At 43.7% G+C, this 57,671-nt stretch carries 44 protein-coding genes and 2 tRNA genes (1 of these 46 running past the window's edge); 21 read left to right on the top strand and 25 right to left on the bottom strand.

The window, feature by feature from the left end:
* Positions 1 to 612 carry the 5' portion of a transcription antitermination factor NusB gene (gene nusB, locus CJD36_RS20985; protein ID WP_105041175.1) on the bottom strand. The gene continues 318 nt to the left of window position 1, outside the view, so only the first 612 of its 930 coding nucleotides appear in the window; the start codon lies at positions 610 to 612; its stop codon lies beyond the left edge, outside the window.
* A gap of 207 nt (positions 613 to 819) precedes the next feature.
* Between nusB and CJD36_RS20980 the strand changes: the two genes are divergently transcribed.
* Genes CJD36_RS20980 through CJD36_RS20970 form a run of 3 tightly spaced genes read left to right on the top strand, consistent with a single transcriptional unit; the run spans position 820 to position 6,093 of the window.
* Entirely contained in the window at positions 820 to 3,075 is a 2,256-nt protein-coding gene (locus CJD36_RS20980; protein WP_161499406.1) for a tetratricopeptide repeat protein, read from the top strand.
* Between the two features lie 2 nt (positions 3,076 to 3,077).
* Positions 3,078 to 5,063 carry a tetratricopeptide repeat protein gene (locus CJD36_RS20975; protein WP_105041173.1) on the top strand — a complete coding sequence of 662 codons (1,986 nt, stop codon included), beginning with the start codon at positions 3,078 to 3,080 and terminating at the stop codon, positions 5,061 to 5,063.
* Between the two features lie 16 nt (positions 5,064 to 5,079).
* The gene (locus CJD36_RS20970; protein WP_105041172.1) at positions 5,080 to 6,093 is read left to right on the top strand and encodes a transglutaminase domain-containing protein; all 1,014 of its coding nucleotides are present in this window, start codon (positions 5,080 to 5,082) and stop codon (positions 6,091 to 6,093) included.
* 1 nt (position 6,094) lies between these two features.
* Here CJD36_RS20970 and CJD36_RS20965 read toward each other — a convergent pair whose 3' ends face one another.
* Together CJD36_RS20965 and rdgB are read right to left on the bottom strand one after the other, a co-directional pair.
* On the bottom strand, positions 6,095 to 7,090 hold the full coding sequence (locus CJD36_RS20965; protein WP_105041171.1) for a Smr/MutS family protein: 996 nt from the start codon (positions 7,088 to 7,090) through the stop codon (positions 6,095 to 6,097).
* A 66-nt stretch (positions 7,091 to 7,156) separates the two neighbouring features.
* Positions 7,157 to 7,741 (bottom strand): RdgB/HAM1 family non-canonical purine NTP pyrophosphatase, encoded by a 585-nt coding sequence (rdgB, locus tag CJD36_RS20960; RefSeq protein WP_105041170.1) that lies wholly within the window; start codon positions 7,739 to 7,741, stop codon positions 7,157 to 7,159.
* 244 nt (positions 7,742 to 7,985) lie between these two features.
* Between rdgB and CJD36_RS20955 the strand changes: the two genes are divergently transcribed.
* Positions 7,986 to 8,459 carry a Dps family protein gene (locus tag CJD36_RS20955; protein WP_105041169.1) on the top strand — a complete coding sequence of 158 codons (474 nt, stop codon included), beginning with the start codon at positions 7,986 to 7,988 and terminating at the stop codon, positions 8,457 to 8,459.
* 150 nt (positions 8,460 to 8,609) lie between these two features.
* Here the strand turns inward: CJD36_RS20955 and CJD36_RS20950 are convergent, their stop codons facing one another.
* On the bottom strand, positions 8,610 to 8,993 hold the full coding sequence (locus CJD36_RS20950; protein WP_105041168.1) for an START-like domain-containing protein: 384 nt from the start codon (positions 8,991 to 8,993) through the stop codon (positions 8,610 to 8,612).
* A 247-nt stretch (positions 8,994 to 9,240) separates the two neighbouring features.
* Between CJD36_RS20950 and CJD36_RS20945 the strand changes: the two genes are divergently transcribed.
* Positions 9,241 to 10,116, top strand: a complete 876-nt coding sequence (locus tag CJD36_RS20945) for a sigma-70 family RNA polymerase sigma factor (protein ID WP_240609400.1) — start codon at positions 9,241 to 9,243, stop codon at positions 10,114 to 10,116.
* 174 nt (positions 10,117 to 10,290) lie between these two features.
* On the top strand, positions 10,291 to 10,641 hold the full coding sequence (locus tag CJD36_RS20940) for a hypothetical protein (protein ID WP_145959418.1): 351 nt from the start codon (positions 10,291 to 10,293) through the stop codon (positions 10,639 to 10,641).
* Between the two features lie 19 nt (positions 10,642 to 10,660).
* Here CJD36_RS20940 and CJD36_RS23345 read toward each other — a convergent pair whose 3' ends face one another.
* The 4 genes from CJD36_RS23345 to CJD36_RS20920 form a co-directional block, all read right to left on the bottom strand.
* Positions 10,661 to 10,798 (bottom strand): hypothetical protein, encoded by a 138-nt coding sequence (locus CJD36_RS23345; RefSeq protein WP_161499405.1) that lies wholly within the window; start codon positions 10,796 to 10,798, stop codon positions 10,661 to 10,663.
* A gap of 157 nt (positions 10,799 to 10,955) precedes the next feature.
* Positions 10,956 to 11,846: a GNAT family N-acetyltransferase gene (locus CJD36_RS23540; protein ID WP_205685666.1), complete on the bottom strand. Its 891-nt coding sequence runs from the start codon at positions 11,844 to 11,846 to the stop codon at positions 10,956 to 10,958.
* Between the two features lie 185 nt (positions 11,847 to 12,031).
* Positions 12,032 to 17,302, bottom strand: a complete 5,271-nt coding sequence (locus CJD36_RS20925) for a non-ribosomal peptide synthetase (protein WP_105041165.1) — start codon at positions 17,300 to 17,302, stop codon at positions 12,032 to 12,034.
* A gap of 18 nt (positions 17,303 to 17,320) precedes the next feature.
* Positions 17,321 to 23,908, bottom strand: a complete 6,588-nt coding sequence (locus CJD36_RS20920; RefSeq protein ID WP_105041164.1) for a type I polyketide synthase — start codon at positions 23,906 to 23,908, stop codon at positions 17,321 to 17,323.
* A gap of 283 nt (positions 23,909 to 24,191) precedes the next feature.
* On the opposite strand from CJD36_RS20920, the gene CJD36_RS20915 reads away from it, so the two are divergent.
* Positions 24,192 to 25,523: a lipopolysaccharide biosynthesis protein gene (locus tag CJD36_RS20915; RefSeq protein ID WP_105041163.1), complete on the top strand. Its 1,332-nt coding sequence runs from the start codon at positions 24,192 to 24,194 to the stop codon at positions 25,521 to 25,523.
* Between the two features lie 130 nt (positions 25,524 to 25,653).
* Here the strand turns inward: CJD36_RS20915 and CJD36_RS20910 are convergent, their stop codons facing one another.
* Together CJD36_RS20910 and CJD36_RS20905 are read right to left on the bottom strand one after the other, a co-directional pair.
* The gene (locus CJD36_RS20910) at positions 25,654 to 27,627 is read right to left on the bottom strand and encodes a hypothetical protein (RefSeq protein WP_133162744.1); all 1,974 of its coding nucleotides are present in this window, start codon (positions 27,625 to 27,627) and stop codon (positions 25,654 to 25,656) included.
* Between the two features lie 173 nt (positions 27,628 to 27,800).
* Positions 27,801 to 29,774, bottom strand: coding sequence for a DUF3857 domain-containing protein (locus tag CJD36_RS20905; RefSeq protein ID WP_105041161.1), 1,974 nt, complete (start codon positions 29,772 to 29,774; stop codon positions 27,801 to 27,803).
* 409 nt (positions 29,775 to 30,183) lie between these two features.
* Here CJD36_RS20905 and feoB point away from each other — a divergent pair, with 409 nt between their 5' ends.
* Both feoB and CJD36_RS20895 read left to right on the top strand, forming a co-directional pair.
* A complete protein-coding gene (gene feoB / locus CJD36_RS20900) occupies positions 30,184 to 32,301 on the top strand; it encodes a ferrous iron transport protein B (RefSeq protein ID WP_105041160.1) in 2,118 nt (705 codons plus the stop codon).
* 160 nt (positions 32,302 to 32,461) lie between these two features.
* Entirely contained in the window at positions 32,462 to 33,430 is a 969-nt protein-coding gene (locus CJD36_RS20895) for a lipid A deacylase LpxR family protein (protein WP_105041159.1), read from the top strand.
* Between the two features lie 26 nt (positions 33,431 to 33,456).
* Here the strand turns inward: CJD36_RS20895 and CJD36_RS20890 are convergent, their stop codons facing one another.
* The 3 genes from CJD36_RS20890 to CJD36_RS20880 all read right to left on the bottom strand — a co-directional run bounded on the left by CJD36_RS20890 (position 33,457) and on the right by CJD36_RS20880 (position 35,899).
* Positions 33,457 to 34,461: an acyltransferase family protein gene (locus CJD36_RS20890; RefSeq protein WP_105041158.1), complete on the bottom strand. Its 1,005-nt coding sequence runs from the start codon at positions 34,459 to 34,461 to the stop codon at positions 33,457 to 33,459.
* Between the two features lie 68 nt (positions 34,462 to 34,529).
* A complete protein-coding gene (locus CJD36_RS20885) occupies positions 34,530 to 34,964 on the bottom strand; it encodes a hypothetical protein (RefSeq protein WP_133162743.1) in 435 nt (144 codons plus the stop codon).
* 92 nt (positions 34,965 to 35,056) lie between these two features.
* A complete protein-coding gene (locus CJD36_RS20880) occupies positions 35,057 to 35,899 on the bottom strand; it encodes a transketolase (protein ID WP_105041156.1) in 843 nt (280 codons plus the stop codon).
* A gap of 95 nt (positions 35,900 to 35,994) precedes the next feature.
* On the opposite strand from CJD36_RS20880, the gene mutY reads away from it, so the two are divergent.
* A complete protein-coding gene (gene mutY / locus CJD36_RS20875) occupies positions 35,995 to 37,071 on the top strand; it encodes an A/G-specific adenine glycosylase (protein WP_105041155.1) in 1,077 nt (358 codons plus the stop codon).
* 173 nt (positions 37,072 to 37,244) lie between these two features.
* A complete protein-coding gene (gene gldE, locus CJD36_RS20870) occupies positions 37,245 to 38,597 on the top strand; it encodes a gliding motility-associated protein GldE (RefSeq protein ID WP_240609399.1) in 1,353 nt (450 codons plus the stop codon).
* Positions 38,598 to 39,117: 520 nt separating this feature from the next.
* On the opposite strand, the gene CJD36_RS20865 is transcribed toward gldE, so the two are convergent.
* Both CJD36_RS20865 and CJD36_RS20860 read right to left on the bottom strand, forming a co-directional pair.
* Entirely contained in the window at positions 39,118 to 39,540 is a 423-nt protein-coding gene (locus CJD36_RS20865; protein ID WP_133162742.1) for a hypothetical protein, read from the bottom strand.
* Positions 39,541 to 39,683: 143 nt separating this feature from the next.
* Positions 39,684 to 40,562: a T9SS type A sorting domain-containing protein gene (locus CJD36_RS20860; protein WP_105041152.1), complete on the bottom strand. Its 879-nt coding sequence runs from the start codon at positions 40,560 to 40,562 to the stop codon at positions 39,684 to 39,686.
* Positions 40,563 to 40,830: 268 nt separating this feature from the next.
* Between CJD36_RS20860 and trmB the strand changes: the two genes are divergently transcribed.
* From trmB to CJD36_RS20840, 5 genes are all read left to right on the top strand, one after another.
* Positions 40,831 to 41,541 (top strand): tRNA (guanosine(46)-N7)-methyltransferase TrmB, encoded by a 711-nt coding sequence (gene trmB, locus CJD36_RS20855; RefSeq protein ID WP_105041151.1) that lies wholly within the window; start codon positions 40,831 to 40,833, stop codon positions 41,539 to 41,541.
* A 34-nt stretch (positions 41,542 to 41,575) separates the two neighbouring features.
* Positions 41,576 to 41,722, top strand: a complete 147-nt coding sequence (locus tag CJD36_RS23075; protein WP_240609402.1) for a DUF5522 domain-containing protein — start codon at positions 41,576 to 41,578, stop codon at positions 41,720 to 41,722.
* A complete protein-coding gene (locus CJD36_RS20850) occupies positions 41,700 to 42,050 on the top strand; it encodes an MGMT family protein (protein WP_105041150.1) in 351 nt (116 codons plus the stop codon). The genes CJD36_RS23075 and CJD36_RS20850 overlap by 23 nt, the downstream gene beginning before the upstream one ends.
* A gap of 66 nt (positions 42,051 to 42,116) precedes the next feature.
* Positions 42,117 to 43,778, top strand: a complete 1,662-nt coding sequence (locus tag CJD36_RS20845) for a L,D-transpeptidase family protein (protein WP_105041149.1) — start codon at positions 42,117 to 42,119, stop codon at positions 43,776 to 43,778.
* Positions 43,779 to 43,826: 48 nt separating this feature from the next.
* On the top strand, positions 43,827 to 44,321 hold the full coding sequence (locus CJD36_RS20840) for a hypothetical protein (RefSeq protein ID WP_105041148.1): 495 nt from the start codon (positions 43,827 to 43,829) through the stop codon (positions 44,319 to 44,321).
* A gap of 11 nt (positions 44,322 to 44,332) precedes the next feature.
* On the opposite strand, the gene folK is transcribed toward CJD36_RS20840, so the two are convergent.
* The 4 genes from folK to CJD36_RS20820 form a co-directional block, all read right to left on the bottom strand.
* Positions 44,333 to 44,821, bottom strand: coding sequence for a 2-amino-4-hydroxy-6-hydroxymethyldihydropteridine diphosphokinase (folK, locus tag CJD36_RS20835; protein WP_105041147.1), 489 nt, complete (start codon positions 44,819 to 44,821; stop codon positions 44,333 to 44,335).
* Between the two features lie 151 nt (positions 44,822 to 44,972).
* Entirely contained in the window at positions 44,973 to 45,431 is a 459-nt protein-coding gene (locus tag CJD36_RS20830; protein ID WP_105041146.1) for a hypothetical protein, read from the bottom strand.
* Between the two features lie 84 nt (positions 45,432 to 45,515).
* Entirely contained in the window at positions 45,516 to 46,169 is a 654-nt protein-coding gene (locus CJD36_RS23535; protein ID WP_205685665.1) for a hypothetical protein, read from the bottom strand.
* Positions 46,170 to 46,225: 56 nt separating this feature from the next.
* Positions 46,226 to 47,260 (bottom strand): hypothetical protein, encoded by a 1,035-nt coding sequence (locus tag CJD36_RS20820; protein WP_105041145.1) that lies wholly within the window; start codon positions 47,258 to 47,260, stop codon positions 46,226 to 46,228.
* A gap of 183 nt (positions 47,261 to 47,443) precedes the next feature.
* Here CJD36_RS20820 and CJD36_RS20815 point away from each other — a divergent pair, with 183 nt between their 5' ends.
* Positions 47,444 to 48,706 (top strand): GNAT family N-acetyltransferase, encoded by a 1,263-nt coding sequence (locus CJD36_RS20815; RefSeq protein ID WP_105041144.1) that lies wholly within the window; start codon positions 47,444 to 47,446, stop codon positions 48,704 to 48,706.
* Here CJD36_RS20815 and CJD36_RS20810 read toward each other — a convergent pair.
* The 3 genes from CJD36_RS20810 to pnuC are packed head-to-tail and all read right to left on the bottom strand — an operon-like array spanning position 48,703 to position 50,463.
* A complete protein-coding gene (locus CJD36_RS20810; protein ID WP_240609398.1) occupies positions 48,703 to 49,236 on the bottom strand; it encodes an AAA family ATPase in 534 nt (177 codons plus the stop codon). The genes CJD36_RS20815 and CJD36_RS20810 overlap by 4 nt on opposite strands.
* Positions 49,226 to 49,858, bottom strand: a complete 633-nt coding sequence (locus tag CJD36_RS20805; protein ID WP_105041142.1) for a phosphatase PAP2 family protein — start codon at positions 49,856 to 49,858, stop codon at positions 49,226 to 49,228. The genes CJD36_RS20810 and CJD36_RS20805 overlap by 11 nt, the downstream gene beginning before the upstream one ends.
* Positions 49,819 to 50,463: a nicotinamide riboside transporter PnuC gene (gene pnuC / locus CJD36_RS20800; RefSeq protein WP_105041141.1), complete on the bottom strand. Its 645-nt coding sequence runs from the start codon at positions 50,461 to 50,463 to the stop codon at positions 49,819 to 49,821. Before pnuC ends, CJD36_RS20805 begins: the two co-directional genes overlap by 40 nt.
* 85 nt (positions 50,464 to 50,548) lie before the next feature.
* On the opposite strand from pnuC, the gene CJD36_RS20795 reads away from it, so the two are divergent.
* The 3 genes from CJD36_RS20795 (at position 50,549) to CJD36_RS20785 (ending at position 52,037) form a co-directional block, all read left to right on the top strand.
* Positions 50,549 to 50,624: transfer RNA gene (locus CJD36_RS20795), tRNA-Phe, on the top strand.
* Between the two features lie 53 nt (positions 50,625 to 50,677).
* Positions 50,678 to 50,750 (top strand) — tRNA-Phe (locus CJD36_RS20790).
* A 207-nt stretch (positions 50,751 to 50,957) separates the two neighbouring features.
* Positions 50,958 to 52,037: a PDDEXK nuclease domain-containing protein gene (locus CJD36_RS20785; protein ID WP_240609397.1), complete on the top strand. Its 1,080-nt coding sequence runs from the start codon at positions 50,958 to 50,960 to the stop codon at positions 52,035 to 52,037.
* 84 nt (positions 52,038 to 52,121) lie between these two features.
* Here CJD36_RS20785 and lpxD read toward each other — a convergent pair whose 3' ends face one another.
* Both lpxD and CJD36_RS20775 read right to left on the bottom strand, forming a co-directional pair.
* Positions 52,122 to 53,138: a UDP-3-O-(3-hydroxymyristoyl)glucosamine N-acyltransferase gene (gene lpxD / locus CJD36_RS20780; protein ID WP_105041140.1), complete on the bottom strand. Its 1,017-nt coding sequence runs from the start codon at positions 53,136 to 53,138 to the stop codon at positions 52,122 to 52,124.
* Between the two features lie 127 nt (positions 53,139 to 53,265).
* Positions 53,266 to 53,964, bottom strand: a complete 699-nt coding sequence (locus CJD36_RS20775) for a YqjF family protein (protein ID WP_105041139.1) — start codon at positions 53,962 to 53,964, stop codon at positions 53,266 to 53,268.
* 178 nt (positions 53,965 to 54,142) lie between these two features.
* Between CJD36_RS20775 and CJD36_RS20770 the strand changes: the two genes are divergently transcribed.
* Complete coding sequence (locus CJD36_RS20770) at positions 54,143 to 55,135, top strand: c-type cytochrome (protein ID WP_105041138.1); 993 nt, start codon at positions 54,143 to 54,145, stop codon at positions 55,133 to 55,135.
* A 282-nt stretch (positions 55,136 to 55,417) separates the two neighbouring features.
* Here CJD36_RS20770 and CJD36_RS20765 read toward each other — a convergent pair whose 3' ends face one another.
* Complete coding sequence (locus CJD36_RS20765) at positions 55,418 to 57,004, bottom strand: T9SS type A sorting domain-containing protein (protein WP_105041137.1); 1,587 nt, start codon at positions 57,002 to 57,004, stop codon at positions 55,418 to 55,420.
* Between the last annotated feature and the right edge of the window lie 667 nt (positions 57,005 to 57,671).

The raw sequence follows: 57,671 nt of genomic DNA, 5'->3' as shown, positions 1-57,671 counted from the left end.
TTTCTCGGGAGTCAGCAATTTCAGGAAGTCGACCTTAGAACTGTTTTTGAAGAAGTTCTGCATCAACATGATGATCAGTTCGCTGTTGTCTTCCCAACCGGGCAAGTCATCAACAAAAGTGCTCACCATAGATTCATTTTCCATTATGAGCTTGTCCCATATGAACTGGATAATGTTCTTGTCGCCTGCCGGTGTCTGAGGATTTTCGAGGTAGGTAGCGTATTCATCGCTCTTAGCCAGCTGCTGGTAAATTTTCTTCACCCACTCTTCATCTATGAAACGCTCCAGTTTATCCTTCTTTATCTTTTCAGTAAAAGAAGCCTTTTCCAATGTCTTCAAGACATAAGAATTGGTGGCTATGCGCACATTCACATTCATATCTTCTTCGGTACGAATGTACTTAGACGAACGATGTAAAGAGTCTGATTCGGCGTATTGTGCTATTTTGATCGGATACAGTACACACACGGTAAAAACATCCAGTACGTGATCTAACTTCTCATTAAGCATTCGTGCAACGGTCAATTTATTCTCTACCTCCGATTTTTCAAACGAGGCCAAAGAATAAAGAGTTTGCATCACCTTCACCCTGATATTTCTCCTGCTAATCATATATGAGTAAAGAACCCCTTGTTTTGGGGTGCAAAGGTATGTAAAGTGAAACTTTAAACAACAAAAAAATGTGTTAATGTAAATACATAAACCACCACATAATAAATTTATAAAGCCCGATTACCGGAAAATATGCCAATTCTTGTGTCCTGGCTATTGGTTAAAACCTATAAAATAGCTTATTTTACACGTTCTATTAGCCAGGTAATGAGCAAACAACAGCAATCTAAAGGTAAGCCGCAGGCAACACAGCCTGCAAATACGAAAACTGAGCCTTTACAGGCAACCCAGACCGGCCCTAAAGCCGGCCTGTCCCATTTTACAATTTTGTCTCTGGTACTTGCTGCTCTCTCGTTCGCGTTGTATTTCAACTCATTACACAATGGATTTGTAATGGACGATGTGATAATGGTGAAGGAAAATACCATTGTTGCCAAAGGATTTGCGGGTATAATGGAATTACTTGCCACACCGCATATGAGGGGGTACCTCATCATACCCAATGATACCTACCGTCCATTATCGCTGGTAATGTTTGCAATAGAACATGAGTTTTTCGGGCTTAATCCTGCGCCGTACCACTTCTTTAATATTGTGGTTTTTGCCGGATGTGTGGTTTTGTTCTTTTCATTCCTCCATCGCTTCTTTGATGGCCAAAAGATCATTGTTGCATTCATTGGCGCCTTTCTTTTTGCCATACATCCTACCCATACCGAGGTTGTAGCCAATATTAAAAGCCGCGATGAGCTGCTTTGCTTCTTCTTTGCCTTTATGTCGCTGAATATTTTCATGAAGTACATGAAAGAAGGAAAGATACAGCACCTACTCATTGGCATTTTTACACTGTACCTGTCGTTTATATCTAAAGAGAATGTGATCACGTTCATTGGTGTGGTACCGGTACTTTTCTTCCTGTTTAAGAATGACAGCAAACAAAGGGCTCTGTTCATAACCCTTGGCACTGTATTAAGCACCATAGCGTTTATAGCCATAAGGGCCGTTATATTAGATAAGTACGCCGCTAATGAAACCAGACAAATAGAGTTTATAGACAATGCGCTAACACAGGCACCTGATTTTATGACCCGGATAGCAACGTCTATTCAGATATCGGGTAAGTATTTAGCATTGTTGTTTATCCCCTATCCGCTTGTTTGCAATTACTCTTACAATGCTATACCATACGCATCATTTGCTAATGTGGGCGTTATCGCGTCTATGGCGGCCTATGGTTTTATGATCTGGTCCGCGGTAACCCGGTTCATTAAAAATAATAAAGATCCACTGGCATTTGCAATACTGTTCTACCTGGCCACTATTGCCCTGTTCAACAACATGTTCATTCTTATAGGTGCAGAGATGGGCGAACGTTTCCTGTTTATGGCGTCGGCAGGCTGGTGTATGGCAGGTGCTTTTGCCGTTGATAGATGGATACTGAAAGGCGAAACGCCTGACATCAGTGCACTGAAAAGTCCGAAAATTCTTGCTATTCTCGTACCTCTGCTACTTGTTTTCGGCGGACTGACCATAGCCCGTAATGCAGATTGGAAGGATAGCGTAAGCCTGTACCGAACAGACCTTGCAAAATCGCCTAACGATAGCCGACTGAATTACTACCTGGGTACAGCCCTGGCTGAAAGCTTATATGCGGAAGAGACAGACCCTGTAAAGAAGAAGGAGATAGATAAAGAAGCAAAGGAGCATTTGCGGGTAGCTTTGTCTATCTACCCTCAGTTTACCGAAGCCAATGCCGAGATGGGCAGGATCTTTGACCGACTGCAACAATACGACTCGGCCGAGTACTATGATAAACGTACGCTACAGCTTAACCCCAACCACCCTATTGCTACTAACAACCTGGGCAGCGTGTACATGGCTACCGGTAAGTATAGAGAGGCTATAGCTACTTTTAAGCGAGCACTGGTTGTGAACCCTAATTTTGTACTTGCCTATTTCAACATGGGGCGTACTTACAACCAGTTGAAAGAATACGACTCTGCGATATACAATTATAAGAAGATGCTGGAATTCCAGCCGGGGTATCCTGAAGCCATACAGGAAACAGGCGTTGCTTACTTCTCTAAGGGGCAGTATGATTCGGCTGAAGTTTACTTTAAAAAGGCACTGGTCATCAATCCTAATGAGGCTAATATGATCAATAACCTGGGAGCCATATACCTGAATACTAAAAACTACCCGCAGGCAATAGTAATGTTCAGCAAGTCGCTGAGCCTTAACCCTAACTACATCAATGCGTATTCTAACCTTGGGCGTGCTTATTTCTTCAATAAGCAATACGACCTTTGCATACAGACCATCAGCAAACAATTATCGCTCGACCCTAAACAGGTAACCAATATACCATATATTGCGCTTTCGTATCAGGCATTGGGCAACCTGGAGCAGGCACGTAAATACGAGGCTGTCTCCAAACAATATTTTTCAGACTTTAAATTAAAATAGTAGTGGCCAAGAAGAGTAATCAGGGCAATCAGCCAAGACAAAATGTACCACCACGCCAGCCTGTGCAACCAAGGCCTAACGTGGCACCGCAGAAACAAGAACCGAAGGAAAAGAAGCCAATGTCAATGATAACCAAATTGGCTATCCTATTGGCAGTCATCGCCATGCTTGTCTATAGCAATACCTTATTAAATGGCTATGTGCTTGACGACGTGATGGTGATCAAAGACAACTTTGTAGTACCACAGGGCATGAAGATGATACCGGATATCTTAGGCACATTAAGGCTTAAGGGTTACGCTAACATGTCGAACGAGTACAGGCCTATGTCGCTGGTAATGTTTGCTACTGAGTGTGAATTGTCTACTATGTTCACCGCTACTAAAACACCATTTACACCATGGTTGCACCACTTTGCTAACCTGCTTGTTTTTGGGGGTTGCGTAGCCGGTCTGTTTATCTTCCTTAATAAGTTGTTCGACCGCAAGAAAATGGCTGTAGCTTTTATAGCTGCTTTGCTTTTTGCAGTACACCCTATCCATACCGAGGTGGTGGCCAACATTAAAAGCCGCGATGAACTGCTTTGCTTCTTCTTTGCATTTGTGTCTCTGAATATGTTTGCCAATTATATGAAATCGGCAAAGACCATGCAATTGCTAATGGGCACATTCGCATTGTTCCTGTCATTTCTTTCTAAAGAGACCGTTATCACCTTCCTTGCTATTGTGCCGCTTATCTTCTTCTTCTTTATAGATGATAACCGCACACGCGCTATAAGAATAACAGTAGGCACCTTTATTGCCACGGGTCTGTACCTGGCTATAAGAGCAAAAATTGTGCATGAAAATGGCGACATGGAATTCCCGATAAACTTTGTGGATAATATGCTGGTGAAGGAATCCTTGTCCGCGTCTTCTAGATTGGCAACAGAAATCTGGATATTGGGCGATTACATTAGGTTGCTGTTTTACCCTTATCCATTAGCTATTGATCGTTCCTTCAGCACCATCAAATACATGACATTTGCTAACTTCCGCGTCATCCTGTCTCTGCTGGTTTACCTGGGACTGGCAGTATTTGCAGTTATGCGCCTTATAAAGAATAAGAAAGACCCATGGGCATTCAGTATACTGTTCTTCCTGGCAACCATCTCTTTGTTCTCGAACATCTTTATTATGCTGGCATCTACATTCGCAGAGCGCTTCTTGTTCTTCTGCTCTGTAGGCTCTTGCCTGGCCGTTGCACTGGCAGTAGAGAAATGGGTGATCGGTAAAGACAATGCAGCCTTTGAGGACATTAAACTGCCTAAAGTAATGGTAGTGGTGGCTATACTTTGCCTGCCATTTGCGGTAGAAACTTTTGCTCGTAACCGCGATTGGAAGGACAGTTATACGCTGTACAGTGCAGATGCTGCTAAAATGCCTAACAACACCCGCCTGAACTACTATGTAGCCAGCGAATTGCAGAAGAAATGCGGTGCTGAGACAGATACCGTTAAGGCCAAAATGTATAATGATGAAAGCTTTAAGTTCCTGAACAGGTCTTTAGCAATATTCTACGATAACGTGGATGCGCAGGCAGAAATAGGTGCGGCATTCTTCAGGGCAAAAAAGTATGATTCTGCGGCCTATCACCTTAAATATGCACTGAAAATCAACCCGCAGAAATCTAACGCTCTGGCCAACCTGGGTACGTTGTACCTAACTTTGGTAGATTATCCCAATGCACTTACGTACTACCGAATGACCAATCTGTATGATCCGAGAAATGTTGTAGCTCAGTTCAATGGAGGTGTGTGCTATTACCAGATGAAGAAACCCGATTCTGCTATCCTCAACTTTAAGCACACCATAGAATTGCAACCCGATTTCTACGGCTATAAATCATTCCAGTTCATTGCCATCATTTATAAGGAACTCGGCAATCTGAACGAGGCCCGCAATTACGAGCAGCAGGCGAAACAGTTTGATCCGAATTTTCATTTGTAAAAGTCACCCAAATGCTATGAAAAATCTGGTCGCAGGTTTATTACTGCTGTTGCCATTGTTTGCTTTTGCAAAAGAAAACCCATATGCAAAGATCGATAAATATGCTGCATCTATAGGTTATCTATCTTCCGATGAACTGGCAAAAACTCTGACCGCACCTTACACATCCGATTCGGAAAAGGTGCGGTCGATTTTTTATTGGATAACACAGCATATCAGTTATGATTTCTATGAATACCACCACCCAACAATAGAAGGTTATAGCCTGGACGACGATGAGGACAGTGTGAAAGCTGAAGATGCATTTTATGAGCGGTATGCGGAAAAAGTGTTAAAAAAGAAGATGGGTATATGTGAAGGTTACTCAACTCTATTCAAACTTCTATGCGACAAGGCGCATATAACTTGCATTAAAATAAGTGGGCACTCCAAAGCAAGCGTAGAGGAAATAGGCCAACCTTTTTACGAAGACCATTCATGGAACGCAATTAAAATAAATGGTGGATGGAAACTGATCGACGCATGCTGGGCAAGTGGAAACAGTGATAACACTAATACAAAATTCACAAAGAAATATGATGACTACTACTATTGCACACCACCATGCATGTTTGCACTCAACCATTATCCAACCGACAGCAGTTTATTGTTCATAACTGAGCCACTGTCAAAAATCGATTTTATTAATTACCCGGCAATCCACTCAGAAAACAAACTCATAGTTCTGGAAAAATTCAGTCCACTAAATGGGAAAATCAATGCGAGAATAGGTGACACCTTGCGCTTTGAATTAACTGTTAGAAGTGGGTCAGACAGTGTAAGTAAGAAATATGGGTCTTTTATCACAGAATTTGATGTGACAGGAAAAATACTAAGCCCCTATTCCCGGCTCGAAAAATTGCAACACTTTAAAACTGAAAACAATAAAATTTACTACGACTATAAAGTATGGAACAACAAAATAACAAAGCTCTGTTTGCTGTATAACAACAACTACTTATTGTCTTATAGGTTGGTAGTACAAAAGTAGATCAATACCTGAACGTCACCTCAGTTGCCCCAAAACCATACTTGCCGCTCCACTCGTTTTTAAAGCGTTTTACCTCGGGGGTTTTCTTGAGTATGGCATGTACTTCTTCACGCAGTTTACCTTTGCCCATACCGTGTATCACTATCATGGTTTGCTGATGGTGGGCAATGGCCAAGTGCACGTATTTTTCTAAAGTGTCCAGTTGCTTCTTAATGATCTCGTCATTGCTTAGCGCAGCTACATTTTTTACCAGTTGCTCTATGTGCAGGTCTATTTCATACTTAGCAGGCTCCAGCGTGCGCTTATTTACAATACCAGGTGTTTCGGGTTCCTTCTGCTCCAGTTTCATCTGCGGCTCGGGCTTCTTCTTGGGCATGAATTCCTGTATCATCTGGTAGCTGAAAGACGGCTCGCTGTTCAGCATTACATTGTTAATGTGTTCGAATAGTTTTGTTGGCCTTATACGCACAATGCCTTCAGCCATCTCCATTTTTTCATTGCCAATATCCCGCACCTTCCAGGTAAACCGCGGCTGATCGTTCATGTCGCTGTAGGTAACATTATTCAGGTATATATTACCAAAGGAGTGTAGTGAACCTTCGTGCTTAAATATGCTCTTATTCGCCAGCTGCACATCATAGCTGAACTTTATATCGACAGGTAGTTCATTAAGCAGGTAGACCTTGATATAATCAACCACCTCTTCCATATCCTCTGTTCTGAATACGGGCACAAATGACAAATAGATACCTGTTGCCAGCTTAGGCTTACGCTCTATGATACGCTCCACAGGAATCTCCGGCAGCGCACTGCTTTTCTTTTGCGGTTTCTTTTCTGTAAACCACTTGAGATAAGGGTGATCAACATCTTCTATATAAACAGGGAATGCAGTGCCGTTAACCTCTACCTCCATCATCTGCTTATCGATCAGTGCAACCACATGACCTTCTTCACCCGTTCGCTTCAATAATATCTTGTCTCCTATAGTAAATTTCATAAAAAATCTGTTTGTTTATCGACAACTATATGCTGTCTCACCCGCTCTGGAGACGCAATTATGCGTCTACGCGCTTGCAGGTATTTTCGCATTCAAAAACTCGACCATCTTCTTTACTGCCTTGCCTCTATGACTGATCGTGTTCTTTATATCGAGCGGCAGTTCGGCAAATGTCTGATCGTAACCATCGGGTACAAATATGGGATCATAACCAAACCCGCCTTCTCCCCTCTTTTCCTCTATGATGCGCCCCTCGCATACTCCCTCGAAGTAATAGACCTCATCCTCCCATATAAGGCAGATAACAGCCTTATAGAAGGCAGTGCGGTCATCTGCGCCCTGTAGTTCCTTCAGCACTTTTTGCAAATTCTGTTCATCATCTCGCGTGCCGGAATAGTGTGCACTGTCTACTCCAGGTTCTCCATTAAGAGCATTCACGCAAATACCACTATCATCAGCAAATGTATTCTTCTTTGTAAACGCATTAATTGCCGATGCTTTTGCCAGGGCATTCTGCTCGAAAGTGTGAAATGGTTCCGCGATATCATCGGTAAAACCAACATCTTGAAGCGATAAAACTTCTATCCCTTCAATGAGCGGTTTTATCTCTCTTATCTTCCCCTTGTTGTTAGATGCAATGACCAGTTCCATGGGGCAAAGATACTTATCATAATGGCTCAATGGCTTAATTGCTCAATGACTCAATGTCCTTGCGAAATATTTATTGGGGGAATTGTACAGTAATTATAGACTCGCTTTTATAATCACACGATCCTTGCTACAATAGTCCGGTTTAGCTACTGAAATATTTATTTTTCACATTGTACTATCGTAAAAGCCAATAAGGCGAGGGAATGCGACGGCATACCTTTGCCACACAAAACAAACACACACCATGGCTAAGAAAAACCAAATAGGACTGGACGAAAAACAGGGCAAACAACTGGCAGACAAACTCAACAACCTGCTAAGCAACTACCAGTTATTTTACATTAACGCACGTGGCTTTCACTGGAATATTACAGGAGATAAGTTCTTTGAGCTGCACCTGAAATTTGAAGAATTGTATACCGATGCATTGCTTAAGGTAGATGAGATAGCAGAACGTATCCTTACGCTGGGTCATACTCCCCTGCACTCTTTCAGCGACTACGTAAAAACATCTGAGATAAAAGAAGTGACCAATGTATCTAAAGGCAAAGAAGCCGTAGGCATTGTTCTGGATTCATTCAGCACATTGCTGACTCTGGAGCGTGAAATTCTGTCTATGTCGGCCGATGCTAATGACGAGGGCACCAACTCACTGATGAGCGACTACATAAAACAGCAGGAAAAATTGGTGTGGATGTATAGCGCGTTTATGAAATAAATTCAATCTGACAATGAGGCAATTAGCCAATTGTATATAAAACAAAAAGGCTGAGTAGTCGCGACTACTCAGCCTTTAATTATTAAAAGTTGATCACTGCCTAGATGGACATCGCACATTGACTAATTGTCAAATTGCCGAACTGTCAAATTATGCACCAATACGGTGCTTCAGATCGCTGATCTGAGAGCTCCATAGTTGCTCCTGGTCTTTAATATCACCTTTATCAGCAAAATCTGTTATTCTTAATATTGTTTCGCTGGTTACCGGGCTCTGTTCGATACTGAACTCAAAGAACTCATCGCTTGGATAATACTCCCAACGATATCTAATAAATTCATTCTCAACATTTTCCAAAACTTCAGCCCATTCGGTCGATCCGTTCCATGTAAAGAAAAATTTCTGATCCTTCTGATCCACTCTATCGGCAAACCACTCCTGCAAACCTACGGGCGTTGACAAAAACTCAAACAAGATTCCCGGGGAGCAACGAATGGGAAATTCTACCGAATACATTATTTTCTTCTTACTCATTACAGACTGTTCACTTATTTCTTAGAGTGCAATAATAAAAAAAGGAAGTTACAAACAAAATTTTATTCGTCATTTCAATAGATATTTTTAAATGAAATCATTGGATATTGTATTGAGTTCGTTAATACAATCATAATTTTTTTTGGGTTGGATTGTTAAGAACCTTAGATTTGCTGTAGTAAACACCACTATTTGTTTGATTTTCATTAACCTCTGAGTTTATCTCTAACCACTCAACTCTCTGCCAATGTCCATGCGTCAGCTAAAGATCACGAAGTCAATTACCAATCGTGAAAGCCAGTCTCTTGAGAAGTATTTACAGGAAATAGGCAAAGTAGACCTGATAACGCCTGAAGAAGAAGTTCAGCTAGCCATTAAGATCAAACAGGGCGATCAACGCGCTCTTGAAAAACTCACAAAAGCCAATTTACGTTTCGTAGTATCTGTGGCTAAACAATATCAGAACCAGGGACTTTCTTTAAGTGACCTGATCAATGAAGGAAATCTAGGATTAATAAAGGCAGCACAACGATTTGATGAGACACGAGGCTTTAAATTTATCTCTTACGCAGTTTGGTGGATCCGCCAGTCAATTTTACAAGCACTTGCCGAACAATCACGTATCGTTCGTCTGCCACTCAATAAAGTAGGACTTTCTAACAAAATAAGCAAAGCATACTCTCAGCTGGAACAGGAGTTTGAGCGGGAACCATCGACCGAAGAATTGGCAGAACTGCTGGATATAGGTACAGAGGAAGTAGAAACAACACTGGGCGTAGCTGCCCGCCACGTATCGGTAGATGCACCATTTGTAGACAGCGAAGACAATAGCCTGCTGGATATACTGGAAAATCCTAACTCCGTAGCAGCCGATGCAGAGCTGTACCATGGCGAATCACTCCGCTGCGAGATAGAAAGGTCGTTAAGCACCCTTACAGACCGCCAGAGAGACGTTATTAAGCTGTACTTCGGTATAGGTGTAGCCAACCCAATGAGCCTTGAAGATATAGGTGACAAATTCTCTCTTACCCGCGAACGCGTAAGGCAGATAAAGGACAAAGCCATCACCAAACTGCGCACGGCCAGCCGCTGCCAGTTACTGAAGACTTACCTGGGTAATTAATCAATAACACACATCCTATTTATATTACAAACCCGTACTTTTAAAGTGCGGGTTTTGTTTTTAAAGAATTAGAAGAGGTACGTGCAAAGGCCAGCTTATGTAAGAGAGTACATAGCGATTAAAGAGATAAAAATGACAAATAGGGCGCAAAAATGCAGAGAACAGTTTAGAAGCATGGGATATTATTCCATGGTGATGAAAGATGCTGAACTTTGGATTGAAAACTATGATGAAAAACGAGCGAAAGAACCACTTTATTTAAAAAATCACTTTCTGGAAGAATTTTCGAAATACAACTGGGACAGACGTTTCGGCTATGCTTTCATAATGGAAGTATGGAATATATATGACGAAAAAGGTTTAGCCGAATCAGGAACTCCACTGGACACGGATATAGATTTTATACTTGGCTGCATTGATGGCAATTGTGCTCCAAGCGACCTTATTAGCTTCCCTGATGATGTACTGGAGGGAAAAGAGTTACGTGACAACGTATCTTTTTGGCATTGGCTGGACAATGAGTAGATGCTGCTTCCTATAAACTCTACATTATTTTCATCTGCGCAAAATAAGGATGGTCAGGATTAACGATCAATTCCTGCCTGAGCGGATGGATCAGTACATCCATATCCTCCAGCGGAATACAACCCAATAGTGGTTCTGCATCGCAGGGCAGCACCATAGCGTTGCATATGCTGCGCTTGTTTTTGAATTACAATTCAACAGAAAACATCCGATACCTTCGGCATCGTTTCCAAAATAGACCGCATATTGCTATTGACATCTGATACCTTCGGCATCATTACATGACTATCAAATTTAAAATCAATAACAGTACCCTACCCCTCATCCTCCCAAATCACAGAGCATATCCTCCAGCCATCTGTAGTCTTTATAAACTGGAACATCTTATTACCTGCACCTTCAAAGTTCTGTCCGTTCATCCTGCCGCTCTTTTTGTATGCAGAATGTCGCTGTGCAAGTTGCCCTATTATCTTCGTCTCTTCGCTTACTTCCCATTCCTTAAACTCAGTAAGTGTACCATCTGTAAGTATCGTTCTCCGCGGCTCTATAAATCCTTCCAGGTCATATACGGTCTCTTCATTGCCAATCTTTTTGACGATAATGGCCTGTAGTAAACACAGATGGTGTATAGCATCCAGATTCGGTTGACGGCCACCAACATTAGTAAACACATCAAAGAAATGCTCCACCAAATGATCGATGTGGACTTTATCTGCCGACACTCTATACTGGCTCAATGTTTCGCCGTCCCGCTCAAATTCATGGCTAAACCTTAAGCCCAGTTTTTCTGATAGTTTTATGGAATTAGTATTATCACCAACAATTATCGCTACGAAGTGGGTATGGGCAGGGTCGTTCGCAAGATCCCTCAACACAGCTATGGCTCCTTCATATGCATACCCTTTGCCCGCATGTTCCGGCAAAAATGCAAAGCCAATATCGCTATGCTCCAGGTAGTCGCGTTTTATCAATGTGATCAGGCCAATCGGCACATCTTCTGCCTTAGTGCGTACCACCCAATAGGTAACATTAGGATTGTCGTTTATCCGCTGCACATAACCTTCTGCATCTGTAAGGTTCTTTACATTTCTGTCGCCAATAAACTGAATCCAGCCCTGTGTATTGACAAGCTCATAGATAAAGGGCGCATCACTAATATGCAGCTTACTGAGTATAAGCCGCTCGGTTGTATAATTGTTTTGCATGAAGAGAAAAGGTTGTTGCTCAAATTTATAAATAAATCAGAGCCGGTTTTGAGCAGGAGGCACAGTTGCGATCTTGCTACGTCAAATCACCCCTGAATTCACCCCATATCTCTATCTGAAATAAGCTACTCTGCAACATACCTATAGGATCAGACAACTTTCTAAAAAGTTGTCTGATCGCGGGCTTACTTCTTAGTCTCCTTTGCTAATGCCTGTTGCATCACCTTTGCAAACTCATTGCTGTTAGGCGGAAACAGGAAGGTTTTGTGATCTCCGGGAACTTCATACACGTTCACTCCCATCAATGCGAACTTATCCCAACCAAGGGTCACCAGGTCATCTAAGAAATATACTCTCTTCTTTACCCTGAACAGGACGATCTTGATATCCAACGGCGTCAATACATAGTTATCGAGCGCATCGCTATACTTCTTGTATATAGCTGCTTCATACTCATTAAAAGTATCCTCAGGGATAAGCGGTCCATCGGTCTGTACCTTTTGCAACCTTCTTTGCACTGTCAATAGCTGGTACTCCAGTGCTTCCTTAGGATTATCAATAAACGATTTAGTATAAAATGGTATCTTATTGAACTGCCTGGCTATCTTCTTTACTGTTCGCGAAGTCTTGCTCGGTACATACATATTATTGCCGGCATAGGTATCCATTACGCCCAGGAATGATACTACCTTATCCATAGCCTTAAGTTGCCTGGCTATTTCAAACGCGAGGAAGCCCCCCAGTGAGTAGCCGGCCAATGCATATGGACCCGATGGGTAGGCTTTTACAATCTCCTGTACATACCTTTTAGCTATGGCCTGTATGGTAGTCGGTACATCTGTCTTTTGATTAAAGCCCAATGCCTGAATGCCATATACAGGCTGATCTGCATCAAAGTACTCCACTACGGACTTAAACAATAACACGTTCATGCCACCACCATGTACCAGGAATATCGGCACCTTGGTTCCTGTGGTTCTTATAGGCACTAACGAATCCCAAACCTCGGCAGGCTTTTCGTCAGATAGCTGGGCTGCCAGTTTTTCAATTGTTGCATTATTAAACAAAGTAGCTATCGGCAAACGCTTACCCGTTTTCTTTTCAATTGACACCATCACCTTAACTGCCAGCAGCGAGTGTCCGCCCAATTGAAAGAAATCATCTGCCGGGTCCAGGTCCTGTAACCCAAGAATATCCTGCCATATGTCTGATACTATCTGTTCATTCGCTGTCAGCGTTGTTCTTTTAGCGCCATGCTCCTGCGCCTTCCTACCCTGCGGCTTCGGCAATGCCTTTCTATCTATCTTAGCGTTTGGCGTAAGCGGGAATTTCTGCAATACAATAAATTCATCGGGCACCATGTAAGCAGGCAGAACTTCATTCAGCTTATGCTTCCATGTTTCAATGAGTTCCTGCGGTACTCGTACCTCATTATTTACAATCGGCGTTCTGGCAAAGTCATGAATATCACCTTCATCCCCTTCAATTGTATATGCCGGCACCATCAATTTATCTGCAACCGGCACAAACACCACATCATACATGCCATCAGTGCCATCTGTAGTCCACCGTACATGCGCCTTAAAACCATGTTTATCTCCAAGCGCCCAGAAAACATCAGGGTGTACTCCGTTTACGGCATTCTCTACTTCAGCCCTTATGTCATTGACCTTAGTACCAGGATTAGCAGAGTGTAATAACTGCAACAACTTATGGTCTCTTACTGTCCTTGAATTGACCACATGCTTTATCTCGGTTACCTTTCCACCGTTTGCCTGCAACATTGCTTCAACCTGTACTACAGTAGTCAAATCTTGCCATAGTTTGCTCACAACCGGCTTTACAACATCTACAGGCATCCCAACATGCAACCAGACATCATAGTGATACTTGGTCGTTTCATTGACAGACTGTCCTTTCCTCAGCTGTACATCTACGCCGGTAATTTGCGGAATGAGTTGAGGCAGCAGGTAGAAGAACGCCGGGTCTGCTACAAACTCTTCCTCTATCCTCATTCTGTTTTCAACTACTTCATTAAACTGCCTTAGTGTAGTAGCATCGGCTGCACGCGGAAAATGGTCCATAGCATGGTACATTTCCAGCGAATTCTTGCCCTGCATATCACCTATAAACAGACAACCACCCTGCCCAAGGCGATTAATCGCCTGCCTGACCACATTGATCATGTAGTCGGTGTTAGGGAAGTATTGGGCAACGCTGTTAATCAGCACAAGATCCAGCTGCGTACTACCAATTGCGGAAAAATCATCGGCCGCAGCAACACCCGCCTTTACATGTTTCCATCTTTCATCATCGGCTGCCAGACGGCTGCTAATATTATTAATAGCTGCCTGTGCATAGTCGGTAGCCATGTAGTAGTCAATGCCATCAGCCAACTCAAACATAACCTGACCAGCGCCACTGCCTATTTCATAGATCCTTTTCGCCTTGAGTTCTTTTATTCTGGCAACAGAGGTGTGCAACCATTCCGCCAATTGCTGCGTTAGCTCTTCGCTATTCTCCAGGCTTTCCAACAGTGTACCATCTATATTAGATGAATCCCCCGATTCGTTCTGCTTATTCTCTGCACCTGTTTCATAGAGTGTATCCCATCTGTCTTTCCATGATGGGTTGCCAGCATTATCCTGTTTGTCATTAAGCGTTACGTAAGCTACTATGCGCTTGTCGTTGGGCACATCCTCGCGAGCCACGACCACTGCCTGCTTAATACCAGGCTGCTTCGTAGCGATCGTTTCAATTTCGCCCAACTCTATTCTATGTCCTCTGATCTTTACCTGGTGGTCAATACGGCCCAGACAAACCAACTGTCCGTCAGGCAACATTTTTACAAGGTCGCCGGTACGATACAATTTTGCATCTGGTATGTTAGAAAAAGTATCCGGTACAAATTTCTCCTCAGTAAGTTCAGGCCTGTTGAGGTAGCCATCTGCAACGCCCATTCCCCCAATATAAAGCTCCCCTGCTTTGCCGGCTCGAACTGGCTTACCCTGTTCATCCATAACATAAACAGTAGTATTGTTGATAGGTAACCCGATAGTTATTTGTTTATCACCCGCCTGTATATTTCTTAATGTAGACCAGATGGTTGTCTCTGTAGGACCGTACATATTCCACAACTCACTGCCACGCGCAAGCAATTTCTCTGCAAGGTCGCCAGGCAGTGCTTCCCCACCCGATAACATCTTTAACGGAAATTTCTGTTGCCATTCAGCATCCAGTAACATCTGCCAGCTAGACGGTGTGGCCTGCATCATGGTGATCTTTTCCTTTTCGAGCAGGTACAGCAGTAGTCGGCCATCTTTAGTAGCATCGGTCTCAGCTAACACCAGGGTAGCGCCTGATATCAGTGGCAGATACAATTCAAGTCCGGCAATGTCAAATGATATGGATGTAATGGCCAGTAACCTATCATGCTCCGTTATTCCGGGCTTCGACTGCATGCTCAGCAGGAAGTTGGCCAGATTAGTATGTGTGATCTTAACCCCTTTGGGTTGGCCGGTAGACCCTGATGTGTACAGTACATAGGCTATATCGCTGCCATTAATTTCGTGCTTTGGTTTCTGCCTGATGTATATGCCCAAGCTTGCCCAAACCTCATCTATGATCAGTTCTTTAGTAGTGCCCAGAAATTTATACTTGTACTCCTTTGCTGTGATGAGTAACCTGGCGCCTGAATCGATGAGCATAAACCTTGTTCTATCCAAAGGATATTCAGGATCCAATGGCAGATAAGTTGCGCCAGCCTTTAGCACGCCCAATAAGCAAACCAGCATTTCTACCGACCTGTCTAATGATATGGCAACAATATCTCCTTTACCAATACCCTTTTGCATCAGCAATGTAGACAACTGATCTGCCTTCTCATTGAGTTGCTTGTAGGTGAGCGGTACCGTCTTAAATCTTACCGCAGGTTTATCTGCATATTGTATAACTGCTTCCTCCAGTAGTTTTATTAGTGTAACATCAGGAGCTATGTAAACATCATTTGCGGTAGCCTCAACCGCAACTACTGCTTCAGACGTTTCTACAGCTACTTCGTCTGTAGAACGCTCATAGTTATCTTCTTCTTCGCCCGCAAGCTCTCCAATTGTGGTAGCAGGTGTATCAATGATCTGATTTAAGATTCCCTCGTAGCTATCATTGAACGCATTGATCGTATCAGCATCGAAGAGGTCGGTGTTATAAGACCACTCCATAATAATACCATCCTTAGATCCGGTAGCGTTAAGATAAATCTCAAAGGTTTCGTAGTCACGCGGATTACTGATCAACTTAAATTTCAACCCATCAAAAGCAACGGAGTTATCCATACCCATGTCTATATTAAACATGACCGGCACCAGCGGTATACGCGAAGGGTCTCTGGCTATATATAACTTCTTGATGAGTTCACCGAACGTAAGTCGTTGATGATCATATGCATCCAGCACTTCTGACTTGCGCCTTTTCAGGTAACCCGTAAATGGTAATGCAGTATCGATATAAGTTCGTAGCGGCAGTAAATTCACACAGTGCCCCACTACATTGGTGAGGCCTGTTGCTGCTTGTCCGGATGCAGGCAGACCCACTACGAGGTCATCCTGACGGGTAATTTTATAGAGTAACACCTCAAAGGCTGCAAGCAATGTAGTTACCAGGCTGGCACCTTGCTTCGCTCCTACCGACTTCAATTGGTCAGCCATCTGCTTTGTTATCGGATGGTCTATTCTGTGCCCCTTATATGTTTTGCCGGCTGGCCGTACCCTGTCTGTAGGCACATCAACAACAGGCACATCGCCCTTGTATAAATTCAGCCAATAGTTTTCGGTGTCTTTATATGCCTTTGTTAGTTTGAACGCCAACTGAGCAGAGGCGTAATCGCTGATCTGCGATGCAGGCGCCAGGGTGATCTGTTCGCCCTTTGTGTAGGCATTGTACATGCGGCTCAGGTCTTCGAGCATAATACCCGTAGACCAGCCGTCGCCTATAATATGATGTTTGATTATTGTGAGGTAGTACTCTTCATTCCCGGTTTTGTGCAGGAACATTTTAAATAATGGACCTTCCTGAATGTCTAACAACTCGTTCATTTCCTTTTTCAGAAATGACTGGAATACTGCCATTGCATCTTCGATGCCCATCATAGAAATATCCATGAGATCCAGATCAACCGGCAGATCCTTGTAGATGATCAGCTGCTCGCCATTGGGGCTGACAGTTGCTCTCAAAGCCTCATGGCGCAATACCAGATTAGTGACAGCTTTTCGTAAAGATCCAAAGTGAAGATCTCCCTCGATCTTTAAAGACACCGATTCATTATAGGATAGGTTGGCCTCTGCACCGCCAATGATGCAGGAAAGCCATATCTCGCGTTGAGGCTCATTAGTAAATGTTATCTTTTCTATGACCCTTTCCTCTTCGAAAGGATCAAAATCAACCGGTATAAAACTGATCATAGATTAAGTAGTATCGTATTAGTGAGTAGTGGCAACCTGCAGGTACTTACCCGGATTATTATCGTCTTTCACAAACCATGCGGCATTGCCTTCTTTATCTTTTCCCAATCGCGCACCAGGTACAGGTGGCGTGTTCAAATCTTTGTTTTCGTCACCTCCTTCATGGTGATAATCCGGTATCAGCCCTGCTTCTTTTAGTTCCTTCATGCTATCTTCAAAGCAGGTGATCATATGCTTCATATCAGCCTCGGTATGCGCCTCTGTCATAAAGCAAGGGAAGCCCTCTTGTATGTGTATGCCCTTATACCGCATGAGTGTAAAGAACAATTCCATATACGGATACTCCTCCAGGAACCTCATGCGCCACAACGATCCGAACTGGACTACAAATACCGGCACCTTCAATCTACGGCATATCCCGTTAAGTGAAGTAGCCATGTACAATCCCTTAGCATTCAATCCTTCCTGTAGCTGAGGACCCATTTTCTTAAAGTATAGCAGCGAAGCCTTTGCGGTAGCTAACACCAACGGATGGCGTACAAATGTGCCGGCAAAATAGGTAACCCCTATTTCAGGAATAGAGTCATCACCAAACTGCCACATACCACCGTCGAGGCAATCCATGAATTGCCTTTCTCCTGCAATAACACCTATAGACAAACCACCGCCAACTACTTTACCGTAAGTACCCAAGTCGGCCTTTATGCCAAACATAGCCTGTACTCCGCCCGGATGGAAACGGAAGCCAGAGATCACTTCATCAAAAACGAGTACTGTCTTCGATGCCTTTGTAATTGTCCTTAACTTCTTCAAAAACTCTATAGGCTGAAAATCGCATCGCCTGCTTTGCACCGGTTCTACCAATACAGCGGCAATCTCATGTCCGCGCTCTTCAATTATCCGTAAAGTTTCATCAGTGCCATAATCGAGTATCAGCATATTCTGGACTGCTTCCGGCATAATTCCCGGCGCTGCTGGATAGGTCTTTAGTTTTTTACTGCCACGGGCTATCACCTCATCGGTTATACCATGGTAAGACCCGGCAAATGCAGCGATAATGGAGCGACCGGTAACCGTCCTGGCTATACGCATTGCACCCAGCACCGCTTCAGAACCTGTATTGCATAGCGCAGCACGATCGAACCCTGTAAACTCACACACCAGGTCACACACCTCACCCGCCAGCTCATGCTGCGGACCGATCTCATACCCCTTCTCTACCTGCGCTATCAATGCGTCCTTCAAAACATCATGTTGGTATCCCAACATGTTTGAACCAAAGCCATTCAATGCATCCAGATACTCATTGCCATCAATGTCCCACAAGCGGCTACCCTTCGATTTTTTGATCACTATCGAATAGACCAACTCCTTAGTGGCAGGCCTGAACCCCGACACCACTCTCGGGTCAGCCATCTTAGCCCTGTGTTGTTGGGTATAAGCTTTACTACCTTTTGTTTTTTCATTGTACTTAGCAGTAAATGCATCCAGGTATTTCTTCTGGGCATCATTCAAATCGGCAGAGTGTTTCTCAATACGCGCCACCGCACCAAATGGCTTCTTGATCTCAGCCGCTTCTTCCGCACTTAATTCAGGCAGTACTGTTAGTTGAGGTTTGCCAGCTTGAGGCACGGCAGTTATTGGAGCTGCATTACTTTGCACTGCCGGCATCTGCCCACCCTGCATCAGCGACACCTGCATAGCCAGTAATTGTATCTGTTGGCTAATGAGATCAAGCGCCGTTGCATTTACAGGCATTGGCGCGCCACTAACTACAGGCATAGCAAATGCTTGCTGGCTTTGCGCAGGCGCAACTGCAACAGGAGTCTGCAAAACTTCAGCCGGCAGTTTAGCATCCAGATAATCTGTAAGCAAGTCTATTGTACCGAGGTCTTCATTCAGTTGCCTGAAAGTAACCGGCAGATTGAACTGCTTCTTTACCATCAATGCCACCTGTGTAAGCAACAAGGAATCAAGCCCAAGCTCTATAAATGTCATCTCGGGTGTTGCGCCAGCCATCTCTATGCCTGATGCATCTTCGAGTATATTCTTTACTTTTTCTATTAATTGTGGTTTCCTTGCCATTGGCACAAGTTCATTACTTGTTAGTGAATTATTAGGTGTTACTGTTGCGTGCTGATAAACCGGCTGTGCATAAACAATTGCTTGCTGCACAGGTGCCTCTACCCAACAGTCTTGCTTGTTAAATGCGTAAGTAGGAATAAGTACTTTCCTTCTTTGTTCTTTCTGGTAATAACTGCTCCAGTCAGCTTCGGCACCATTAAGCCATAGCTGGCCCAGCGCTTTCACTACTGATATTTGAGAAGACTGTGTTGCCTCGTCTTTTTCAATTGAAGATATAACTGAAATGGATTTACCCGCTGCCTGTTGGCGCGCCAGCGTGGTTACAGACTTGCCCGGCCCAAGTTCCAGGAAAAGAGAATAAGACTCATCCAGCAACCCTTGTATTGCCTTGCCAAACTGCACTGTAGACCGCAGGTGCCTTGCCCAGTATCCCGGATCTGTCGCATCTTCAGGCTTCATCCAGGCTCCGGTTACACTCGACATGATAGGTATGAATGGCGCATTAAGTGGAATTGTTTTCACAAACTCGGCAAATGGCTCAACCACCGGCTCCATCATGTGCGAATGAAATGCGTGGCTGGTGGACAGTATCCTGTTCAGCACACCATTGCCATTGAGTGTTTCGCTCAATTCACTTATCGCATCGAAACTACCGGCAACAACTGTTAGCTGCGGACTATTGGCAGCGGCCAAAGCTATTTCTTCAGAAAGATATGGTTGTATTCCCTCCTCCGCCAGTCTTACAGACAGCATACTTCCCCGCGGCAGGTCGCCCATCATCTTGCCTCGCCTGGCTATCAACCTCAATGCATCGTTGAGCGAGAAAACTCCTGAGAAGTAAGCCGCCACAAACTCACCGATACTATGTCCTACAAATGCTGTAGGGCAAATACCCCAGCTCATCCAAAGTTTAGCGAGTGCATACCCTATTGTAAACAGGGCAGGCTGACTATATGCTGTGTTATTTATCTTCTCTGTTGCCTCATCGTTAACCACCGCCGGGTAGATAACATCCAGAATATTCTCCTTCAGCTCTTTCCGCAGCAATTCAGCGCATTCATCCATTGCCTGCCTGAATACTTCCTCCGACTCATATAACGACTTGCACATGTTCACATACTGGTCTCCCTGACCAGGGAACATGAACACCAGGTTCTTGGCTTTGTCTTTTATCTGTTTTGTATTAGCACTAAACTGACTCTTATTATTATACTGTTCCAAAAAATCTGCGCTGTCAGTAGCCACTACAAATCTCCTATGATCAAAATTCTCTCTTGAGGTATGTAACGTGTAAGCTATATCCGCCAAACCTTCAGCGGCACTATCTGAAATATAGGCTGCCAACTTATCGCCATAACCATCGAGGCTGTTCTCTGATCTGGCCGACCAGCACAATAGTTGTGCACCACGAGATGCACCACTTGGCGCAACTGTAGTAGTGGCTTCAGCCAGTATTAAATGCGCGTTAGTGCCACCCACACCAAATGAGCTCACGCCCGCTATCCTTGTCTTATCTGTCTCCCAATCTGTAAGACTTGTATTTACAAAAAACGGACTTTCCTCAAAATCTATATGCGGATTAGGATTGTGGTAGTTAATAGATGGCAACAATTGCTTGTGATGCAATGACAGACACGCCTTAATAAAACCGGCTACACCTGCTGCCGTGGTCAGGTGACCAAAGTTGCTCTTTGCGGAACCAATTGCACAGTATTGTTTTTGGGTCTGTGCTCCAAAGGCTATATTCAGCCCTTCAATTTCTATAGGGTCGCCCAATGGCGTTGCAGTGCCATGGGCTTCTATGTAACCAATTTCAGATGCGCTAACTCCGGCATTTTCCATAGCCATCATTATAGCCGCCGCCTGCCCTTCAGCACTTGGCGCAGTAAAGCTACCCTTACCACCTCCATCATTGCTCATACCTATACCTTTTATTACGGCATAGATAGTATCGCCGTCTCTCAAGGCATCATTCATATTCTTCAATACCACAACTCCGGCACCATCACTAAATACTGTACCGGTTGCTGCAGCATCAAATGGCTGACAATGTCCATCGACACTCAATATTGCCCCTTCATTATATAGGTGACCAGAATTGATAGGCGTGGTAATATTTGCCCCACCTGCCAGTGCCATTTCACATTGCCCGTTGCGGATGCTTTCAGCAGCCTGTGCAATGGCGACCAATGATGTAGAACATGCAGATTGTACATTTACCGCAGGTCCTTTCAGGTTCAGCGAATAAGCTGTACGGCTGGCCACATAGTCCTTATCATTCAAGGTTGTTACCTGGAAATCGCCGATATTCCCTACCAATTCTACATTCGGTTGCACATTATGCGCATAGTAACTATTGAATCGCACCCCGGCAAATACACCCACCGCTCCTTCATATTGGCCCGGAGCATATCCTGCCCGCTCCAAGGCTTCCCATGCAATTTCAAGAAATATCCTTTGCTGCGGATCCATCAATTCAGCCTGCTTTGGCGGTATACCAAAGAAGCCTGCATCAAATCCTTTGGCATCTCGTACTATTCCTTTAGCCTTTACATAGTTCGGATTATCCCGAAGCGACGAGGGAATACTTGGATGTAACTCGCTATCCTTAAAAAATGTTGTTGTTTCTTTACCATGCTTCAATACCTCCCACAACTCTTCAATAGAATCCGCTCCCGGGAACCTGCCCGACATGCCTATCACGGCTACATCGGCAGTTGATTTTTTTGAAACGGTCTTCGTCTTTCTGGCCACGGTCTTTCCATCAAGGAACACCGCCAGGTCTTTTATCTTTGGAAATTGATACAGCTTTACAATAGGCAACAGCAGGTTATGCCTGGTCTTTAATAGCGCTACCGACTTTTGTGCCAGCAACGATGATCCGCCCAGTTCAAAGAAATTATCATCAGCTCCGGCGCGCTCTACACCCAATACTTCTTTCCATATATCAGATAATATTTTTTCCGTTTTACTTACCGGCGCATAATAGGCGTTAGTCAACAAGCTAGAAGCATCGGGATTGGGTAGCGCCTTTTTATCTACCTTACCATTTGGAAAGAATGGGAACTCTTCCATATGCACCAACAGTTGCGGCACCATAAATACCGGCAATTGCTCACCCACATAGTTCAGTATGGCCTCTTTGTCGTAACCACCCGGACAAACCACATAACCCACTAATCTCTTTTCACCGCTTGCTCCTTCAGTAGCCAGTACTACACATTGCTTTACTCCAGGCGCCTTTTGCAACACATTCTCTATTTCACCCAGCTCTATGCGGTATCCTCTTATTTTTACCTGATCATCTATACGCCCAAGGAACTCTATATCACCATCGGGCAGCATACACACCAGGTCGCCTGTCCTGTACATACGTGCTGCACTGTCGTTACTGAATTTATTAGGTACAAATCTTTGTTCTGTTAGTTCCGGTCTGTTCAAATACCCTCTTGCTACGCAAGTACCGCTGATGAACAATTCGCCTATTGCACCCTTCTCTACTTCAGTGCCCTGCTCATCCAGTATATAAACCTTCGCATCTGTAAATGTCTTCCCTATCGGTATTGTGTGACCATATTCCCGTTTCTCGTCTATGATCTGTATTAACTGTCCCACAGTGGTTTCAGTAGGGCCATAGTGATTCAACATGATGCACCCGCGTGCAGACTGCGGCAATATATCCTGCACCATGGCTGTGTACAGTGCCTCGCCGCCAAACATCAACACCTTTCTCGGTAACAACTCCGCACCATTCAATGAAAGCGACTTCCAATGACTTGGCACCGCTTTAAGACAATCTATCCCATACTCCTTAAAGTAAGCATGCACATATTCTACGTTATTATAATCCTCTTTCAGGAATACATGCAGTTCTCCTCCCGCCAATACAGACCCAAACAAATGTGTAATGACCGAATCGGCGGCAAATGAAACGCCTAATGCAAACGATGTACAGGTATTGTAAGGCAACTTGCTAAACAGGCCATACAGGTAATCGACTGCCGACTTATGTTCGATCAATACTCCTTTAGGCTTACCGGTAGATCCCGATGTGTAGATTATATAAGCAAGGTCATCTTTGGTAATTGCTACCTCAGGATTTTTTGCCGATTCATCTGCTATAATGGCCCAATGATTATCTGCAAACACAATATCTATACCTGCAGCAGCTTCCAGAAATCTTGTGGAATAACTATCAGATACCACCAGCTTTGCACCTGTATCTTCGATCATAAAGCTGATGCGATCTACAGGAAACTCAGGATCTATCGGCACATATGCAGCACCGGCCTTTAATATGCCCCATATACCAATAACTATATCAAATGGTCGTTGCAGGCAGATAGGGACTAGTGTACCTGGTATTACTCCCCTGCTTCGGAAATAGTTGGCCAGACTATTGCTGATCTCATCCAGTTCGCCATAGGTAAGCTCTTCCTCACCCATTTTCAGCGCTAGTCTTCCGGGATTCAAAGATGCCTGCTGAGAAAATATTTCTACTAGTGTATTCGCATTGATCATGTAACGACCAAATATTATATGAAGTAATAAATCGTTAATAGTTACCTATTTAAACGAAAACATTGTGTACAACCTCTAAGATAAACCATCCACCGAAACTTTCATAGCGAAATGTACAATTCTTCTTAAAAGATTAATAGTGAGTTAAAAACTGTAAAACCATTGTCATTTCTACGTTTTCAGAAATAAATGACAGCTCAAAATTGAATAATTACCCAGGGTGAAAAGTTGCTCATTAAAAGCTATTTTTGCCACCCCCACAGTGGGCTAATATTCATCGCTGATGCCGGTTATCAACTTATCCAAATTTAAGAATAAACACTTTTTATCCCTTATGGGCAACGGTGTCATTTCTCTGTTTGGATTGCTGCAATTTGGTTTATTGTACAAGGTTTTCAGCAAAGAAGATGTAGGTGTTTGGCTATTCTTTATGACTACCCAAGGCGTACTCGACTCTATTCGTAATGGTTTCCTGGGCACGGCCACTGTAAAATTTTATGCAGGCGCAGAAGCAAAAAGAGCTGCAGATGTTCTAGGATCGATCTGGTATCTGGCCATTGCTATAACAGGTTTAATGCTTGTAGCTAATGCTGTTGCGCTTCCGCTACTTCCCTATATTACCAATACGTCGGTGGTTGTATCTGTGCAATGGATAGGACTTACCATGCTTAGTTCACTGCCATTCCTGGTAATATTTGGAAGGTTGCAGGCCGATGAAAAATATGGTACTATCCTATGGATGCGTATGATCAATAGCGGATCAACTATTCTGGCTTTTCTCGTCCTAATCTTTCTCGGTAAGTTCACCTTGCAAACGGCCTTGCTGTGGAACTTCATCACCAATTGCATGACCAGTTTAATAGGCATCGCTGCCAACTTGGGTGGGCTCAAAACCATTGCGCACAGGTCGAGAGCAACAATAACGGAGATCTATCATTTTGGCAAATACAGCATGGCCACCAGCCTTACATCTAATCTGTTAGGCGCATCCAATACCTATATCGTCACTTTCATGCTTGGTCCCGGCGCATTGGCCATTTTAAGTGTACCGACCAAACTAATGGAACTCGTAGAAATTCCCTTGCGCAGCTTTGTAGGCACGGGGATGTCCAGCATGGCTACGGCATTCAACCAAAAGAATATGAGCCATGTTACCTACATCATGAATAAATATGCAGGTATGCTCACCTGGGTATTCATACCATTGGCAATTGGTGTATTTTTCCTAGCCGATATACCCGTAAACATCCTCAGCAGTGGCAAATATAAAGGCACTGAAGCCGCAAATCTGTATCGTATAGTTATGGCCATTGCTATACTCTACCCTATAGACAGATTCAACGGCATTGCGCTCGACATCATCCACCAGCCAAGGCTCAATTTCATTAAAGTACAGATCATGTTGCTGGTGAAAGTAGTCACCACTTTTGTTTGCATTGCCATGCTACACAATGTTTATGGCGCCCCATTGGGTGGCATGCTCACAATGGTAGCGGGTCTCGGTTTTGGGTATTTCAGCCTTAAAAAATTCATGGATTTCAGCATTGTCGACATACTTAAAACTGGGTATACGGAATTAGGACTGTTGGGTAAAAAGGTGCTGGGAAGAGCTTAAAATAGCGTTGCTAAGATTAAAATATCTTGGTCAGTCTACCATTTTTCCATCATCGATCCTAACTTAATATCGGGTAGCAAATATTGTAAAACCTATTTCCCCTGCGCAGTCGACAGCGTTGAAGATCGCACTACTTCCTCCTCCTGAATACCAGTTTTTTTGAATTATCACCTACTATCTTTTCAGCGAGATCACGCAGCTTTTGATATTCAGCCGCATCAAACTTTGTACGGCCCATTGTGTAAGATGCAGTAACCGTAATAATTTGTGATTCAGGCACATAATTCATCACCCTGTCATAGCTAAGTGTGGAATCTAACGATACGTGTAGGGGCTCAAAAACACTGTCAGGATTTATGTTAGCTGGCAACTCTATACTAAGGCTACTGATGTAATCTGATCGCATGGAAAATTCTAAAGGCTGCTTACGTTCACGATCAGGAAATGGATTGATCTTAAAAAATCCGGAGAAATTATGCGCCAATGCCAGGGTGTCTTTCTTTGGGTCAAAGCGCAAAATACCGGTCATCTTAACTACAATTTCGGTATCAGCATTCTCTTTGTTCTCCAACAACAGGGTACTTATTTCCACACCTTCCGGAAATCTCGATTTTCTATCCTTTATGTATTCCGCTTCCTCATTCTTATCTCCTGCAAACCGCTTACGCAACCTTTGGCTTTCCAGCAGACCCGGCTTCATCCTTATTTCCACTTTCGCCCCAGAGTCACTAAAACCAAAAACCCGTGTATAATATCTCTCTTTGTTCTCGCAGAGCGTTGGGTCCAGGGTCAAACCATATCCCTCCTCCCCCATTGCCCAGGCAAAACCATTATAGCATTTAGATGGCAACACGCCGGGTATATTATACTTGTCTGATGCATCCAGCAACAGCACAGAATTTTCTAATCTGACTGCACAGGCTATATAATTAATTCGTTCCGACACAGGCACTTTCTCGCTAAAAGGCAACTCAGCAGTTGTTGCTATCAGCAACGGATCTGCTGCAAAATGAGCCTTATGCAGCATAGCAATAAGTAACGTGTTTATCTGGGCTGAATTCCCGGTTCTTCTCTCCCAAAGCGTTTTCAGATCCGGTGCGTTAACTGCGAGATCAGCAGAATCAGCCAACCTGAAGTTATCCCGTATATATTTATATATGGCAGTTACCTTATCACTACCCGTAACTGCATTTTTAACAAGCGAATCCAGGGTCAGGATAAAGAAAATATTAGGTGCATTTATAGCCTCCTCCGTCCCCATTAGATTCCAATACATCTTATTCACCATAGCCCAGCTATTTGGCGGCCACAGGTAACTCGATACCAGAAAGCGCTCGAGCACCTCTTTGTTTTTTATTTTGTTTATTGTGTAAGGCTCTGCTTTAAATGCAGGAATGTTGCGCCTTATCCAGGTATCAGTAGTATTAAAATAGGGGTCTGTGCTGGTAATAAATACATAGTCATCTTCGCTGGCTTCCGCAGCTTTCAGGTTACGATATCTCACTGGTTCTGCTGCAGGCATTAGCAAAGGATCAAAACCAACCAGTGTCACCGGGTTGGTCACCCTGTATTCACTCATTAATTTGGGAAACTGCCCTTGTATTTCCCATGTATACACCCGGCTCCTTATACTGGTATCTGTTTTATCGTAACTATAGGCTATTATACTACCACGCTTTACATCGGGCAAAGTGATCTCATAGGCTGTATATCCTTGCAGGTCCAGCTTCTTGACGCCATCGCTAGTCAACTCACTTTTTTCAACCTTGTCATTTACAAGATTATAAGTAGCACCAATGATAGGAAATTCATTCGTAGTATAGCTATACACCCCTGTTTTTCCTGCGTACAGTCCGTCTTCCTTCAGTATTTGTATCACACGGGTCACACATAGCCTTCGCCTAAATACGCGGTTATCATCCACAAACAACTCTATAAATTCTTTCTCGTACAGCACTATAGCGCTTGCACTGGTATCCACATCGTATTTAGTGTTTTTAATGTGCTCCATTATGAAGCTGCGATCTATAATTTCACCCGCCTTAGCAGGCATTTGAATCATTACGCAAAACAGCAGGCATAGTACTCGCAACAAATTATTCATAGAAAGGCATTATTTACTTGACTAAAAATAGTATAACTCACGACACCTGTTTAAATGTGATTATTTTCCATCTCCGATAATTCGCTGGTATTGGGTGTTCACCAACATCCATTTTCAGGTTGAATTAAAGACCACAAAGCACACACATCACCACCCGGCAAGTCAACATCCACTTACTTCACCTTCTTCTTAAACACCAGCAGTTTAGAATTATCGATCACTACCTGCTCAAAGAACCCGCGTAAAGACACATACTCAGTAAGCTCAAATCTGGTACGTTTCATATTTAATGACGACGATACCGTCATCATTTTAGATTGTGGTATATAGTTGGTGGTACGTTTGTAGCCAAAGCCCAGCGAATCATTACTTATATTTATCGGTGCTAAATTACCCTCGGGCACAAAATTATTTGGCAGCTCTATAACCAGGTTAGCAACATAATCAGAGCGTTCCCGAAATTCAACAGGAAATTTTCGCACAAGTGAAGTAAACGGGTTATCATTAAATACCCCGGTAAAATTGTGCTGTAGGGAGAATACATCTGTAGCCGTGTTGAACCGCCAGGTACCACTTAACCTTATCTCCATGTCGCCATCGGTATCCGCTGCATGCTCCACTGTCTCACTGGTTATTTCAATACCTTTTGGCAACCTGCGTTTCAATTCGTCCAGGTATTCACCTTTTGCACCACTGCGTTTAGCCCAATGGTTTCGCAACCTTGCACACTCCACCTCTCCCTTCTTATACCTTATATCTATTTTGGCTGTAGTACCTGTAAATCCATAAACCCTGGCATTGAAATGCTCTTTGTTTTCTAATAGCACAGGGTCAAGCACCACACCGTATCCCCTTTCTCCAACTGCCCAGGCAAACCCATTATAGCACTTCGATGGAAGTATACCGGGTATATTATATTTTTCAGAAGCATCAAGAAACACAACTTTATTGTCTACCATTACCGCACAAGCTACATAGTTCATTTGTTCGCTGACAGTTACATTCTTGTTTGGCGACTCATATTCTGTCGTTGAGATCAATAGGATATTGGCATGTAGTTTAGCCTTCAATAGCATAGACGTAAGCAGCAGATTTATCTCACCAATAGTTCCCGATCTATTGTACCACAGTGCCTTTAAATCTGTATTCTTTTCCCTGCGTTCTCCCCCGCTTACTGCTTTAAAATTATTACGCACATAGTAATAAATATGCAACATCTTTTCATTTTCGCTCATCCCGGGTTTGGCCAGCGAATCCAGCGTAAGCAGGAAAAATAATTTAGGATCATTTAGATCCAACCCCATCTTCTGCCATATGACACTATTAAAATTATCCCATGTATTATCATCTGAAAAACGCAACGAGACTAGATATAGTTCATGAACCTCTTTATAGTTCATGCTATTCACCATGTACGGTTCTTCCTTAAATGCTGGCACATTGCGCCTGATCCAAAGATTGGTCACATTACCATTTTTATCAGTACTACCAACACAAGCAAATGCATCGTCAGATCCTTGCGCTTGCTTTATGGATTTATACTGCACAGGATACAACTTAGTTGTGCGAATGGGTTTATACTCCACAGTAAGAGGTGGACAGGTAACACTAAATTGGCTTTCCAGTTTAGGATACTCACCTTGTATGTGCCAGCTACACAATCGGGGCATAATAGTGCTGGCCTGCTGATAAGTATATGCTATTATACACCCTCTCCTTATTTGCGGCATAACGAACGTGATCGCCGATAGCCCGTCCCCAATATCCTTCCTGTCTAGGTTTCTCTTTTTCAATTCGGTTTTTTCTACAATACCGTCTACAAGGTTATAGGTAGCCCCTTCTATAGGCGCTGCAGCATCATTAAAACAAAATACACCCATTTTAGATAAATAGAATGCATCTTCATTTAGCAATCTGATGACCCGGGTAACAACCACTTTACGTTTCAGCACACCTTTATTGTCAGCGAATATGCGGTACTCTTCCTTTTCAAAAAGTATCACCGCGCTGGCACCTGTATCAATACTATATCTCCCTATATTAAGGTGTTCTTTTACAAAAGCATCATCAACTATATCAGAAGCGGTGGCCGGAAGATAGCCTGCCACACAAAGCAGCAGGCATATATAATGTACAAATCTATTCATAAGTAGGTTGTATTGAGTTGCTCAAAATAGAAAAAATAGCGTGATAGTCATAGTATGGGCCAAAATTTAAATTAGGGGTAAAGGCATTTGTAAGGCCAAACGGGATTTCTTATTTCTTCCTCTATTGAGTATGTCAATAAAACGCAGGCCAGATCGGTTGAGACAGCACTAAACGCTGAGCGAAGTCTCCCGACTTCGCTCGACCGGTAGGGAATCTCCCGATTCCCGAAACCCACCAACAAGGTACAAATTAGCCCGAACAATCTCATCCTCACCCACATTGCCCAATTGTCAAATTATCGAATTGCCGAATTCCCAAATTCATTTACACAATCCGATATTTCCTTCATTGAGCCATTCAGCCATTAGGTCATTGAGCCATTATGATTTACCTTTGCCGCCACAATAAATGCAGCGTTCATATACCATAGCATTGGTGGGCAACCCCAATAGCGGGAAAAGTTCCCTATTTAACGCGCTCACCGGTCTCAACCAGAAAGTTGGCAATTTCCCGGGAGTTACGGTCGATAAAAAGACCGGTATTTCTAAGATATCAGACACCCTGTCTGCATCTATCATAGACCTCCCCGGCACGTATAGCCTGTACCCTAAGAGTGCCGATGAGCAGGTAACTTATGAAGTACTGCTGGACCAAAAAAATGCCGACCGTCCAGATCTTATTGTTGTCATTGCCGACGCGTCTAACCTGAAACGCAACCTCCTTTTCTGCTCGCAGATCATGGATCTGAAGATACCGGTGGTAATTGCCCTCACTATGATGGACATAGCTAACCAGAAGGGAATTACCATTGACACCACAGGAATGGAGCGGATGATGGGCGTACCCGTTATCCCCATCAATCCCCGCCGCAATAAGGGGCTGGCCAGACTAAAAAAGACCATCAGCGATGTAGCCGAAAACCGACCGGCATCGCTACCCGACTTCATCGATATAATATCTATTACCGGCGAATGGCTGGCTGACATCCGCACGCTGTGCGAACAAGACAGCAACTACGCCGCTCTGCACCTGGCCTGCAACTATGCCGAACTAAAACACCTCAATGCAGCTACCCGTATACAGGTAGCTGCATTGCTGGGGGAGAATAAGTTCAACAAAGGCAAGATACAAGCAGAGGAAATAATGATGCGCTATAAGAAGATAGACACCATTATGCAGCAATGCACAGTTACCGACAGCCCCATGAAGCGCATGGTGGTGAGCGATCGTATAGACAAGGTGCTGCTGCACCCTGTATATGGCAATGTCATTTTACTCGTAGTACTGTTTATCCTGTTCCAGAGTATCTTCTGGCTGGCCAAGTACCCAATGGACTGGATACAGGAGTCATTTGCCTACATAGGTACTGCTATAAGTGGTGTTATGCCTGCCGGTTTATTACAGGATCTTATAGTAAACGGACTATTGGCTGGCATGAGCGGCATTGCCGTATTCGTACCGCAGATAATGATTCTGTTTGGCTTCATCACCATACTGGAGGACAGTGGCTATATGGCGCGTATCAGTTTTCTTACCGACCGTATAATGCGCTCAGCCGGACTCAATGGCCGCTCTGTAATGCCGCTGATAAGCGGGATGGCTTGTGCTGTACCTGCTATTATGGCGGCACGCACCATACAGAATGCCAAAGAAAGACTGATCACCATAATGGTTACCCCCTTAATGAGCTGCTCGGCAAGGCTACCTGTATATACTATGCTTATAGCATTGGTGATACCGTCTAAGCGTGTGTGGGGCTTTATTAACATGCAGGGATTGGTACTCATGGGGCTTTACCTGCTGGGCTTCGTTATGGCCCTCATAGTATCTAAGGTCATGGACCTCATTATTAAGACCAAAACCCGCTCCTACTTCCTTATGGAACTACCCGTATACCGCGCTCCCCGTTGGAAAAACGTAGGTATCACTATGCTGGAAAAAGGTAAGATCTTCATCCGCGATGTGGGCAAAGTGATCATTGTTTTGTCTCTCATACTATGGGCGTTAGCCGCATTCGGGCCACCCGCGCAAATGAAGAAGGTAGACGAAAAGTACACTACCCTAATACAACAGCACCCGGAGCAAACAGAAACACTACAACACGAACAGGCTACTGAACGCCTGGAGCACTCTTTTGCAGGCATGATGGGCAAGGGCATAGAGCCTGCCATAAAACCACTCGGCTACGACTGGAAGATAGGCATAGCACTTATTACGTCATTTGCTGCCCGCGAAGTGTTTGTGGGTACCATGGCCACCCTCTATAGCGTGGGCGATGTAAGCAACGGCACCCAAACCCTTGAAGAAAAAATGCAGGCCGCCCGTCGGGATGATGGTACACCAGTGTATACATTGGCAGCAGGCCTGTCACTGCTTATATTCTATGTATTTGCCATGCAGTGCATGAGTACACTGGCCATAGTAAAACGCGAGACCCGCAGCTGGAAATACCCAGCGATACAATTCGCCTACATGTTTGCACTGGCCTATGGCTGCGCATTTATTGTGTTCCATATTTTTAAGTAAGCGTACAATATACTAGTGTTTTTCACCTCCGCAACTTACTTAAATTCCACACTCTCCTCCTTTTGAAGGAGGAGTACCGCCCCTTCGGCCGGGAGGTGGTTACTTCACAGCAACCCATTTATAAATCTCTGCTGGCATACATTTCGTATATACACCTACCATGAATATTCGAAACATATCCACCCTCTTACTACTCACCCTATCCGGCCTCAGTGCCAGAGCCCAGGCAATAGACAATACCACCGCCTATAAGAACATCAACTCAGACGCTTATTTCAGACTCAACTATGAGAATGACTTCTTTTCGGCAACTGATGAATACTATACGCAAGGCATCAACATTGAAACTGTTGGCTCCTTTTGGAAGAAGAACCCTGTGAACTATATCCTCATCAAACCCAAATACGATTATATCCGATATGGGCTTGGTTTTCAGCATAATGGTTATACCCCATCAGACATTGGACATAATGAAATACTCTATGGCGACAGGCCTTTTGCTGGCACTATGATGCTACAGTCATTTGTAATTGCTACTAATTCCGAAAAGCACAGGCGATTCACATCGTCATTAAGTACTGGCGTCATTGGCCCCCTTGCAGGTGCCGGACAGATGCAGCGAAGCATACACAAATGGCTCAATAACATTACCCCCCACGGCTGGGACAACCAGATACAAAACGATATCATTCTCAACTACCAGGTGAACTATGAGCAGCAACTGCTGGCTTATAAAAAGTCATTCCTGTTGTCCGGAGATGGATTTGCCCGCGCTGGTACCCTCAGCGACAAGGCCGGCATTGGTCTTACACTTATGTTCGGCTATTTCGATTCACCATATGATCGCAACCAAACGAAAAACAAGAAGTTCCGGATCTATGCGTATGAGCATCCCGGCTTCAATATTGTTGGCTACGATGCTACACTACAAGGCGGCTTATTTGATAAAGACAGCCCTTACACCATCAGTTCCGGCGATATAAACAGGCTGGTATTTCAAAACAGGTTTGGCTTTGTAGTACAGTACCTGGGCTTTACCCTCGAATACTTCCAATCGGTCTCAAGCAGGGAATTTGAAACACAGAAAATGCATACCTGGGGTGGCGTGCAGGTGGCGTTTGGTTTGTGAGAAAATAATCTTTGACCAAGCAAGTATTAAGCTATTCTCTTCCCCAACCACCTCGCCAATGCGTGTGCCGGCCATTCAATTAATAAACACGCTACATACGAAATAAATACAGGTAAAACTATATACAACACGTAGGTATACATATTTAGTCGCAGAAAATGTGCTACCAGTGGCAAACACAGCAGGTGACATAAATAAAGCGAATAGGAGAATTTACCCAAATATTCCGACCAACTTCCAGCAGGATGGTTTCTGTGATAAATGATCTCAGCTTCCAGCCATTTGTAAAAGAACAATGAGCATATTATAAGGGAATAGGTGTAGTTGATGTGGTAGTGCATACGTAGGACCACAGTTGCCATAGCCAGTAACTGTGCACCACCTCTCATCAACCAGAGTTTCCCATATGTTACAGCCCCTTTAAACTTGTCTATATGCTCTGCCAGCACTACCCCCAAAAGCCAGCTTGGGAGATTAATGAATATAATGCAGATCTGCCAATAAGGCCCCCGGCCGTTGAAGTGTATGCCTCTGAACCATCCCGCATTTGCCCCCAAAAGCACAGCAACAAAAACTGCACAGACTAAGTAAGACACATACAGCTTTGTGTTCCAGCTCCACTTTATCCTGAACAATATGGGGTACAGTATATAATAAGCCAGCTCGCAATAAAGGCTCCACAGCGGCAAAGCGAAGTACTGGTTGTAATGGCTGGCGATCATACCTATAACTATCATGGGTATAACTATCCTCACCAGGCGACGAACGAGGAACGGAACAACATCCAGTGTCTCTTTATCTTTATTGGGGTAATGGATAACGAACCCTGAAATAATAAAGAACCCGGCTACGGCAGCTGCTCCGCTAAACAGATGCTCCATAAATATGCCCGTAAAGTGGACCAGAACATTTTGGGAGTGCTTTAAGGCTTCAGCAAAAGGACTGTGAATATGTGACAACAAAACAATGAGTGCCAGGACAAACCTGATACTATCCAACCCGTTTATCCACGTTGTTTTGTTTGATGACATTCACTACAGATATGCAGGTGAAGATAATGAAATAGCGGTTATCGAGAAGTACCCGGCGCTAAGCCATTCTATTTACGTTCATAATAGTAACCCGCTACACCCAGGTCGGTTACGGTAGTCAGGTCCATATTGATAGAGGAAATATCGGCCAGAAAGTATTTGATCACATTATGTCCTACTCCACTACGAGTGATGGTATCAAGCGTCGGATCCATTGTCCAGGTAAAAGGATAATCGGTAGTGACACCGTTGGCTATTACATTTTCGTTGCCTGTAAGGTCGCTCTTAAAAGTGAGTGTGGCTATGTAGGTCGCACTAACAGGGTGTATCTCAGAGGCGTCAATCACTCCATTGGCATTAGCATCTGTTGCGGTTCTTACCAGTTTCCAGTCGTGCTGTATGCGGGTTTTGCGTGTCTCGAACACTTCTTTTCTTTTGCACGAAGGGAGCAATGCCCCCACGGCGGCAAGAACAAGAAGAGATAGAGCAAAAGTCCGTTTCATATAATGCAACTGCATGATTACTGTAACATAAGATATGCAGCCCTGAGTGAAGGCTGCATATCAAATTTACTGTTTATAAGAATAAGATGCTGTTAATAATCTCCAAAAGTGGTAACAGGCAAAATGGTCAATGCCTCTTCCAGCTGCTTATCGTTTGGTGCAATACCATGCCACTCATGAGAGCCTTCCATGAAAGGAACGCCTGCACCCATGCCTGTATGCATCAATACACAAATTGGCTTGCCCTTACCGGTAGCAGCCTTTGCATCGGCCATTACCTTAAGTACATCTTCCATCACATTACCCTTCATCTCCATTACCTGCCAGCCAAATGCCTCAAACTTGTCGCGCAAAGAACCCAGACCCATTACCTTATCGGTAGGACCGTCAATCTGCTGGCCGTTAAAGTCGACTGTGCTGATGAGGTTATCTATTTTATGATGAGCGGCAAACATTATTGCCTCCCAGTTCTGACCTTCCTGCAACTCACCATCTCCATGAAGTGAATATACCAGGTTAGTATCGTTGTTCATTTTCTTAGCCAATGCAGCACCACATGCCACGCTCAACCCCTGACCCAGTGACCCACTGGCAATGCGTACACCCGGCAAATGCTCATGTGTAGCCGGGTGCCCCTGCAGGCGAGAGTTGATATGACGGAAAGTACCCAGTTCACTAACCGGGAAATAACCGCTACGAGCCAATACGCTGTAGAATACCGGAGAGATATGACCATTGGACAGGAAGAAGATGTCTTCACCTACACCATCCATATCAAAACCCGGCTTGCGGTTCATGATCTGAAAATAGAGCGCAGTAAGGAAATCTGTGCAGCCCAGTGAACCACCCGGGTGGCCACTCTGCACCTTATGCACCATACGAACTATATCGCGGCGCACCTGGGTGGCCATCTCTTTGAGATTAACGTTTTCCATTGGTTGTAGTCGAAATTGGATGCAAAAATAGGCTTTAGCGGCGATTTATTTTCATAGTAATTATGAATAAGTGTGTTTCCGTAATTTGCAGCCTGATGGATATCTCTAAAGGGCTAAAAAAATACTTCACCACCCAACTACTCAGCTGGCACCGCAATGATAATGACCGCAACCTGCCCTGGAAAAATGAGCAGGATCCCTATAAAATATGGTTATCGGAGATAATATTACAGCAAACCCGCGCGCTACAGGGTATGCCATACTATTTGCGCTTCACCGAGACCTACCCCACAATTGCCGATATGGCGGCAGCCAAAGACGAAGACGTCTTTAGGATATGGCAGGGGCTCGGCTATTACAACCGCTGCAAAAATATGCTGGCGACCGCACGACTGGTAACCACTGAATTTGGCGGCAAATTCCCGGACACCTATGAGGGAATCATATCTCTTAAAGGTATCGGGCCCTACACTGCTGCCGCAATAGCTTCCTTTGCCTACGGACTGCCCCATGCAGTGGTAGACGGCAATGTGTACAGAGTGCTCTCCCGCTACTTTGCTATAGAAACACCATTTGATACCACCGAAGGTAAAAAACAGTTTGCCACTCTTGCTCAGGAACTGATAGACCCCGCCCATAGCCAGGGGTATAACCAGGCCATAATGGACCTTGGCGCAACCGTATGTACTCCGCGCAATCCATTGTGCGACCAATGTCCGCTGCAAAAGAACTGTGTAGCCTTTCACCAAAACCTTACTACCCTGCTACCGGTGCGCAGTAAAAAGATAACGGTTGCCACCCGCCACTTCAACTACCTGGTTATAAAATGGGCCGATAGAATATGGCTCCGCAAAAGAACGGGGAAAGATATTTGGGAAAATCTGCACGAACCGCTGATGATAGAAACGGAGCAAGCGATCGATAAAAAAGAGCTGTTACAAATTACGTCATTCAAAGAACTACAATTGGAATATGGCAGTATAGATTTTGCAGGCAACGGAACGCAACGATTAACTCATAGAATTATAGAGAGCCGGTTCTTTACGGTAGATGTGGAAGAAAAACCTTCTTTTATCCCTGAAGATGGCTTCTGGGCAACACCTGCAGAGCTTGCTACGATCGCCTTCCCTAAAACAGTTCTGTCGTTTCTGCGAAATAATCTATACTTTTAATAGATTAATGAAAGGATAATAGCAATGCAACTGACCACATTTACATCTGAACAGAAGATAAATGAGGGAAATATAATGGTGGTATGTTATTTATATGATGAGTAAAAGGGTGGAAACACTTTTTTATTTCGTGCCTTTTTTTAATTTTGATTTATTCAACAAACTTTTTACCATTGGAAGGAATACCCGAAGGTCATAGACACTTCACAAATTTATTTCTCGAAGCTACAGGTGCGGCAACTACGTCAAACGCCACTATACTTATTATTGTTATTATTGTTTTGCTGTTGATGACCGCTGTAATAGCCGGTGCCGAAACTGCATTCTTTTCGCTGTCTGCTAAAGACATCCACTTTCTCAAATCGAAGGAAAAAGGCTCTGCACGTCAGGCCTCCCAACTACTTGACCAACCTAAAATGCTATTGGCTACCCTGCTTGTGGCCAATAACTTCATTAATATAGCTATTGTTATCACTACCAATATGCTGACGGCAATGTTGCTGGAGCCACTTCATGTGTCTTCTGTAATGTCGTTTGTTATACAGGTAGTGGGTGTTACATTCCTGCTGGTACTTTTTGGAGAAGTACTACCAAAGGTATATGCTACTCAGAACAACCTACGTATGGCATTGTTTGCATCTCCTTATATAAAACTGCTTACAGAGGTCTTCAGACCGGTTAGTACCATGCTGGTGTCTTCAACCAAATTTATAGAGGGCAAGATCACGTCAAAACCTGCCAACAATATTAGCAGCGAGGATTTCGCACACGCTATAGAACTGACCGTAGGCCACTCCGCCACCCGCGAAGAGGTGAACATATTTAAGGGCATCCTGAAGTTTGGTAACATCACTGCCAAGCAGATAATGCGAACAAGGCTTGATGTAACTGCTATAGACTATGAAATGACCTTTACCGAAGTAAGGGCGCATTGTCTGGAAGCGGGTTATTCACGCCTGCCGGTGTATAAAGAAACACTGGATACAGTATCTGGCATCATACATACCAAAGATTTTTTACCACATCTTGATAACGACAACTATGACTGGAGGCTACTTATCCGCCCCGCGTACTTTGTGCATGAGGGTAAACTGATCGAAGATCTGCTGAAAGAGTTTCAGGCTAAGCGCATACACTTTGCAATGGTGGTCGATGAGTTTGGTGGCACATCTGGTATCATTACGCTGGAAGATATTATGGAAGAGATCATCGGCGACATCAAGGATGAATTTGATGAAGACGACCTCAACTACAAAAAGATAGATAACAACAATTACATCTTTGAAGGTAAGATGCTTATCAATGATGTGTGCCGTGTGATAGGCGAACCTGCTGAAACCTTTGATGTGGTGCGCGGCGAAAGCGATTCACTGGGTGGACTGTTCCTTGAAATAAAAGGACGTTTCCCGATAGTGAACGAATCGGTTACTTATAAGCAGTTTGAATTTACCGTAATGGCGCTAGACAAGATGCGTATACAGCGGGTGAAGGTTACAATACACCCGCCGGTAGAGGAAGAAGATTAATTGAATTTGACAATTCGACAATTTGGCAATTCGACAATGACTTGATAACGCATTATAGACCGTTTGGGTATCCGAACGGTCTATTTTTTTCAGCCACTTGGAGACAGGTATTTGCTGCATTTCCGCCAATGGTGGTCTTTTGCGTTTCCGGCAGTTTTTTTGGGTGCGTTTCCTTTGTAATCATCTACAGTTAAGGGTTTGGTCGATTTTTAAAAACCGCCAGTTTCCGCAGTTTTCCGCCAATTTTCGCCGAAATACCACCTTTTGGTTATTAAAGACAGGAACAAAAAACAAAAATATCTGATGCAGGGCTGAAGATTTTCAGCCCCTACAACTTCTGAAGGGGAATTGTGATGAGGGTTCATAATGTCAAAGAGCACACAGGTTTTCACCTGAATCGGGTGTAAATTAATGCGCGGAAATGAATTTTTAAAATAAAGATATTCACAAAAATGTGGACATCTCTAGATAATATCTGGTAATTCAATGAGTTAAGTAATACTAATGGAAGTAAAAAAAATCAAGTATTACCAAGTTCACAGCTGATCAGTATTATTTGCTTGCCCTTAACACCAAAATGACAGGTAACTGCATTGCCGTTAAAACCAGACACTATCATTATTTCATATGAAGTGCCTTTGTGCTTCATAATTGCTGCTTGGATAACATTCCGTTTCCCTGGCTTCATCGCCAAAAAGCGATAGGTTATACCCAATTCACTTATAGTGTTACAGCCGTCAAAAGTATTACTCCAATCAAAGACATCAATTGTATCAGCCTTAATGTTCCGTAAGCCAAGCCAGTTTATGGCCGAGTCAACCTTCAAAGCAATATTCAGAAATTCACATTTATTAATTTGTTGAATTTTCTGAATCTTCTTTTGGCAGAATGCAGAATTGCCAAAACGGAGACAAATCAAAACCAACGATAAATATTTCCACATAAATTATCTTTTATGGTATTCAGCTAACATCGGGCATCTTGTTTTTCCTTTAATCCTAAAAATCCTGGTTCAGACTAATCCACACAATAAAAAATCCCCGGTTGAAGATACAACCGGGGATGAATATAAAAAATGTTTACTGACTATTGCTTTACAATTGCCTTTACAGTGCGCACGCCGTCTTTTTCAACAACAACGTGGTACCTGCCTGCAGCAAAATTGCTAAGGTTGATAGTAGATGAAGCAGTGTTACCTGTAACTTCAACTGACTGCTTAACAACGATCTTACCGGTAATGTCCATTACCTGAACACCATATGTTCCTGCAGCAGCGTTGCTAAGCTGTAGGGTAAATGAAGATGTAACCGGGTTAGGGAAAGTATTGATAGCCACTTTAGCTGCTACTTCGCTAACTAACGTATGGTCTACATACTCAGTAATTGTAGTAGTAGTAGAGTTCCAAAGATCTCCAGCATCGGCGTTGGTATTATTGTTAACCGCATTGATCACACCAAAGAACTTAACGGCTCCGGTGCCAGCTGCAGGTGCTGTCCACTGAATAGAAACAGGATAAACAAAAGCTGCTCCGGCCAAAATAACAGAATCACTCATAGGAGCAGTATGGCGAACCACGCTGAATGGTCCCATTGCAGATACAGTAGCGTTAACCGGCGCTGTAGCCGCAACCCATGTACCTGCCTGTGCAGCAGATGCAGCCTTAGATGATGACAACTGGAAACCGAATTTGGTCAAACCCGACGTAGCTGCAGTACCTGCGGCTAATGATACGCGGTAAGTAACACCAGGATGGTAAACTGTAACAAGCGTACCAGCTGAGTCAACAATAATGGTAGTCTGTGTTACAGTAGAAGAAGCAGTGTTGCTATGACAGCCGCCGCCACCACAACCTACAGTGCCACCATTACTACCTGTAGCATTTGAAAGGTATCCACCGATATTACTTGATAGAGTAACGTAAGCGCCAATGGCAATCAGTGGAAGAAGTAGAAATCTTTTTTTCATGTTGTCTTTTTAAAGGTATTTATAAATTTATAACGCTACAATATTAGTGGTATTTTATAAAACAAACAATTTCATGACAATAAAATTTGCATTTTCGAAAAATAAACAATGGGTATTGCAAGAAATCCAAAAATAATAGCAACCGAAAGTTAAAGAAGCATCAAATATCATTCGCCTCTCAGAAGTGAGATCACTTCAATTACAAGATCAGCGTCCGTTATATTTTAAACAGGGCAAAATAACTATTACCTTTGCCGTTCTAAAAATTATGGGGCACAAGAAACTGATCAAATTCCAGGCTATAGATACATTTAAAAATGTATTGCAGTACCCTGAGAACATGAAAAATAACTGGAAGGATTTCTTTAAAAACGACAATCCGATAACGCTGGAGCTGGCCTGTGGCAAGGGAGAATATAGCGTAAACCTGGGCCGTGAGCACAAAGACCGCAACTTTATAGGCATTGACATAAAGGGCAACCGTATACACAACGGTGCTAAAATAGCACTTACCGAAGGACTGGATAATGTTGCGTTCCTGCGTACACACATAGGCAAGATCAATGACTATTTTGGCGAAAATGAAGTAGGTGAAATATGGATCGTATTTGCAGATCCCTTTCTTAAAAAAGGTAAAGAAAAGAACAGGCTGACGCATGCCCGTTTCCTTTCTTACTATCAGCGAATATTGAAGCCGGGCAGTATCATTAACCTGAAGACCGACTCTAAAGTACTCTATGACTTTACACTCGAAACGATAGCTGAAACCGGCTGCACCATAGTAGAGAACATAGCAGACATATATGGTAAGAATATGGTGAATGGACCACTGGCCATCCAGACATTTTATGAAAAGATGCACCTGCTGGATAATCGTACAATTTATTATGTATCATTCACCCTCCCTCCTACCCCAATTGTACTCACAGGTAGGTTTAGTAAGGATGAACCAGAAGACGAAATAGTTGAAGGAGAATAGAGACTATTATATATTGCCTGATGGAAGGTTGGTAATGAGCGCTTTGTACCTTTCGGAACGAGGATACTGCTGTGGCAATGGGTGTCTTAACTGTCCGTTTGACTATGAGAAAGTACCTGAACCAAAACGTACACAACTCCTGAATAACCGTAAAGCCAATGAAAACGCTGATCAAGGATAAAGAGAACATCTATGAAGTTATTTTCGAGGTGGTGCGCCTGATACCCAAAGGGCGTGTAACTAACTATGGCGCTGTGGCGGCGGCAATCGGTGCTGCTACGGGTGCTAGAATGGTGGGATATGCAATGAACCATGCCCATGGTATGAAGCCCAAAGTACCGGCTCACCGGGTGGTAAACAGTAAGGGGCTACTAACCGGCAAACATCACTTTTCCCCACCTGAAAAGATGCAGGAGTTGCTGGAGAAAGAAGGGGTAAAAGTGAAAGATGACCAGGTACAGGATTTTGAAAAGGTATTCTGGGACCCTATGAAAGAACTATCCATTTAGCACCTTTACAGTTGGTATAGTTTTTGCTACAATTATTATTAAAAATGGCAGTGATTACTGCATAATATGTCTGATATACACCCCGTGGTCAAAAAGAGTATTGCTTTATTAGCCCTTCTTACTATTCTATTCGGCACTTATTCGTGCAAAAACAAGGTAAAACACAAAAAGAACGCAGTTTCCACCGGCTTCTCTTATGATGACTTCATAGAGAAAATGGAAACTGTAATGCCGGCAGGCGATACTGCTGCGCCTAAGAAAATAAGGAATGCAACCGCAGATATGCGGTATGCTTATTTTCAAAACGACTATAACCCGATATGGTTATCTCATGGCTACAAGGCCGACGAAGCTGCGGAACGCTTCCTTACCGAACTGGCAGAAGTGAAGTGGGATGGGTTAGATCCCGAGCAATATGGCTATACGCAACTGACCAAACTGAAGGAGAAACTGGGCAAAAAAGAGACTACACTAGACCAGGCTATTGCGTTCGACACATCTCTGACACGATGCTACCTGACAGTGGCTAAAGACCTGCTGATAGGCCGTATAGTACCTAAGAAAGTAGATTCGTTATGGTTTCACGTGAATGACTCTACCTGGAACGCACCTATGCTGCTTACAGACATGCAGGTAAAGTACAATTCATTGGATGAATTTAAGAGTACAGTACCTACCTACCAATTACTGCGCAATGAATATAAACAACTCTGGACATTATCAGCAGACTCTGAGCTACGCGCGGCAGCTGTATCGCTGGAAGGAGTGAAGAATCTTGACAGCACAGCAAAGGCAAACATAGCTGCCATAATTAATAAAGAAGCCTCATGGATAACCACTGAACCTAATGACAGTGTGAGCGAGTGGGCACAATTGCTGATGGCTTACCAGAACTATATGGGTATAAAGCCTACAGGCAAGACCGATAGTACTACCATGAGGTATCTGACAACAAGTCCTGACTCACTACTACCTAAAATTGCAGCTAACCTGGAACGTATCAGGTGGATGCAGAAAGACTTTGGCAACATGTACATTATAGTCAACGTGCCGCTGATGCAGCTCTTCTTCAGGCAGAATGGCGCCAACTCTATGCACATGCGTGTAGTTGTCGGCAAGCCTGTGAGGCAGACGCCTTCGCTATATGCTGTAATGTCTAACGTGGTGTTGAACCCACCTTGGGGTGTACCATCAACTATCCTTAAGCAAGACGTATTGCCCGGCATACAGAAAAGCGGTAATGAATACATGAAGAAAAAAGGCCTGAAGGCTTATGACCAAAAGGGCAACCTGGTAAACGTAAGCAAGATAAATGCAAAGAACTACAAGCGCTATGCTTATAAGCAGGCTCCGGGCGACGATAATTCATTGGGCTATGTGAAGTTCAACCTACCTAATCCATGGGATATATACCTGCATGACACACCTCACCGCGAGGATTTTGTGAAGCGTGACCGCGCATTGAGTTCAGGGTGTATAAGACTGCAACAACCACAGGAAATGGCAGTATTCATTTTGTCGCAAATAGAGAAGAAAGAATTTACGCAGGGTAAGCTGGACACCATCATCAGCACTCATAAAACGCAATGGAGAGTATTATCTAACAAGATACCTGTCCATATAGCCTACCTTACCGCATTTGAAGACACAACAGGAAAGCACATCAATTTTGTAAGAGACGTGTACCACAGAGATGAGAAGTTGATCTCTATGTTGGGTGCGAAGTAGTATGTGATGTTCTACTAAACAATTATCTTACCGTCTGATCTCTGAAAAATGAAAATTGGTCCTAATAAAATTGAGCTCTGGGGTAGCGCATTGGGAATAATTTTTTACATAGGGTTATTGATAAATATCATTTGCGATGATTTCCATACTTCACTCGGGCAACTAGACTACATAACAACGGTAATGATAGCTTTCTGTCTTGTATTATTGACTACTATAACAGCCCTTGGCATTCGGATGTATTCACTCACAACAGGCATCATCATAGACAATACAAGTAATAAACTAACAATAACATACCTATTTAAGAAAACTGAATCCATTTCTGTAGATGAAATGGACGGATATACGACAACACGCATTCGCAGAAGAACAAACTATGATGAAGGAATCATGCTCTACATGACAAATGGCAATAGGCTACTATTAAGCGACACGAGCCTTAAAGACTACCGGCCAGTTGTCAGCTTCCTAGAAGATAATGCAATTACCGCACGAGGTGCAGAAAAATTCAGTTTTTTCAAGTATTACTTTCGCAAATAAGACGTCAATATTTATGATTTGTCAAGGCATTGCACCTGTAGCTCATCTTTGCAGTCTTTCAATAACCGGTTAATTGTCTTGTTCAAAACAGGATGAACCAGATCGGGGGCTATCTCTGCCATTGGGACCAGTATGAAACGCCTGTCTTGAATATAAGGATGAGGAACAATAAGGTCATGCTCATTGATAATGGCATCATCATAAAACAGGATGTCGATGTCGATCGTCCTTTCTCCCCATTTGATCTTGCGTTCGCGGCCCAGGTTTCGTTCGGTTTGCAGGATAGTAGCCAGTAATTCTTGTGCAGAAAGGTCTGTTTCTATTGCCGCACACATGTTCAGGAAGTCGGGCTGATCAGTTATACCCCATGCTTTGGTGGCATACAATGCCGATTGCTTGACTACCCTGCCGGCGGTAACTTCCAACATAGCTAATGCCTGCGTCATGAGCGCCTGGCGGTCGCCAATGTTACTGCCGAGGGAAAGGTATGTGGTGTGCATGTTTTTTTGATGTTAGTGTATGACTGTCATGGTGAGCTTGCCGAACCACGACAGTCATACACTAACCTTTATGGGTCTACAAAACAAATACGTCTACAGCGAATGTCGTGCTTCGACGCGGCTCAGCATGACATTCTCATTAGGCAACGATTTATATTACCCTGCCATCTACCTGCGGGCGTTTGCTGATGTAGCGAATATCGAAATAGTCTTTGTGGAACGTAAATTCCAACACCATAGAGGTGTGGGTAGGTTTCCCGTAAAGAGTAGCAGGTATCCAGTTAGGCATATTATTTAGCTCAAGGCGCATGTCTTTTCTCAGCTGCCACATATCATGTTTATCGTCAATGCTCAATACACATAACTTGCCTTTGGCATCTATGTATACCTGGAACAGCATCTGGCGGCCTTTGCCATTGTATTCAAACTGTGCACGGTTCAGTTTTTTCTGCAGGTATTTGGCCAGCTTCACGGGCGGTCTTGCAGGCGCATCGCCACAATAGAGGCATATATCTGCCGGTTCGCAGTCTTTAAAATCGTATTTGAACAATACCTGCGACCAGGCCGATGAAGAAACCAGCAACAGTATAAAGAGGAAAGAATATTTCATAGAGCAAAGTAATAATTAATTAGAATGTTCCCGGCATTTTAGATGGAAAATTCTGTGAATGAACCCGATTTAGCCAACTACGAATTATTCCTCAGCCGATAATTCTGCAATAAGCGCATCTGTATTTTGCTGGTCTTTTTCATCAAGGCAGCGGGTGGAACTAAGGTAGCTGAGTGCGCTGATCAACTTGTTCCTGTCTTGTTCGGTACCCAGGTAACTAACGAACACCGGCAATACAAACGACAGTGGCCGAAGTGCTTTTTGCTCGCACCACTTATTTATCATCTTAGAGAGAAGTTCCATGGCAGGCCGGGCAGCCCCTGTGCGTTGCAGACCCGCTTTAATACCCGAACGGATCATATCGGTGTATCCCCCTGAAGCAAGACTTTCGCTGAATTCGGCTGCCAATTGATAGTGTTGGCGTGCAAGCTCATTGTCCCCCAGTTTCTCATACGACCGGCCAACATTAAGATAGAGTGAGGGATAGTGCGATTTAGCTTCATCATCGGTCATAGCCAGTGCATGATCCAGTGCGGTCTCGTTCCAATAAAGTTCTACAGATGCATCTTCCCTGTTCCGCGACATATAATGAGCGGCAGTGAATTTTTCAAAATCATCGGTAGCGGCATCCCATGCCTGCTGAAACAAGCTGGTTGCCGCATCAATATCGCCCTTCGCCTCAGCATTCATGCCATCGGCACAGAGTTTCACTACTTTGTTATTGAGGTCGAATTGCATAGATACCGAAGTTAATGGGGGCTTTTTAAGTACATATTAATTTTGTGCCGCGGCTCCTATTTCACTTTATACCTGGAAGATACTTTTCTGTATTTACCATTACGGTACTCAAAACAGCGGGTAACTCGAAAATCAAAACTATCCCTGCCTATTATTGCCTTTGCCAACTCTATGGGCGAATCGGTTGTGTCGTATTCTGGATTCGGGATATTACGGTTAAATGTTCCTTCCAGCTTCAGAGATAATCGCCGAAACACGCTGTCTGATTTAGTTTTAAAAGTAGTTAAATGAGGATACCAGGTCGAAGACATTGTATTGGTCCGCTCAACAGCATCTTCGGTCAACACGATTCTGACCTGTCCGTCAACAATTGCAAAAACGTATAACCCTGAGTAGTAGACCTGCCCCGGCCCACCGTTGCTATTAAGTAGGTAACATGCGTAGTTGTTTGTGCCCAACTTGATCAGGTTTAACTTAGGCAGTGACTGAAATGCACCGTAGCAGCCAATACCGGGGGTAAAATATTTCAGCACCCATTTATTATTCTCTTCCCTAAACCACGCCAATCCCATCGTAACGCAAGCGTAGCGACCAGTACTTAGGTCATCTATAGGCGCCAGATCGTGTGTAGCGAATGAAAGAATGATATTTTTCCGGCCACTATCATCTTTAAATAGCAAGGTATCCTCAGGCATCGATATATTCCCACCTCTGAATGGGAAAATTTCCGGTGGCTCATTAAGAAACCAGCCGGCGAGTTTTTTACGGGTATAATCGTTGCTCTTCCAAACGATCAAATCAACAGTGTCATTTCGTCCATCCGGCGACACATGATAACGCCTGCCGGGTATCAGTCCATGTAGTGCCCGAACCTTATTAAATGGCTTATTGAGCGTCAAACCTATTTGTCCGATAGACGAGGCAGGGACATTCATGACCGGTCTGACCAACACGTCATTCTCTTCGGTGTAATTAGTAATTACGAGGTTGTATTTTTTCTTTACTCCCTTTTTTCCACCCGCATGGGCAACGGATATGATCAAACCAATAACTATGATAACAGTTGTGACAGTCCGGGATAAAAGAGACATAAAATGCGCGAATAGATATGACAAACGCTACAAATAAAGATAAACCAAAATCGGCTTACTTCTGCATATTTAGCCCTGGGAAAGATGATAAAATAAACTCTATTAATTTATCTGTTCTTTTCCATTTCTGTTTCGTTGCAAAAGTCTTTAAATAGTTCACTAATTTTGATACAAACATGATCAATGAGTGCCACTTATAAAGACCTTAAACTCAATTCAGCCGACGGCACTTTTAACGACTGTCTTATCTCCTCAATGCTCAAAAGACATTTTTCATCAACGCTAAGCGCAAAAGACCCTTTTCAAATACAAATATCTAAGAACATTGCTGATGTAAAGACAGCGCTCGATACACTTAATACCGACCATGTACCCGAGCTTTCTTATCCCTGCCTTGCCCTATTAGAAAAGACGTTGACCAATGCAACGATCAGGTATGTGGTCATCAGTAAAAATGGCAAGCCGGTACTTTTTGCCTACTACCAGATATTTACACTTACTGCGGCCAACTTTAACCTCGAGAATAACAGCGCATTTGTAAAACATATACTGAAGGCCTTTGTAAACCTGAAGAAAGCGAAGGCGGTAATGCTGGGTAATGTGCTGCGTAATGAGACCACCAGCCATTGTTACGACCACTCAGTGTTTACCGTTGATGAGGCTACAGAGGCCATAGCAGGCATAGCGGAAAAGATAGCCGCAGACGAGTGTGCTACTGCCATTGTGCTGAAAGAGTTACCACCAATTACCGCGCAGGCGCAGCAACTGCTCAGTGAGAATGGCTACTCTACCCCATTTGAAGACCAGGTGATGGACATGGAAGTAGATGCCAACTGGCATACCCTCTCGGACTATCTCAATGACCTGAGTAAGAAGTATAAAACGAGAGCAAAGAAGGCCCTTGCGGCAATAGCACCGCTGGAACTAAGAGCTCTGACTACGACTGAAGTAGCTGCGTATGAGCAGGATATTGACCGTCTGTTCTCTGCCACTGTTCACCAGCAACCCTTTACGCTAACACAGCCACAGCCGGGGTATTTTACCGAGCTGAAACGCATGTATGGAGATGGCTTTGAGGTGATAGGCTTTATGAACGATGGTAAATTAATAGCATTCTATACAGCTTTTACCGGCGTTGACTACTACCATATCTATTATGTCGGGTTCAACTACGAACTGAACAATACCTACCAACTCTACTTCAATATCCTGTTCTCGGGGCTGGAAAGAGCTATATTGTCGGGCAAGAAAGTATTGCAACTGGGTCGTACTTCATTTGATGCGAAGGCAAGCCTGGGCGCTAAGGCAAGGAAGCTCAGCTACTTTATAAAAATGGAGTACATACCGGACTTTGTGGTGAAGTGGTTCGTAAAGTATTTTTCGGCTATGGAGAATAGTAAGTGGAAACAGAGGAACCCGCTGAAAGATAATGGCGCAATGGCTTAATTGCTCAATGGCTCAATGAGTTTGATCGCAGTAACAGCAGATTTTACTCGTTCTTCATGATCACCACTAATATCTATCCAGGGCACACCGCTGTTCATGACGATATCCTTATACTGATTGTAAAAGTAATTGCGCAACTCGGGAGAGGAATGTTCGCGTAGCGGATCATCTTCCCATGGTATGTCTATATTGGTGAGCAGATACAGGTCATATTTTCTTTGTGCAATTTGCTCTAATATCTCTCTGTTACAATGCCCGTAGGTGTTTTCGCTCCATACTTTTATAACGTTCAGGTCGGTATCGCAGATTAGGTATTGATTGGCCTGATTTATTATTTCATCTTCTGCACGCAATTGTCCTTGTGCCATAGCAAGCAGATCATGTTCTTCATACGGTCGGCCAAGGCTTTCGAGATACGCACGGGCGTACTCGGGCACCCACACAGTATGCAATGCAGCTGCCAGAGCTGCACTAAGCGTACTCTTTCCCGTAGATTCAGGACCAATGACCACTATTTTCTTAATGCTCAATGTGCGCGTTTTTCTTTCTGTGATGTTGTAACCACTTGTTGCCTTTATCGGCAAGTATGGCGGTTCCTGTACCAACGATAGCGCCCGCCAATACATCTGTAGGATAGTGCATGCCGAGATACATTCTGGAGTAACCGACACTAGCCGCCCATGCATAGGCCGGCACAGCTACATACCACTTGGGAAACAGGATGGTCAATGATGTTGCAGTATTAAATGAGAAGGAAGTATGCCCCGACGGGAACGATGCATCTCTGTTATGTTTGTAAGGTTGCAACTCGGGGTAAGTGATATAAGGACGTGGACGATCCACACCATATTTCAGCCCGAATGTAACAATGAAGTTGGTCCCCACAGCAGCCACGGTGGTCCACCCTCTGGTAATGAGCTGCTTGTCGTGGCGGGCGTACCCTGCTACCAGTTCAGATATGGGTAATGCTGCTGATATGGGGTAAACAGAATTGGTCAACGTGGCCATGCCATTGTCCAGAGACTTGTTCCTATTCAGGTTAATGTCTTTAAGGATATTGATGTCGGCATCTTGGGCACTGGTGCGGCATGTAATACAGAGGAGTAGTATTATCAGGCAGTTGCCAAAGATGTTTGCGCTTGTTTTTTCCATTCGAAGTACCCAAAAGTAGCTACAATAAACAGAAATAAAGTAAGGGCCGCAGTAAAAGGCATGCCCTTATTGATGTAAATAGGGATAGCTACTAAGTTAGAGATATTGAGCAACAGCCAGTTCTCTACCTTTCTTTTAGCCAACAGCCACATACCCACCCATGCGGTAGCCGAGATAAAGGCATCCCATACTGCAATATCTGATGGCGTATAACCCGGCAGTAGTAGGAACAATTTTGTGAGCATTAGATACAATACACCCCAGCCTGCCATACCAAAGACTATGACCATCACTGTTTCTTTCCGGTTGATGGCTGTTATCTGCAACTGATGGCCCTTGTTCTTACTACTCCATAATACCCAGCCATATATACTCATGATGAAGTAATAGACATTCAGGATAGCATCTGCATAGAGTTTGGTTGTGGGTTGTATGAATATCCACATGTAGATAAGCGTGCTAATGAGCCCTGCCGGATAGAGCAACACCTTATTGGCCCGGGCCAGCAAAACCTCTGCCACAGCGGCTGTGATGGCGATCCACTCAAGCGTGGGAGTAGCCTTTGCTTGTGTGATCAGTAAGGTTAAAATATCGTGCAGACTCATGGCGGACAAATATATTGCTGAATTGCGAGAAACCTTTTGGATAATCGGAATAATATCCTATTTTTGCCATCCCAAAACGGGAAAAGGTGCGGTAGCTCAGCTGGTAGAGCACAGGACTGAAAATCCTGGTGTCGCCGGTTCAATCCCGGCCCGCACCACCACTCAAAAGGTTATCTTTTGCTGGTAGCTGAGGTCAAAAAGTTCTTTTTAAAATGGTGCGGTAGCTCAGTTGGTAGAGCACAGGACTGAAAATCCTGGTGTCGCCGGTTCAAGCCCGGCTCACACCACATTTATAAGCCTTCCGGTATCCGGGAGGCTTTTTTTATGAGGGTGGGTGAAGAGGCGCAAAGTAGGATCAACCAAAGAACGCAAAAAGAGAGCAAAGCACACCCTAGGCAAAAACCCAATTTAAATAGCGTTCAAGACGGATCTGGCATTTGACATGTTCGGTATGCCCACCATAAACCAGCAATATATTACTGTAGACAAGTGACATGCTCAGCATCACTACGACAGTAATTAATTTTATCAGTCTTCCTAATATCTTTACAGCATTAAACCAAACATTAGCAGTAATGGACAATGTGACTACTTACCCACTATTGATAGAGGAAATAGGACTCCTGTTACAACAAGGCAGGGAAAAGGCAGCCTATTCTGTAAATACTATACTCGTACAAACTTACTGGCAGATAGGGAAACACATCGTGACCTTCGAACAAAAAGGTAATGAGAAAGCCGAATATGGCTCACAGTTGTTCAATAGGTTATCTACTGATCTTACAACTGCTTATGGCAAAGGGTTTAGCCGCTCCAATCTTTTGTATATGAGAAAAATTTATTTAATTTTTCAAAATAGTGAGACACTGTCTCACTTATTGACATGGTCACATTATTTTGAGATACTGAAGGCTGAAAATGAACTGGAAATAATGTTTTACAGCAAGCAGGCAGAGAAAGAAAGATGGAGCGTTCGGGAATTAAAGCGACAAATGAAAAGTATGTTATTTCATAGGTTGGCATTAAGTAAGGATAAAGAAGGTATATTAAAACTTGCTGGTAAGGGCCATGAAATACAATCACCTGAAGACCTGATAAAAGATCCTTTTGTACTTGAATTTCTACAAATACCGGAAAGCCACCAATATCTGGAGACAGAATTGGAACAAAAGATAATAGAGAACCTCCAGCATTTTTTACTGGAATTGGGTAAAGGTTTCGCCTTTATTGCCCGCCAATACAGAATGAGCATAGGTGGGCGGCATTTCCATGTTGACCTTTTATTCTACCATCGCATACTTAAATGCTTCGTGTTAATAGACCTGAAACGTGGCGAAATAGACCACCAGGATATCGGACAAATGAATCTGTACCTCAATTATTTCAAAAAAGAGGAGGCCACAGATGGTGATAATGAGCCAGTAGGAATATTGCTTGGAGCATACGATAATCATATATTAGTAGAGTATGCCACTGCCAGTATTACCAACCAAATACTATTAAGCAAGTATCAGCTATACCTGCCCGACAAAACAACCCTTACAAATGAGCTAAATAAGTTACTGGAAGAGTAAATCAATGTCAAATAAATCCTCACAGTATTCGTTAAATGAAGTGACTCACTACTCAGTGCGTCCCTCTATTGACCCAATTCCAAGTTACTTCCCCGCCTTTTCCAGCACAGATATACGCTGTACTATTGAATCAAGGTTGCGGAAATGAATGAATGCCTTGCGGTATTTGTTGGCATCAAATGCCGGGCTGCCCATTTGTACTGTACCTGTTTGCGGTATGCTCTTAGATATGCCCGATTGTGCAGTTACAATTGTACCACCTGCCATGGTGAGATGGCCTACTACGCCTACCTGTCCGCTGAACATACAGCCAGGACCTATCTTGGTCGAACCAGCCACTACAACACATGCGGCAAAGTAGCAGTTCTCCCCTACTTCTACGTTATGGGCTATGTGTACCAGGTTGTCGAACTTGACGCCATTATGCAGTATAGTAGAGCCCAGTGTAGCGCGATCTATAGCGCAGTTAGCACCCAGTTCTACATCGTCACCAATAACTACGTTGCCTATCTGCGGTATCTTCTTTATTTCAGCCGCAGGATCGAAACGGAAGCCATCGCTACCTATTACTGTGCCTGAATGTATGATACAGTCTTTACCAACTACACAATCAGAATAGATCTTCACACCGGCAAACAGGGTTGTATTATCACCGATCACCACGTTCTCACCTATGAATACCTGTGGATAGATCTTTACGTTGTTGCCTATTTTAGCACCATCGCTTACTACAGCAAATTCACCGGCGTAGATGTTGTTACCAACGGTTGCATTTTCTGAAATGTACGCATGCTTAGATATGCCGGACTTATTCAACTTCACCTGATTATACATCTCCAGCAACTTTGCGAAAGCACCACCGGGATTGTCTACCCGAATCAAAGTAGCTTTTACAGGAGCGGTCAGTTCGAGGTCTTTACCAACTATGACCAATGTGGCATCGGTATTGTAGATATACTGAGTGTACAATGGATTGGCCAGGAACGATATTGAACCGGGTTCGCCCTGTTCTATCTTAGAGAGTTTAGATATTTTGGCATCGGGGTTACCTTCTATAGTGCCATTCAATACACCTGCTATCTGCTGCGCTGTAAATTCCATATAATGTGGTGGAGTCTTTAAATTGGTTTCGCTGCCAATTTAGGCATTATCCTGTAGAGTTTCTAATGGTAGCAGTATTAATTCCATGCAACCTCCACCCACAATACCTATTAAAATTGCCAAATTGTCAAATCACCTTCTCCGGACTCCACGCGGCTACCCTTACCCCAGGTGAGAAATGGAATGCTTCTGGAACTATGGGCTTTGGTAGTGAATCGAGCAGCGGGTAATGCAGTTGCAGATCAGTTATTGAAGCCGCGCTTAAAGCCCATTCCAGGTGATGGAGATTGTACCGGAGCATGGTATTGCGGTAATGATAGTAGAGACAATATCGCTCGGTGAGCCAGAGATCGAACGCACTTTTGTGCAGGATCGGCTCTTTTATCTCATAGTTGAAAGAGATGAGCTGACCGGTGAGCTTTTGATCTGTATATACAAAGGGCTGGTATTGGTAAGGCAAGCCGGATATTGTTCTGGCCAGATAGCAGGATAGTTTTTTGTTGGCTTCCATACTCAGGAAGTAAACGCCTTCTTTCCCACCTGCAGTGACGTAGGTGCGTATATTGATCTCACCAAAATCAGACAAAGCACTTACAGGCGGCAAAAAGCGTGGCCTTATCCTTTGCATCCGGAAGACAACAATAGATATCCATGCAGATCCATCGAACGTATCTATGGTAAGGCCTGCCGGCACGTGCTCTTTAAGCCAATCTACGGGCACACGTGCATGCATAAACACTAAGTGGTTCCACTCCTGGTAATAGAGCCATGGATGGGTGGGCATAGCCCAAGGCCGGTGTGCAGTTTGTGCCAGTATCTTCTTCATGAACCTTAATGGTGTTAGCCGATGAAAAATTACGCCAATACGCCCACAAGCAACAAAATAACTTTCACATACTCAGTTACGCACGTCACACCACTCCGCTAAACACCTGCATCAAAAATTATTGAATATCTGAAGTGTTTTTTATTTTAGCACCACACACTCAAAAATCACCATAATCATGAAAAAGGCATTTAAAGTATTAGGCTACATAATACTCATAGTTATTGTTATAGTAGCCGGGCTAATAGGCTATGTAAAAACAGCACTGCCCAATGTGGGTGAGGCACCTGTAATGACAGTAGATAAAACTCCCGAAAAAGTAGAGCGCGGCCGCTACCTGGCCAACAGTGTAGCCGCTTGTATGGACTGCCACTCTACCCGCGACTGGAACAAATATGCCGGTCCGCTTAAAGAAGGAACGCTGGGAAGAGGCGGTGAACGTTTTGATCAGCAGTTTGGATTTCCGGGTGTTTATTACTCGCGAAACATAACACCGGCGGGCATAGCCCGTTATACCGACGGAGAATTGTACAGGGTGATCACAACAGGTGTAAACAAGGAAGGCAAGGCGATGTTTACGGTGATGCCATACCCTTACTATGGGACGATGGATCCTGAGGATGTAAAATGCATCATTGCCTACCTGCGCACGCTGGCTCCGATCACCAATGAAGTTGCAGCTTCGGTTTCCGACTTCCCGATGAGTATCATTATCAATGTGATACCCAAGAAAGCAACACCGGGAAAGAGACCTGATACGAGCAACCGTATTGCCTATGGTGCATACCTGACCAATGCCAGTGCTTGCCGCGAGTGCCATACCAAAGAAAAGCAGGGACAGATAATACCTGAACTGGCTTTCAGCGGAGGCCGTGCTTTTAAACTACCTACCGGTGGCACTGTAGTATCAGCTAATATTACCCCCGACATGGCAACCGGTATTGGCAACTGGACAGAAGAAGCTTTTGTGAACCGCTTCAAAACCTATGCAGACTCCTCTTACCATCCGCAAACAATTTCCCGTGGCGCATTCAACAGCGTAATGCCCTGGAACATGTATTGCCACATGACCCGCAGCGACCTCGGCGCCATCTATACCTACCTGCGCAGCCTGCCTGCCAAGCAGAATGAAGTGGTGAAGTTTTTGCCGGAGGTAGTAGCGAGTAAATAGCAGATAGTACATAGTAGATAGACCACTTAAATAATTTCGCATGTCATGATGCTGAAGGCATCACATGTCTATAGAAAATCAGGAACAAATTAGGAAACGATGCCGAAGGTATCGAACGTCTGTATATGCAAACCCAGTTCTAAAAAACACGTCACAACATATCACTTACGTAGAGACGCAAGATTTTGCGTCTCCACACCACACAATCGGTGATGGACGCCCGTACCAATGTGCCCGGGTCGCGGTGGAGACGCAAAATCTTGCGTCTCTACGAACACCACCCTACTCCTTCATCACCTTATACACCACCCGCTCTCCATTGACATACTGCAATTGCAACAAATACACACCACTGGAAAGGCTGGTAACATTCACTCCATTATCTCCGGGTTGAAACGCACCGCATAGCACCTGCCTGCCGGTTATCTCACTCACCACATACCGGGCACTTTCCCTAACACCACTTACATACAAAACATCCCGAACAGGATTAGGAAAAACCGACACACCACCTTGCCCTACACTACCCACCCCTAAATGCGTATCCCATACCACCAGCTGTTGCGATAGTGAAGAATCACTACAGCCAAATACCTTTGCTGTTATAGAATCTGCTACCATCGTTTTGGTATAGCTTACTGTAGGCACGGAGGTAGTATTGAACAAGACACCTTTATTGTACCATTTTATGGAGTAGTGACGACCAGCGCCCGATATATTGGCATTGATAGTTACAGTACTCCCGATGGCTGTTGTGGTAACGGCAGAAATTGTAACCGTTGGAGTGTGCGGGTAAGTGATCTTTCGAATCCGTTTGTTATTGAAATCAACTACATACACATTATTACATTCGTCCAATGCAACTCCTTCTGGATAAGATATTTGTGCTGCCGTAGCAGGGTTATTATCTCCGCTAAATCCCGATGCCCCGGTTTCCGCAATACTATGTATGATGCCATCTGTACCAACTTTTTCGATTCTTTGATTCCGAAAATCTGCTATATATAAATTGTTACTATCATCTACAGCAACATTAAATGCCCCTATATGCGTTGCTGTAGCAGCTATTCCATCAATATAAGGTGTTTCAATTGAGTCGCCTGTACCTGCAACCCTTGTTACTATTCCTGTAATAATGTCAATTTTTCGTATAGAAGCAGACCTATCTGTAAAATATATATCACCCCTCCTGTTAGCACAAACACCCCCAGCTTGAATCTTAGCATTTGTAGCTGGTCCCCCATTGCCAGAATATCCTACTACCCCTATTCCCCCTACGGTTTCTAACATTCCAGTTATCCCGACTTTTCTGATGTACGCGCCTGCGCCGCTATCTACAAAATAAAGATTATTTGATGTGTCAAGGGCGATAATACCTGTTGAAATATTTGCTGCTGTAGCAAGTGTTCCATCGGGGCTATAGCCTAATATACCTGTGCCCAAAAAAGTACTAATTAATCCCGTATTCAAATCAACCTTTCTTATCCGAACATTTCCTCCTTCACAAATATATAAATGATTTAAACGATCTACGGCTATATATGCAGGTACATTTAGCTGTGCGTTTGTTGCAAGTATTCCGTCTCCGTTATAGCCAGCAACTCCAGTGCCTGCAATAGTTGTAATTATATTTGTAGCTACATCGACCTTCCTTATGCGATGGTTATTACCATCAGCAATATACATATTTCCTGTAGTATCAAAAGCAATAGATGCCAACAATCCTAACCTTGCAGCTGTTGCGGCTCCTCCGTCCCCTAGCGGTCCACCTCCCATACCATTCCCAGCCACAGTAGTTATTATCTGTGCATGAGCACTACCAACTAATAGAAAATAAAATACAGCGATGATGAGTTTATAAACTTTCATATATACAAAGATACGCGCTCAGTTTATCAGTTTTCTCAGTATAAATACTGAGTTTTTTGTTTTTACTGCATATTTGTCTGCACCTTTATTGCACCACAACAAAAAATATATGTCACTTCAAATAACCCCACCTAACCCATTGATCCAATAAATGTTACGCCAGGTTATCCACAAAAATGTGGATATGTTTATTTGCAGAACATAAAATGGCACATTAATTTGCACTCAAAACGGGCATTTTGCCCGCCGCTCTTTGACATCTATGAACCCAATCACACCAATGTACACTGTAGAGCATTGTTCGTCGTAATCTTCAGATTACGTCGTAGCGGTTGGCAATCTTCAGGTTGTCGTAACGTACAAAAAAAAAGTGGCGGAAAAAGTAGCAGTATGTGGCAATAAGTGGCAGAAAGTAGCAGTTTGTTAAAACACCCTGAAAACCTCAGCCACAAAGCACTTCAGCGAAAACTCCACAAACAAAACTGCCACTTTTTCGAAAAGCTGCCACTTTTCATAACGCACGACATACCCACCCCAACTGGTCATCCTATGTTTGCAATAGCAAGTAAATAGAGATAATTTAGGTATTGAATCATTGCAGAAGAAAAGGGGTAAAGAACAAGACTGAGGTTTGTCATTGGGCATTAAGCCTGTTCGCAATGCTAGT

The sequence above is a fragment of the Flavipsychrobacter stenotrophus genome, from assembly GCF_002954265.1.
Taxonomy (GTDB): domain Bacteria; phylum Bacteroidota; class Bacteroidia; order Chitinophagales; family Chitinophagaceae; genus Flavipsychrobacter; species Flavipsychrobacter stenotrophus.
This window is presented reverse-complemented; position numbering and strand designations above follow the sequence as displayed.

What these genes read in the sequence shown, in the direction of transcription:
- CJD36_RS20980 (WP_161499406.1), top strand. Translation starts at nt 820, where the DNA reads ATGAGCAAACAACAGCAATCTAAAGGTAAGCCGCAGGCAACACAGCCT.
- CJD36_RS20970 (WP_105041172.1), top strand. Translation starts at nt 5,080, where the DNA reads ATGAAAAATCTGGTCGCAGGTTTATTACTGCTGTTGCCATTGTTTGCT.
- CJD36_RS20965 (WP_105041171.1), bottom strand. Translation starts at nt 7,090, where the DNA reads ATGAAATTTACTATAGGAGACAAGATATTATTGAAGCGAACGGGTGAA.
- rdgB (WP_105041170.1), bottom strand. Translation starts at nt 7,741, where the DNA reads ATGGAACTGGTCATTGCATCTAACAACAAGGGGAAGATAAGAGAGATA.
- CJD36_RS20955 (WP_105041169.1), top strand. Translation starts at nt 7,986, where the DNA reads ATGGCTAAGAAAAACCAAATAGGACTGGACGAAAAACAGGGCAAACAA.
- CJD36_RS20950 (WP_105041168.1), bottom strand. Translation starts at nt 8,993, where the DNA reads ATGAGTAAGAAGAAAATAATGTATTCGGTAGAATTTCCCATTCGTTGC.
- CJD36_RS20945 (WP_240609400.1), top strand. Translation starts at nt 9,241, where the DNA reads ATGTCCATGCGTCAGCTAAAGATCACGAAGTCAATTACCAATCGTGAA.
- CJD36_RS20940 (WP_145959418.1), top strand. Translation starts at nt 10,291, where the DNA reads ATGGGATATTATTCCATGGTGATGAAAGATGCTGAACTTTGGATTGAA.
- CJD36_RS23345 (WP_161499405.1), bottom strand. Translation starts at nt 10,798, where the DNA reads ATGGTGCTGCCCTGCGATGCAGAACCACTATTGGGTTGTATTCCGCTG.
- CJD36_RS23540 (WP_205685666.1), bottom strand. Translation starts at nt 11,846, where the DNA reads ATGCAAAACAATTATACAACCGAGCGGCTTATACTCAGTAAGCTGCAT.
- CJD36_RS20925 (WP_105041165.1), bottom strand. Translation starts at nt 17,302, where the DNA reads ATGATCAGTTTTATACCGGTTGATTTTGATCCTTTCGAAGAGGAAAGG.
- CJD36_RS20920 (WP_105041164.1), bottom strand. Translation starts at nt 23,908, where the DNA reads ATGATCAATGCGAATACACTAGTAGAAATATTTTCTCAGCAGGCATCT.
- CJD36_RS20915 (WP_105041163.1), top strand. Translation starts at nt 24,192, where the DNA reads ATGCCGGTTATCAACTTATCCAAATTTAAGAATAAACACTTTTTATCC.
- CJD36_RS20910 (WP_133162744.1), bottom strand. Translation starts at nt 27,627, where the DNA reads ATGAATAATTTGTTGCGAGTACTATGCCTGCTGTTTTGCGTAATGATT.
- CJD36_RS20905 (WP_105041161.1), bottom strand. Translation starts at nt 29,774, where the DNA reads ATGAATAGATTTGTACATTATATATGCCTGCTGCTTTGTGTGGCAGGC.
- feoB (WP_105041160.1), top strand. Translation starts at nt 30,184, where the DNA reads ATGCAGCGTTCATATACCATAGCATTGGTGGGCAACCCCAATAGCGGG.
- CJD36_RS20895 (WP_105041159.1), top strand. Translation starts at nt 32,462, where the DNA reads ATGAATATTCGAAACATATCCACCCTCTTACTACTCACCCTATCCGGC.
- CJD36_RS20890 (WP_105041158.1), bottom strand. Translation starts at nt 34,461, where the DNA reads ATGTCATCAAACAAAACAACGTGGATAAACGGGTTGGATAGTATCAGG.
- CJD36_RS20885 (WP_133162743.1), bottom strand. Translation starts at nt 34,964, where the DNA reads ATGAAACGGACTTTTGCTCTATCTCTTCTTGTTCTTGCCGCCGTGGGG.
- CJD36_RS20880 (WP_105041156.1), bottom strand. Translation starts at nt 35,899, where the DNA reads ATGGAAAACGTTAATCTCAAAGAGATGGCCACCCAGGTGCGCCGCGAT.
- mutY (WP_105041155.1), top strand. Translation starts at nt 35,995, where the DNA reads ATGGATATCTCTAAAGGGCTAAAAAAATACTTCACCACCCAACTACTC.
- CJD36_RS20865 (WP_133162742.1), bottom strand. Translation starts at nt 39,540, where the DNA reads ATGTGGAAATATTTATCGTTGGTTTTGATTTGTCTCCGTTTTGGCAAT.
- CJD36_RS20860 (WP_105041152.1), bottom strand. Translation starts at nt 40,562, where the DNA reads ATGAAAAAAAGATTTCTACTTCTTCCACTGATTGCCATTGGCGCTTAC.
- trmB (WP_105041151.1), top strand. Translation starts at nt 40,831, where the DNA reads ATGGGGCACAAGAAACTGATCAAATTCCAGGCTATAGATACATTTAAA.
- CJD36_RS23075 (WP_240609402.1), top strand. Translation starts at nt 41,576, where the DNA reads ATGAGCGCTTTGTACCTTTCGGAACGAGGATACTGCTGTGGCAATGGG.
- CJD36_RS20850 (WP_105041150.1), top strand. Translation starts at nt 41,700, where the DNA reads ATGAAAACGCTGATCAAGGATAAAGAGAACATCTATGAAGTTATTTTC.
- CJD36_RS20845 (WP_105041149.1), top strand. Translation starts at nt 42,117, where the DNA reads ATGTCTGATATACACCCCGTGGTCAAAAAGAGTATTGCTTTATTAGCC.
- CJD36_RS20840 (WP_105041148.1), top strand. Translation starts at nt 43,827, where the DNA reads ATGAAAATTGGTCCTAATAAAATTGAGCTCTGGGGTAGCGCATTGGGA.
- folK (WP_105041147.1), bottom strand. Translation starts at nt 44,821, where the DNA reads ATGCACACCACATACCTTTCCCTCGGCAGTAACATTGGCGACCGCCAG.
- CJD36_RS20830 (WP_105041146.1), bottom strand. Translation starts at nt 45,431, where the DNA reads ATGAAATATTCTTTCCTCTTTATACTGTTGCTGGTTTCTTCATCGGCC.
- CJD36_RS23535 (WP_205685665.1), bottom strand. Translation starts at nt 46,169, where the DNA reads ATGCAATTCGACCTCAATAACAAAGTAGTGAAACTCTGTGCCGATGGC.
- CJD36_RS20820 (WP_105041145.1), bottom strand. Translation starts at nt 47,260, where the DNA reads ATGTCTCTTTTATCCCGGACTGTCACAACTGTTATCATAGTTATTGGT.
- CJD36_RS20815 (WP_105041144.1), top strand. Translation starts at nt 47,444, where the DNA reads ATGAGTGCCACTTATAAAGACCTTAAACTCAATTCAGCCGACGGCACT.
- CJD36_RS20805 (WP_105041142.1), bottom strand. Translation starts at nt 49,858, where the DNA reads ATGGAAAAAACAAGCGCAAACATCTTTGGCAACTGCCTGATAATACTA.
- pnuC (WP_105041141.1), bottom strand. Translation starts at nt 50,463, where the DNA reads ATGAGTCTGCACGATATTTTAACCTTACTGATCACACAAGCAAAGGCT.
- CJD36_RS20785 (WP_240609397.1), top strand. Translation starts at nt 50,958, where the DNA reads ATGCTCAGCATCACTACGACAGTAATTAATTTTATCAGTCTTCCTAAT.
- lpxD (WP_105041140.1), bottom strand. Translation starts at nt 53,138, where the DNA reads ATGGAATTTACAGCGCAGCAGATAGCAGGTGTATTGAATGGCACTATA.
- CJD36_RS20775 (WP_105041139.1), bottom strand. Translation starts at nt 53,964, where the DNA reads ATGAAGAAGATACTGGCACAAACTGCACACCGGCCTTGGGCTATGCCC.
- CJD36_RS20770 (WP_105041138.1), top strand. Translation starts at nt 54,143, where the DNA reads ATGAAAAAGGCATTTAAAGTATTAGGCTACATAATACTCATAGTTATT.
- CJD36_RS20765 (WP_105041137.1), bottom strand. Translation starts at nt 57,004, where the DNA reads ATGAAAGTTTATAAACTCATCATCGCTGTATTTTATTTTCTATTAGTT.